This window comes from Pseudoalteromonas sp. G4, from assembly GCF_028875915.1.
Classification (GTDB): Bacteria; Pseudomonadota; Gammaproteobacteria; order Enterobacterales; family Alteromonadaceae; genus Pseudoalteromonas.
In genome coordinates this window covers 1-57671 of record NZ_JAPEHW010000004.1, presented here as the reverse complement: position 1 = coordinate 57671, position 57671 = coordinate 1, and the positions used below count along the sequence as shown (strand labels likewise).

47 protein-coding genes and 2 pseudogenes are annotated in these 57671 nt (G+C 37.4%); 34 read left to right on the top strand and 15 right to left on the bottom strand.

Annotated elements, in window-relative coordinates; all coding sequences use genetic code 11:
• Window positions 1–145: 145 nt before the first annotated feature.
• Window positions 146–1252, top strand: coding sequence for an aspartate-semialdehyde dehydrogenase (asd, locus tag ON073_RS03195; protein ID WP_274760417.1), 1107 nt, complete (start codon window positions 146–148; stop codon window positions 1250–1252).
• Between the two features lie 280 nt (window positions 1253–1532).
• On the opposite strand, the pseudogene ON073_RS20560 reads toward asd, so the two are convergent.
• Both ON073_RS20560 and ON073_RS03190 read right to left on the bottom strand, forming a co-directional pair.
• A pseudogene (locus tag ON073_RS20560) lies at window positions 1533–1664 on the bottom strand (BLUF domain-containing protein); the annotation flags it as partial.
• Window positions 1665–1946: 282 nt separating this feature from the next.
• Window positions 1947–2198: a hypothetical protein gene (locus ON073_RS03190; protein ID WP_274760416.1), complete on the bottom strand. Its 252-nt coding sequence runs from the start codon at window positions 2196–2198 to the stop codon at window positions 1947–1949.
• Window positions 2199–2714: 516 nt separating this feature from the next.
• Between ON073_RS03190 and folE the strand changes: the two genes are divergently transcribed.
• Complete coding sequence (gene folE, locus ON073_RS03185; RefSeq protein WP_274760415.1) at window positions 2715–3356, top strand: GTP cyclohydrolase I FolE; 642 nt, start codon at window positions 2715–2717, stop codon at window positions 3354–3356.
• Between the two features lie 41 nt (window positions 3357–3397).
• Here the strand turns inward: folE and ON073_RS03180 are convergent, their stop codons facing one another.
• Window positions 3398–3808 (bottom strand): exonuclease III, encoded by a 411-nt coding sequence (locus ON073_RS03180; RefSeq protein ID WP_274760414.1) that lies wholly within the window; start codon window positions 3806–3808, stop codon window positions 3398–3400.
• Between the two features lie 176 nt (window positions 3809–3984).
• Here ON073_RS03180 and ON073_RS03175 point away from each other — a divergent pair, with 176 nt between their 5' ends.
• The 7 genes from ON073_RS03175 (at window position 3985) to ON073_RS03145 (ending at window position 10339) form a co-directional block, all read left to right on the top strand.
• Window positions 3985–4836, top strand: coding sequence for an endonuclease/exonuclease/phosphatase family protein (locus tag ON073_RS03175; protein WP_274760413.1), 852 nt, complete (start codon window positions 3985–3987; stop codon window positions 4834–4836).
• Window positions 4837–4876: 40 nt separating this feature from the next.
• Window positions 4877–5182: a DUF5329 family protein gene (locus ON073_RS03170; RefSeq protein ID WP_274760412.1), complete on the top strand. Its 306-nt coding sequence runs from the start codon at window positions 4877–4879 to the stop codon at window positions 5180–5182.
• Between the two features lie 245 nt (window positions 5183–5427).
• Entirely contained in the window at window positions 5428–7233 is a 1806-nt protein-coding gene (locus ON073_RS03165; RefSeq protein WP_274760411.1) for a DEAD/DEAH box helicase, read from the top strand.
• A 150-nt stretch (window positions 7234–7383) separates the two neighbouring features.
• Entirely contained in the window at window positions 7384–8793 is a 1410-nt protein-coding gene (locus tag ON073_RS03160; protein WP_274760410.1) for a COG3014 family protein, read from the top strand.
• An 8-nt stretch (window positions 8794–8801) separates the two neighbouring features.
• The gene (locus ON073_RS03155; RefSeq protein WP_274760409.1) at window positions 8802–9230 is read left to right on the top strand and encodes a YcfL family protein; all 429 of its coding nucleotides are present in this window, start codon (window positions 8802–8804) and stop codon (window positions 9228–9230) included.
• 31 nt (window positions 9231–9261) lie between these two features.
• The gene (gene lpoB / locus ON073_RS03150; protein WP_274760408.1) at window positions 9262–9861 is read left to right on the top strand and encodes a penicillin-binding protein activator LpoB; all 600 of its coding nucleotides are present in this window, start codon (window positions 9262–9264) and stop codon (window positions 9859–9861) included.
• Window positions 9862–9868: 7 nt separating this feature from the next.
• On the top strand, window positions 9869–10339 hold the full coding sequence (locus ON073_RS03145) for a glycine zipper 2TM domain-containing protein (protein ID WP_274760406.1): 471 nt from the start codon (window positions 9869–9871) through the stop codon (window positions 10337–10339).
• A 192-nt stretch (window positions 10340–10531) separates the two neighbouring features.
• On the opposite strand, the gene ON073_RS03140 is transcribed toward ON073_RS03145, so the two are convergent.
• Together ON073_RS03140 and ON073_RS03135 are read right to left on the bottom strand one after the other, a co-directional pair.
• Window positions 10532–11569, bottom strand: a complete 1038-nt coding sequence (locus tag ON073_RS03140) for a S1C family serine protease (protein WP_274760405.1) — start codon at window positions 11567–11569, stop codon at window positions 10532–10534.
• A 122-nt stretch (window positions 11570–11691) separates the two neighbouring features.
• Window positions 11692–13476, bottom strand: coding sequence for a M61 family metallopeptidase (locus tag ON073_RS03135; protein WP_274760404.1), 1785 nt, complete (start codon window positions 13474–13476; stop codon window positions 11692–11694).
• 176 nt (window positions 13477–13652) lie between these two features.
• On the opposite strand from ON073_RS03135, the gene ON073_RS03130 reads away from it, so the two are divergent.
• The 9 genes and pseudogenes from ON073_RS03130 (at window position 13653) to ilvN (ending at window position 25548) form a co-directional block, all read left to right on the top strand.
• Window positions 13653–15188 (top strand): GGDEF domain-containing protein, encoded by a 1536-nt coding sequence (locus ON073_RS03130; RefSeq protein WP_274760403.1) that lies wholly within the window; start codon window positions 13653–13655, stop codon window positions 15186–15188.
• Between the two features lie 103 nt (window positions 15189–15291).
• A complete protein-coding gene (gene ppnN, locus ON073_RS03125) occupies window positions 15292–16644 on the top strand; it encodes a nucleotide 5'-monophosphate nucleosidase PpnN (protein WP_274760402.1) in 1353 nt (450 codons plus the stop codon).
• A gap of 98 nt (window positions 16645–16742) precedes the next feature.
• Window positions 16743–17540, top strand: coding sequence for a flap endonuclease Xni (gene xni, locus ON073_RS03120; RefSeq protein ID WP_274760401.1), 798 nt, complete (start codon window positions 16743–16745; stop codon window positions 17538–17540).
• Complete coding sequence (locus ON073_RS03115; RefSeq protein WP_274760400.1) at window positions 17533–17916, top strand: DUF3192 domain-containing protein; 384 nt, start codon at window positions 17533–17535, stop codon at window positions 17914–17916. The genes xni and ON073_RS03115 overlap by 8 nt, the downstream gene beginning before the upstream one ends.
• A 20-nt stretch (window positions 17917–17936) precedes the next feature.
• Window positions 17937–19568, top strand: coding sequence for a hypothetical protein (locus tag ON073_RS03110; RefSeq protein ID WP_274760399.1), 1632 nt, complete (start codon window positions 17937–17939; stop codon window positions 19566–19568).
• Between the two features lie 189 nt (window positions 19569–19757).
• Complete coding sequence (locus ON073_RS03105; protein ID WP_274760398.1) at window positions 19758–20765, top strand: isocitrate dehydrogenase; 1008 nt, start codon at window positions 19758–19760, stop codon at window positions 20763–20765.
• 104 nt (window positions 20766–20869) lie between these two features.
• Window positions 20870–22924, top strand: coding sequence for a S9 family peptidase (locus ON073_RS03100; RefSeq protein ID WP_274760397.1), 2055 nt, complete (start codon window positions 20870–20872; stop codon window positions 22922–22924).
• 424 nt (window positions 22925–23348) lie between these two features.
• Window positions 23349–25048 (top strand): annotated as a pseudogene (gene ilvB, locus ON073_RS03095) (biosynthetic-type acetolactate synthase large subunit).
• Window positions 25048–25548 carry an acetolactate synthase small subunit gene (gene ilvN, locus ON073_RS03090; protein WP_010559148.1) on the top strand — a complete coding sequence of 167 codons (501 nt, stop codon included), beginning with the start codon at window positions 25048–25050 and terminating at the stop codon, window positions 25546–25548. The pseudogene ilvB and the gene ilvN overlap by 1 nt, the downstream one beginning before the upstream one ends.
• A gap of 77 nt (window positions 25549–25625) precedes the next feature.
• On the opposite strand, the gene ON073_RS03085 is transcribed toward ilvN, so the two are convergent.
• A complete protein-coding gene (locus ON073_RS03085) occupies window positions 25626–25898 on the bottom strand; it encodes an HU family DNA-binding protein (RefSeq protein ID WP_010559147.1) in 273 nt (90 codons plus the stop codon).
• Between the two features lie 153 nt (window positions 25899–26051).
• Entirely contained in the window at window positions 26052–26180 is a 129-nt protein-coding gene (locus ON073_RS03080; protein WP_274760396.1) for a hypothetical protein, read from the bottom strand.
• 161 nt (window positions 26181–26341) lie between these two features.
• Here ON073_RS03080 and ON073_RS03075 point away from each other — a divergent pair, with 161 nt between their 5' ends.
• The 4 genes from ON073_RS03075 to ON073_RS03060 all read left to right on the top strand — a co-directional run bounded on the left by ON073_RS03075 (window position 26342) and on the right by ON073_RS03060 (window position 37184).
• Window positions 26342–27415 carry an OmpA family protein gene (locus ON073_RS03075; RefSeq protein WP_274760395.1) on the top strand — a complete coding sequence of 358 codons (1074 nt, stop codon included), beginning with the start codon at window positions 26342–26344 and terminating at the stop codon, window positions 27413–27415.
• Window positions 27416–33682, top strand: a complete 6267-nt coding sequence (locus ON073_RS03070) for an Ig-like domain-containing protein (RefSeq protein ID WP_274760394.1) — start codon at window positions 27416–27418, stop codon at window positions 33680–33682.
• A gap of 221 nt (window positions 33683–33903) precedes the next feature.
• The gene (gene dgt / locus ON073_RS03065; RefSeq protein WP_274760393.1) at window positions 33904–35373 is read left to right on the top strand and encodes a dGTPase; all 1470 of its coding nucleotides are present in this window, start codon (window positions 33904–33906) and stop codon (window positions 35371–35373) included.
• Window positions 35374–35510: 137 nt separating this feature from the next.
• The gene (locus tag ON073_RS03060) at window positions 35511–37184 is read left to right on the top strand and encodes an asparagine synthase-related protein (protein WP_274760392.1); all 1674 of its coding nucleotides are present in this window, start codon (window positions 35511–35513) and stop codon (window positions 37182–37184) included.
• 310 nt (window positions 37185–37494) lie between these two features.
• Here ON073_RS03060 and ON073_RS03055 read toward each other — a convergent pair whose 3' ends face one another.
• Together ON073_RS03055 and ON073_RS03050 are read right to left on the bottom strand one after the other, a co-directional pair.
• Entirely contained in the window at window positions 37495–37884 is a 390-nt protein-coding gene (locus ON073_RS03055) for a zf-TFIIB domain-containing protein (RefSeq protein WP_274760391.1), read from the bottom strand.
• A gap of 97 nt (window positions 37885–37981) precedes the next feature.
• Window positions 37982–38200: a hypothetical protein gene (locus ON073_RS03050; protein WP_274760390.1), complete on the bottom strand. Its 219-nt coding sequence runs from the start codon at window positions 38198–38200 to the stop codon at window positions 37982–37984.
• Window positions 38201–38923: 723 nt separating this feature from the next.
• Here ON073_RS03050 and hisG point away from each other — a divergent pair.
• Genes hisG through hisIE form a run of 8 tightly spaced genes read left to right on the top strand, consistent with a single transcriptional unit; the run spans window position 38924 to window position 45889 of the window.
• A complete protein-coding gene (hisG, locus tag ON073_RS03045; protein ID WP_274760389.1) occupies window positions 38924–39823 on the top strand; it encodes an ATP phosphoribosyltransferase in 900 nt (299 codons plus the stop codon).
• A 3-nt stretch (window positions 39824–39826) separates the two neighbouring features.
• A complete protein-coding gene (gene hisD / locus ON073_RS03040) occupies window positions 39827–41119 on the top strand; it encodes a histidinol dehydrogenase (protein ID WP_274760388.1) in 1293 nt (430 codons plus the stop codon).
• Window positions 41119–42171 carry a histidinol-phosphate transaminase gene (gene hisC, locus ON073_RS03035; RefSeq protein ID WP_274760387.1) on the top strand — a complete coding sequence of 351 codons (1053 nt, stop codon included), beginning with the start codon at window positions 41119–41121 and terminating at the stop codon, window positions 42169–42171. Before hisD ends, hisC begins: the two co-directional genes overlap by 1 nt.
• Before the next feature lie 3 nt (window positions 42172–42174).
• Entirely contained in the window at window positions 42175–43236 is a 1062-nt protein-coding gene (gene hisB / locus ON073_RS03030) for a bifunctional histidinol-phosphatase/imidazoleglycerol-phosphate dehydratase HisB (protein WP_274760386.1), read from the top strand.
• Window positions 43233–43817: an imidazole glycerol phosphate synthase subunit HisH gene (gene hisH / locus ON073_RS03025; protein ID WP_274760385.1), complete on the top strand. Its 585-nt coding sequence runs from the start codon at window positions 43233–43235 to the stop codon at window positions 43815–43817. Before hisB ends, hisH begins: the two co-directional genes overlap by 4 nt.
• A gap of 8 nt (window positions 43818–43825) precedes the next feature.
• Window positions 43826–44545, top strand: a complete 720-nt coding sequence (gene hisA, locus ON073_RS03020; protein ID WP_274760481.1) for a 1-(5-phosphoribosyl)-5-[(5-phosphoribosylamino)methylideneamino]imidazole-4-carboxamide isomerase — start codon at window positions 43826–43828, stop codon at window positions 44543–44545.
• Window positions 44514–45281, top strand: a complete 768-nt coding sequence (gene hisF, locus ON073_RS03015; protein ID WP_274760384.1) for an imidazole glycerol phosphate synthase subunit HisF — start codon at window positions 44514–44516, stop codon at window positions 45279–45281. The genes hisA and hisF overlap by 32 nt, the downstream gene beginning before the upstream one ends.
• On the top strand, window positions 45278–45889 hold the full coding sequence (gene hisIE / locus ON073_RS03010) for a bifunctional phosphoribosyl-AMP cyclohydrolase/phosphoribosyl-ATP diphosphatase HisIE (RefSeq protein ID WP_274760383.1): 612 nt from the start codon (window positions 45278–45280) through the stop codon (window positions 45887–45889). Before hisF ends, hisIE begins: the two co-directional genes overlap by 4 nt.
• 2 nt (window positions 45890–45891) lie before the next feature.
• Here the strand turns inward: hisIE and ON073_RS03005 are convergent, their stop codons facing one another.
• Entirely contained in the window at window positions 45892–46419 is a 528-nt protein-coding gene (locus ON073_RS03005; RefSeq protein ID WP_274760382.1) for a DUF6436 domain-containing protein, read from the bottom strand.
• Window positions 46409–47887: a methyl-accepting chemotaxis protein gene (locus ON073_RS03000; protein ID WP_274760381.1), complete on the bottom strand. Its 1479-nt coding sequence runs from the start codon at window positions 47885–47887 to the stop codon at window positions 46409–46411. Before ON073_RS03000 ends, ON073_RS03005 begins: the two co-directional genes overlap by 11 nt.
• A 274-nt stretch (window positions 47888–48161) precedes the next feature.
• Between ON073_RS03000 and ON073_RS02995 the strand changes: the two genes are divergently transcribed.
• Window positions 48162–48674 (top strand): hypothetical protein, encoded by a 513-nt coding sequence (locus ON073_RS02995; protein ID WP_274760380.1) that lies wholly within the window; start codon window positions 48162–48164, stop codon window positions 48672–48674.
• Window positions 48675–48734: 60 nt separating this feature from the next.
• Here the strand turns inward: ON073_RS02995 and dnaJ are convergent, their stop codons facing one another.
• Together dnaJ and dnaK are read right to left on the bottom strand one after the other, a co-directional pair.
• The gene (dnaJ, locus tag ON073_RS02990) at window positions 48735–49871 is read right to left on the bottom strand and encodes a molecular chaperone DnaJ (protein WP_274760379.1); all 1137 of its coding nucleotides are present in this window, start codon (window positions 49869–49871) and stop codon (window positions 48735–48737) included.
• 137 nt (window positions 49872–50008) lie between these two features.
• Window positions 50009–51931 (bottom strand): molecular chaperone DnaK, encoded by a 1923-nt coding sequence (gene dnaK, locus ON073_RS02985; protein ID WP_274760378.1) that lies wholly within the window; start codon window positions 51929–51931, stop codon window positions 50009–50011.
• Between the two features lie 220 nt (window positions 51932–52151).
• Between dnaK and ON073_RS02980 the strand changes: the two genes are divergently transcribed.
• Window positions 52152–52940, top strand: coding sequence for a thioesterase family protein (locus ON073_RS02980; RefSeq protein WP_274760377.1), 789 nt, complete (start codon window positions 52152–52154; stop codon window positions 52938–52940).
• Between the two features lie 7 nt (window positions 52941–52947).
• Here ON073_RS02980 and ON073_RS02975 read toward each other — a convergent pair whose 3' ends face one another.
• Together ON073_RS02975 and ON073_RS02970 are read right to left on the bottom strand one after the other, a co-directional pair.
• Complete coding sequence (locus tag ON073_RS02975) at window positions 52948–53655, bottom strand: hypothetical protein (protein ID WP_274760376.1); 708 nt, start codon at window positions 53653–53655, stop codon at window positions 52948–52950.
• Window positions 53656–53777: 122 nt separating this feature from the next.
• Window positions 53778–54893 carry an arginase family protein gene (locus ON073_RS02970; RefSeq protein ID WP_274760375.1) on the bottom strand — a complete coding sequence of 372 codons (1116 nt, stop codon included), beginning with the start codon at window positions 54891–54893 and terminating at the stop codon, window positions 53778–53780.
• A 370-nt stretch (window positions 54894–55263) separates the two neighbouring features.
• Here ON073_RS02970 and ON073_RS02965 point away from each other — a divergent pair, with 370 nt between their 5' ends.
• Together ON073_RS02965 and ON073_RS02960 are read left to right on the top strand one after the other, a co-directional pair.
• Entirely contained in the window at window positions 55264–56343 is a 1080-nt protein-coding gene (locus ON073_RS02965; protein ID WP_274760374.1) for a YjgN family protein, read from the top strand.
• Window positions 56343–57389 (top strand): M48 family metallopeptidase, encoded by a 1047-nt coding sequence (locus ON073_RS02960; RefSeq protein WP_274760373.1) that lies wholly within the window; start codon window positions 56343–56345, stop codon window positions 57387–57389. The genes ON073_RS02965 and ON073_RS02960 overlap by 1 nt, the downstream gene beginning before the upstream one ends.
• Window positions 57390–57671: the final 282 nt, after the last annotated feature.

Below are 57671 nucleotides of genomic sequence, written 5' to 3'. Positions count from 1 at the left end.
TTTTTATGATATTTTTTCAACAATCCCAGTTATACGGTAGATTTCTAGAAGTCTAAATGATAGATTCGAATTTCTGCCCAAATGCAGAACATTAATAACTCTCACGCATCAAAAAGTTATTACATTTTATTTAGGAATTTGAATTATGTTAAAAGTTGGTTTAGTCGGTTGGCGTGGTATGGTTGGCTCCGTATTAATGGAGCGCATGCAACAAGAAGGTGATTTTAATAAAATTGATGCGACCTTTTTTACCACCTCACAAACCGGTCAGCTTGGTCCTGATATCGCAGGCGATGCAAAACCACTTCTTGATGCAAGTGACGTTAACGAACTTGCAAAAATGGATATTATCTTAACTTGCCAAGGTGGCGATTATACTAAAGCAGTGTACCCTGGTTTACGTGAAACAGGCTGGGATGGCTACTGGATTGATGCTGCTTCTGCTCTTCGTATGGCTGATGACAGTATTATTGTGCTCGACCCTGTAAACCTTGATGTGATTAAGCAAGGGTTAGAGCAGGGCGTTAAAACATTTGTTGGTGGTAACTGTACTGTCTCTCTTATGTTATTAGCCCTTGGCGGTCTGTTTGAGCAAGATTTGATTGAATGGGTGAGCCCTATGACATATCAAGCAGCATCAGGTGCAGGCGCGCGCAATATGAAAGAACTTATTGCACAGATGGGTGAAATTCATAAAGAAGTTGCTGATAAACTCGATCCTGCTTCGGCTATTTTAGAAGTTGATAAACTTGTTTCTGAAAAAATTAAATCAGATTCACTACCAACCGATCAATTTGGTGTGCCATTAGCAGGTAGCTTAATTCCATGGATTGATGTGCCTATGCCGTCAGGTCAAAGTAAAGAAGAATGGAAAGCGCAAGTAGAAGCCAACAAAATTCTCGGCAGCAATAAACAACCAATCCCTGTAGATGGGTTATGTGTGCGTATTGGCGCAATGCGTTGTCACTCGCAAGCAATGACCATTAAACTTAAAAAAGACATTTCTGTTGAAGAAATTGAATCGATTTTAGCGTCGCATAATGAATGGGTTAAAGTTGTTCCTAATGAGCGTGATGTTACAAGTAAAGAACTGACACCAGTAAATGTAACTGGTACCTTGTCTATTCCGGTTGGTCGAATTCGTAAATTATCGATGGGCCCTGAATATATCAGTGCATTTACTGTTGGTGACCAGCTACTTTGGGGCGCCGCAGAGCCACTTCGCAGAATGCTGCGAATCATCACAGATTAATAAGTAAAAAAGCCATTACAAAAGTAATGGCTTTTTTATAAACAATATATTGTATCTCTTACTCGCAAAACTAAATCTTTAATTGTTTCTAAATGATTTCCTTCGCTTAAATCCATATTCACAATAAACTGAATAGTATTTATCAGCAGTTGTTGATTTGATTCACTAATACCAGGATTAAGCGTTAACCAGTTCATTTGCCAAGATGGAAAACATATGAAGAAAACGTATTAAAACTACACTCAAAATAAATTGTATGGCGATCATCTTTTTTAAGCGTTTATAAAAGGGTTTTAACAGCATCGTCAGAACTTTCGATGTATTGCAAAAACATACCATTTTTGAAATATAAAAAACCTGTGATATTAAACAGTTTATTTTTTTCCGCAAAATCAGCACACAGATCTTGTAACTCTTGTTCAGTAAACTATTGATTAGCTTTACTGAGATAAACAATACTATTTACCACACGAAAATACCTAAACAGTAATAATCAAATTATTTTAGTTCATTTTTAAAGGTAAGAATAACAAGGTTACTTAAATGCACTCTATTTAACATAACGTACATTATAAGCACTTAATTGACGTTATACATATTTCGATATGTTCATTAAATTCTATTGGGCTATAAACAAAAAAGGTTTTGTATTTTTATCTACAAAACCTTTTTTACAAACTATTAGTTTTAAGCATTAAGAATCATATGTTTCTTGTATTGCCTTGATATGAATTATATGTTGTTCCGATGCGGCTTCAATATCCTCGAACTGTTCTTCTAGAATACCGGTAGAAATACCAAGTGTGATAACAAGAGCAGATAAAAGAGTTACTGAGACTTTTGTTTTTCTGCTTGTGTTAGTAAAGAAATAATAAACAAGCCATAGCAAAAATAGGTAAACCACAATTTGCCATGCGTAATTAAAAAGGGATTGTACTAGATCCATACTATATACTTCTTTACTAATAGTGATTTTATTCTATCAAGAAGCGTCACCATTTTACTATTTATTTTTATCTGCACGTTTAGCTAAAAAGCGACCAAACAAGTTTAAAAGTAAAACAAAAAGGACTACCACTGATAATAAAACAAATATTTTCATGGAAATAAGCACTGACTATTTATTCATAGATAATTCAAAGCTACCCTACTTTGAATGTCAATTCTAGTTATAACGATAAAACAATTTGTTATGTAAATTAGATATAAGTATAAGGGTATAAATTATTTAATAACTTGTAAATTTGAGCATCTCACCTCTTTGAGTGAACAAATTACCACCAAACACAACCTTGTATACGATACTATTCACTTTTCTAATTGAGTAATTCCCTATTTTCACTAAAATAAGCGTCTAATTTAGCGTCGTAAACACCAATAAATGATCAATGTAATATCAAAATACGTATTACACTTTCATTAAATTGGAAAATGGCACTTATATGCCACAATAGGAATTAAGATGATTTCATCTGAAGCACAGTTAGTAAAACAAGCGTTATTAGATGCAGGTTTAGAAACGCCTCTAAAGGCTACAGAATACTCAGCCGAACAAAAATACGAACGCATTAAAGGTTTATTTACTGAAATCGTTGACACTTTAGGTTTAGATTTGAATGATGATAGTCTAAATGAAACGCCTCATCGCATTGCTAAAATGTATGTTCATGAAATTTTTGCGGGACTTGATTACGAAAATTTCCCAAAAATTGCATTAATTGAAAATAAAATGAAAGTTGATGAAATGGTTAAAGTGAATAACATTTCATTGACCAGTACATGCGAGCATCATTTTGTGACAATTGATGGCTTCGCAAAAGTTGCTTACATTCCAAATGAAAAGATAATTGGCCTATCTAAAATCAATCGTATTGTTCGCTTTTTTGCAAAACGCCCACAAGTTCAAGAGCGCCTAACACAACAAGTACTGATTGCATTACAAGCCTTACTGGAGACAGATAACGTTGCAGTCTCAATTAAAGCTACACATTACTGTGTTAAAAGTCGTGGTGTTATGGATGCAAGCTCAGATACGTCAACAACCGCTTTAGGTGGTATTTTTAAAACAAATACCAACACACGCTCTGAGTTTTTGGCAGGATAATAAAGTTGGGTGTGATAACTTAATTATCACACCCTTAAAACTTAGCTTTGAGTTTGAACACTCTTTACAAATTCAACAACCGGCACACCATTACATTTCAAAGCTTTTACTTTAGCTGAACGTTTAGCTACCGCTTTAACGCCCAAGCTAGCTGCTTTTGCACATAATTGTGTAGCATTGCTGTCATCAACTAATTCAAATTTTTTCGTTGATAAATTTGATGCTTCTTTTGCTTTAGCAAATTGTTTAAGCGCAATGCCATTACATTCAATATCTGAATAATGTTTACTGATAAACACGCCCTGTGATTTTGCGAACGACTTAGCCGCTTGAAATCCATCTGCTTTGGCTACATTACATACTGAAGTATAAAATGTATTAGGTGCAACATCGTTACTTGCGAAGGCAACTGATGACGCAGTGAGAGAAAGTAATGTTACTAGCTTAAGCATAATATAGCTCCTAAATGAATTTTGAGCGAATTATATACACTGTTTTTTCTTTAACAATGAAAATATTAGTCAAAACCCAACTGTCTACAAATTGATCTAATTCAGTGTACATTAAGCTCACATTTGCAACAGTTTGTTAGCAAAACACGCTTTTTGTTGATAAGGGAAAACGCGTAATGATGAAAGTAAATCGGGTGTGGTTAATATTCTTAATTTGTTTTTCTGGTTTTGGATATTCAAACGTTGGTTGTTTAAAGACACATCAAACTGAAAGTATAAATAACAAAAACATGACTATTAGAGTGATGACAGCAAATATTGCACATGGTCGAGGCATTAATTTCTCACAATTAACCACATCAACAGAAGAGATTAAACAAAATTTAGATGCGCTATCCGCTCACATTAATTTGCATAAGCCAAGCATTGTTGCACTTCAAGAGCTTGATTCTCCTTCTTGGTGGAGCGGTAATTTTGATCATGCAAAACACTTAGTTGAGAACACATCTTTTGAACATTATATGGTTACGAATCATGTTGATGCTTGGTGGGGTAAATATGGCACAGGAATATTGTCTAATTATCCTTTACAAAACTGCAAAGGATTTACCTTTGCACCTAGCTTTCCAACGACAAATAAAGGATATAGTTATGCCGAAATAGATTTGGGATACGACCAATCTATAGGCTTAGTGTCGCTTCATTTAGATTTTTCGCGAGCATCTGTAAGAATTCAACAAATAACCGAGTTAACAAAACAACTAAAGCAAAATAAAAAACCACTCATTATTATGGGCGACTTTAACACTGATTGGCGCTGGCAAACCTCAGTTGTAAAAACACTAAGCGAAGATTTTGATCTAACCTTGTTTGAGCCTGAGTCAAACACGCTAGACACGTTTAGTGATAAGCGTATTGATTGGATCATTATCTCTCATCATTTTAAGTTTAAACATTATAAAACAGTTGGCGCTGGTTTATCCGACCACTTATTTGTCATTGCGGACCTTATATATGACCCGAATTAAATTTATTCTTATATTTATCATAACGGTTACATGTCCAGTTATGGCCACAATGCCTAAGGACATTCAATTTTTAATAGAACAAGTAAAAAAAAGCGACTGTATATTTTTCAGAAATGGTTCTGCCTTTACAGCCAAAGAAGCAGCAAATCATCTCACATTGAAATATAACAATGGAAAACGCTATGCAAAAAATGGCAATGATTTTATCAACAATATTGCTAGTAAAAGTTCATGGACAGGTATTAATTATAAAATTAAATGCTCTAATTCAGACGAAATTACTACCAACAAATGGCTCTTTAACCAATTAAAGTATTACAATAAATCCCTAGACCACCCTAAATAGCTTGCAATACGGATTTATTACTGTATAGTTCACCATCTCCGGCAAGCGCTGTGTTTTGGGACTTTATCAGCCAATCGTCGGAATTAACGCTTTAAATGCGTTTACTGTGTGACGAGGTAAAGACCAAACATAATTGATGAACTAATTGCTCATTGATGCTATATGCTGCCATGTATATTTCTACATTTGGCCTCTACCTCCGTGTATCTTAATTAGGCGAAAGCCGCAAAAAAGTTGAGTAGTAGATGTCAAACGACAAAATTTTATTCGAAGAACTAGCCCTTCCTACCCCTATTCTTAGCGCGATTACAGAACTTGGTTTTGTAGAGCCAACTCCGATCCAACAACAGTCTATTCCGGCGTTACTTGAAGGTCATGATGTACTCGGTGAAGCACAAACAGGTACAGGTAAAACAGCAGCATTTGGTTTACCACTTCTTGCACGTATTGATGAAAATGTAAATGCACCACAAATGCTTGTGGTATGTCCTACACGTGAGCTTGCTATTCAGGTAGCAGAAGCAATTACAGATTTTGCTAAAAACATTCGTGGTTTAAATATTGCGACTGTTTACGGTGGTCAATCTTATACTATCCAAAACCGTGACCTAAAACGTGGCCCACAAATTGTTGTTGGTACGCCAGGTCGTATGATGGACCACATCGAAAAAGGCCGTTTAAACCTAGACAATCTAAAAGCATGTGTATTAGATGAAGCAGACGAAATGCTTAACATGGGCTTTTTGGACGATATTGAATGGATCTTAGATCACGTGCCAGAAGATACGCAGATGGCGTTCTTTTCTGCAACTATGCCTGCGCCAATCAAAAAGATTACTTCTCAGTTCTTAACTGACCCTGTACATGTAAAGATTGCTGTCGAAAAACAAGCTAAAGCGAATATCACACAGCGCGCTTGGCGTGTTGGTGCTATTGGTAAAACAGCTGGTCTTGAGCGTATTGCAGAAGTTGTAGATTATGATGCAATGATCGTTTTCGTACGTACTCGTAACGATACCCTAACGTTAAGTGAGCACCTAGTAAACAAAGGTTTTAAAGCTGCAGCGTTAAATGGTGATATGCAGCAACAAGACCGTGAGCGTATTGTTGACCAGCTTAAAAATGGCCGTATTCATATTCTAATTGCAACTGATGTAGTAGCACGTGGTCTTGACGTTCCGCGTATCAGTCACGTAATTAACTACGATTTACCATTTGATAGTGAATCATATGTTCACCGTATTGGTCGTACTGGCCGTGCTGGTCGTGAAGGCGAAGCGATTTTATTTGCATCACACCGTGAAATGCGTCTTCTTAACCGTTTAGAACGTGCAACAGAAGGCCAAATAACACCATTTGAAATGCCTGATGCAAGCCAATTAAGCAAACATCGTATTGAAAAAACAAAAGAAAAGCTTGTAAACGTAGCTGCAAGCCCGAATCTTGATAAATACGTAGAAGTGTTAGCAAAATTCACTGAAGAAACTGAAATCACTACAGAGCAACTTGCTGCAGCGATGCTTTATCAGCTACAGCAAAAACTTCCACTGTTCCCACAAGCTGATCCAGTAGATAAGCGTGGCGCACGTGATGGTCGCCGTGAAGGTGGTCGTGAACGCGGAGGCAGAGATGGCCGTCGTGAAGGTGGACGTGAGCGTCGTAATCCAGGTGATTTCGCTACTTATAAATTTGCAGTAGGTCGTGCACAAGGTGTTAAACCAAGTGACATAGTTGGTGCAATTGCTAATGAAGTACGAATTAATTCTCGTGAAATCGGTAATATCAAATTGTTTGATAACCACTGTCACGTTGAGTTACCTAAAACATTACCTAGCCAAGGTTTTGAAAAATTAAAGAACGTGACAATTCGCCGTCATAAAATAAACCCAAGCATTGTTGAAGGTGCTACAGGTCAATACGACACTGAAAACCGTGGTAAGCGACCACCTCGAAAGCGTGAACGTTTTAATGATGACCGTTCAATGAAAACGTTTAAAAAGAGATCAAGCAAACCAAGAAGAGAAGAACGTTCAGCACCTACATTTAACTAGTAACGTAACTTTATTCTGAAAAAAGCCATGCAAAGCATGGCTTTTTTGTTATGGAGTTCTTACAAATTTCAACAACAAAAAACGTGAAAACATAGCGTTATCATCACATACTATAAAACACAAAGATTAAAAAGTTTACTAAGGTAAAATTTGCGTTTTGTAGCTCGTTTTACAATTGCTTCCATTTTATTTGCCACATTAAATGCATGTAGCAGTATTTCAGGAAGCCAATTATTCACAAATTATAATCAGCAAATTGCGCCTATTAGAAGTGCGCTAAAAGGTAATGATGTGTCTAATGCACCGTCATTATTACCAGTACTATCAGAGAATAACGTTTCTTTTACGCTAAATCAGCTTGAAAAAGGTCGTGTTATGCAGCTTAATAATCAATTTGAACAGAGCAAAAATGATTTTAATATTGCGCTTACACACATTGACGCTCAGAATTTTGCTGCATCGATCGAAATAAGCAAAGGATTAGAAACCACAGCGTCATTTTTAACAAACGATAATGTTCGAGAATATTTCGTCCCCTACTACGAACAGACTATGGTTCACACATTACAAGCACTTAATTTTATCGCGCTTAATAATGTTGAAGCTGCATTAGTTGAAATAAGAAGGGCCAATTTAGTACAAGAGCAAGCATTAAAGGCAAATACACGTTCACTAGAAAAAGCTGCACTTAATGCAAATATTGATTTAAATAAGCTATATGACAGCTATCCTAGTATGGACTCACTCATTGGTGACGTAAAAAATGGATTTCAAAATGCTTTTACCTTTTATTTATCCGGTTTTTTATACGAAGCGGTAGGCGAATATAACTCAGCTTACATAGATTACAAACGTGCCGTTGAAATATTTCCAAACAATACCTACTTGCAGGATGATTTATTACGGTTAGCAAAATATTTATCTTTTGATGATGAATATCAATTATTCAAGCAACAATTTAATCGTACCTCGCAAAGCCGTAACCCTAAACTTAGCCCTGTCCTCATTGTTTTTGAGCAAGGACTAATTCCCGAAAAAGTGGAATCACGCATTGATTTACCTATATTTACATCAAAAAATGATATGCGTTTTTACAGTGTGGCAATGCCAAGTTATAACGATAGTTTTTCTCAGCAAACTTCTGCAGTTATTAATCTTGAAAATAATAGCATTCCGACGGAACCAATTGTTAAATTGTCTTCCCTAGCAGCTAAAGACTTAAAAGATCGCATGCCTGGAATAGTTGCAAGGCAAGTCACTCGTTTAATAGCAAAAGAAGAATTTCGCCAAAGTGCAGCAAGAAACGGTGGCGATATAGGAAATATTATTGCTACGCTTTACAACCTTGCAAGCGAACGTGCTGATACCCGTTCTTGGCTAACACTGGCAAATAATTACCAAATTGCGAAAACCTACTTACCTCACGGTGAGCATATTCTAAATATTGATTTTAATGGGAAGACACACCCAGTAACGATTAATTCTCAAGCCAAACAGTCGGTTTTAATTAAAGTTGTCTCTATTGGCTCAACCTTTAACACTTCTGTTTATACGATATAGGTGAAGTTATGAAACATACTATCGCGCTTTTTATTTTACTAATATTTATACAAGGATGTGCCAACAAACCCGTCACATCTGGTACTGGTAGTGACCAAATCACACTAAATGATTCATGGCAAAAACACCTAAGAGTAGACAATAAAGAACTTGGTCAGCGTTTATATATCTCCAATGTTTTAACCCGTTCCACCAATGGTTTGCTCGATGTAAACTTAGAATTAACGAGTAATTATAAGAAAACACAAAACTTACAATATCATTTTAATTGGTTTGATAAAGATGGCTTTGTAATCGAAGAAGGTAAAGAACCTTGGAAATCACTAGCACTTCATGGCCATCAAGTTGTTAATTTAGGCGCAATTGCCCCAACAAAAAACGTTGCAAAATTTACGCTATATGTGCGTGAAGTTAATGAAACAATTTACCGTTTTTAATGCATAACCAATAAAATTTTGAAGGTATTTTATGAAAAAGACACTATTAACAACCTCCATATTAACAATACTGACACTAACAGGCTGTGCCAACCGTGAAGTTGTTACATATGGAGATGCCACAGAAGTTGAAACAGTTGATATTGGTTTTGGTTCAACCGATTTACAAAAAGTAGCTGCAGAGATGACAGATTCTTTATTAGTTTCTCCTGCGATGGCTGAATTTAGTAAAAGTGGGCGCCCTATTTTCTTTGTTGAAAGAATTAAAAATAAAACCAGCGAACATATTGATACAGAATCAATTACCGATTCTATTTCAACTAAGTTATTGCGCTCTGGAAGTGTACGCTTTGTTGATATGGCACGCGTTGAAGCTGCACGTGAACAATTAACCTATCAACAAGATGGCGGAATGGTCGACGCTAATTCAGCAATCGCATTTGGACAACACGTAGGCGCCGAATATATGCTTTACGGCAATCTCTCAAGTATTGTTAAGTTCAATAAAGATAAACAAGACGTTTATTATAAATTTACAATGCGTTTAATGGATTTAAAAACAGGGTTAGTAGAATGGGCGGATGAAACAGAGATCCGTAAAAATCGTGAAAAGAAACGTATAGGCTGGTAAGTACCTGATGATAAGACTATTTGTTATTGTTTGTTCACTTTTATTGCTTACTACAAGTTCATCAGTTGATGCATATCAGCGTAATAAAGCTGTGCCAGTTGAGAAAGTTGTTTATGGTAAGATTGAATCTGTGCGTAAGATATCAGAAACAGAGCTTATTCGCGATAAATCAGCAGGGTGGCATCATTTAGGTGGAGCTGTAATTGGCGGAGTAATAGGTAATCAATTTGGTGACGGTAGCGGTCAAGTCGCTGCTACCGTATTAGGTTCTTTATTAGGTGCTTCAATTGCAAAAAATCATTCGAATCGCTATAAAGAAAAGCGCATACAACTAATCGAATTGTTGATTGTAACGGAAGATAAGCAGCGTGTTATGGTCGTGCAAGATATCGACCACAACATGCAATTTCATAAAGATTCCAATGTTAGGATTGTTTACCTTAGTGGAGGTAGTGTTCGAGTGGATACTGTTTATTGAATAAATTGGAAATACAGCACAGGTATTGCAGCAATAGCAATCACTAAAATAAAGTACAAAATAATATCTTTATGTAAGGTACCTTTGTCACCTGACTTGGCCATAGTTAAACTCCTTTTAAACTAAGGTTAATATTATGTATAAACTGACAGAAAAGAAAGTGTTAACCACTTCTTTTCTGTATTTAATTGTTTAAAGTAGTTTTATTTTAACATCTGGTAATTCGGCTTCCAATTCCAATTCGTGTCCCATTCTTAGAACTTTGAATTTGATTTTTTCACCACCTTTAAGTGATTTCGTATATTGGAGAATATTCAAATAATTTTGCTCTTCACCGGTTAAAATGTGTGGCCCTACCGCTAAAATTACATCACCACCTAAAATAACCGGTTTTTCATCAATAACAGCAGGAATAACTCCTCCTTTTAATCCAAGTTTTTCTGCAAAACTTTGTGTTGCCACTTTTTCAATTAAAAGCCCTGCTCTTTGCGGTACATTTAATGCTGCAGCCATTACCGGAGTTAAAAAGCTATATTCAATACCAAACCAGATCATAGGTTGGTCGATCAAAATATTTTTTACCATAGCGGTACTTGCCGCAAATCCTAGACCTTCATTACCACCAGATTGCGACTGAATGTAACTTACAACCCCAATCAATTCGCCGCTGGCTAGAAATAGAGGTCCGCCTGAATTACCTTGATTGATTGCAGCATCAGTTTGAATAAACTCAATTTCGTTAAAGCTGGGGTGTTTATGAATGCGTCTACCACTTAAATGGCCCACTGTTAAAGTATGCTCAAGGCCATAAGGAGTACCGATAACAAAGACTTCATTACCAATTTCCGCTTTATTTGAATCGCCTAATTTAACGAAAGGAAAATTTTTGTCATTTGTGATTAATTTAATAAGCGCAATATCAGCAGCCTGAAAACTCGCAATTACCTTCGCTTTATACTCACCACGGTTTTTAACATTAACAGTTAACTCATCTGCACTATTTACAACATGTGCAGCAGTTAAAATCAAACCCTCTTTATTAATGAGCGTACCCGTTCCTAAACTGCTTGCTGTTTTAGTGACTAACTGGTTTGCTTCGGCACGCACCTCTTGGGTGTCTGAATGAATAATAACGACTGATTTATCAAGCTTGTTATAAAGAGAGCTGTAGTCTTTAGCAACAAGTGATAACGGGATAAAAAGAAATGTGATGATTAAATTTTTTAACACTATTGTTCCTTAATGTGTATTGAGTTAGCTATTATTTTTTATTTTAAATAATGATAAGTAAATAAAAAAATAAAGTTAAAGTGTAAGAAGAGGTACTAACACAGGGTTAGTACCTCAAAAAGTTAAAGGCTTTTTGGGTAATCAACACCTAGCCACGCTTTGAATAATGCTTTTTGTTGTCGTGTTGGATTTTTCGCTAAACGTATGTTTTTAGGTTTATTTGCTTTTTCACTTAATGTAACTTGAGTTGTATTTAAAGTATCACGACGGAAGTAACTAATTTCGATTTTTTCGCCAGCATTAAAACGTTTAATGTATTTATCAAATGATTCACTAATACGCTTACCATTAATCGCAATAACAATATCACCCGTTGTTAATCCAGCTTGCCAAGCAGCACCGTTTCTCTTAACGCGTTCTACAAATAATTGACCATTTTCATACTTGCCTGACATTTCAGCTTGAGCTTCGAAGGTGACGTCTTTAGGATAATCAAAAACTAGTCCTACTGTATTTAGCATTTGTTTAAAATTAAGTTCTGCTGGCGAATCAACATTCTGTTGCCACCATGAGCTGTAGTCTTTACCAGATACGGTTTTTAAAATCTGTTTAACATCATTATTTGTGAAACCTTTAGGCAATGGAAAGTCTTTATACAGTGCTTTATGTACGTCGCGATAGCTTACCTTACCTTTACTATCTGCAATTAATTTTGCATCAAGCGCCCATGAAATAAGCGCACCTTCGCTGTAAATATTAGTTGAATAGTTAATATCATGATCGCCGCCTTGATTAATCCATTTATCAAAACTGGTGTCAGCAGCCGATTGGATTTCTCTACCAGGACGTTCAAGGTGTTTATTTATATTTTTTGATAGACTTTTGAAATACTCTTTAAGCGTTATAATGCCGCCACGAATAAGCAGTAAATCATCAAAGTAACTTGTTGAACCTTCAGCAATCCACAGTAAATCGGTGTAATTATGGTCCGTATAATTATAAGGCGTGAGCCCTTTTGGACGATATCCCTTTACATTCCATGTGTGAACAAACTCATGAGATGCAGTAGTAATAAAACCTATGTAATCATCTCTTTTTAAAAAGGAATCACGTTGCCTTTGAATAATAGTTGAATTTAAATGCTCAGTAGCGCCACGTGCACCACTGGTTGCATGCACCATAAATACATAACGACTATATGGATAAGCATGCCAAATATCTGTGCCTGTTTTCACTAATTTTTTTAAGTCAGTAATCATTTTGTCTGTGTCATAATTACCATCCCCCCAAATAACAAGTTCATAGTCGCGGCCATCGACTTGCCATTTGAACAATTTGTTGATGCCTGTTTCAATCGGTGAATCGACTAAAACATCATAGTCTTTTGCAACAAATTGGTGTTCATGCTGTCCCTTTTCCATACCTGAAACACTGCGCCACTCACTAGGCACGTCTAAATCAACTGTTACATTTTCATTTCGGAATTTTTCTGAAAACATAAAGAAACCAGACGCATCAATAAAAGCATGACTATCATCTATATGACGCGAACGCATAGCTAATTCGTTTGCATAAACCTCATAAGAGATAGTAACTTTAGAGGTTGGCAAAGCGTTAATTTTCCACGTATTCGAATCTATTTTATGCCAGCTTAACGCATTGCCATTATCGTCTTTCGCTTCAAATAAACGAATTCCATTGGCCATATCTAATAATTCGTAACGCCCAGTGCGCCAAGAGGGTAAAGAAACTTCGAGAGTATTATTTCCGCTTGGAAAAATAACATCAACTTTGCCGATATGATGAGAGCCATTTTCAATAGTAAGGTGGTAACTTACATCAGCAAAAGAAATTGAACTAAACGCGCTAGTGGCTAATAACAAAATAGGAGATAGATAAGGTTTCATTCTGATACTTGTTAATTGAAATTTAATCAACCCTAACAATTTCAGCAAATGAGCGCCACTTTTAACGATTAAATTCGAAAATAGAACTATGCTTAAATATAGCAATATTTGGGGTCGAAATTAGTGATACATTGAGATAAACTTTAAGTGCTTAAAAGAAATAGGTAAAAATCACGGTGTCTCAGCAAGTTAGTATACTACGCACGAAGTTAGATTCGGCTATTAAAGGGCGTAAACAACTCGAACATGCATATAAAGTTCAAATTGATTATTTAACACAATTTATTGCTAAATTATCGCTCGTTTGTAAAGGTTTAGATCTCGAGTTAGATAATAGACTTGCCAAGTATCGCAGCACGATTCAAAAAGGGGTTGATTATGAACACCTCGTCCCTTTATTAGATGAAATTTCCTTACTTTTCAAAGATCAAGCTAATCGTGCAGAAACCAACCTTAAAGCACTTCACCAAAGTGTAGAAACTGCAGGAAAAAAATTACAAAAGCGACAAGGTTTACCGGATGAACTCCGCCGTAATTTGCGAGTACTGCTTACTAACGATTTAGAAAACGTAAAAGCGACAACTGAATTCATACCCGTTCTCACTAGATTAGTTGAAATTTATCATTTAGTTCTTGAGAAAAAGGCCGAAAGTAATGACCCTGAAAATAGCATAGAATCACCCGAGCTTGCGCAAGAGTTACAAAACTTAATGAGTGAGCTTGCCTTTGAAGGTGAAAGTGGAAAACGCATTGACGCTATTAAAAAACGTATTTCAAGTGACTTTAACCTAGCCGTTTTATTAGAATGCTGCGTTGAAATTATACGTATTATTGTTGAAACAATTTCACAAGAACGTGCCTCTGCACAAAAATTCCTATTTGCAATAAATGAAACTCTTTCATTACTTCAAGAAACCTTAATGGAATCAGTTAAGCGTTCAAGTAAAATCAACTTGCAAATGGAAAGCTTAAATAAGCAAATTCAACAAAAAATGCATACTATAAGTGAAGATGTAGACAGCGCCCAAAACATCAATACACTTAAACAGTTAATTGCTGAAAAAATGGAATCTCTTACCTGCGATTTAGCTGAAAAAGAAAAACTTGAACAACAAGAACGCGAAGAACTTGTTAAAACATTAAAAGACATGGGCGAGCGTGTTAATAAGCTTGAGAAAGAAACTGAACATTACCAAGAACGCTTGGCTGAGCAGCGCTTTAAAAGTTTACAAGATAGCTTAACACAATTACCCAATCGTGCTGCTTTTGACGAACGTTACGCCCTTGAATACAACACATTCAACCGCGATCGTCATGATTTATGTATCGTAGTTGCCGACATTGACCATTTTAAGTTTATCAATGATAACTATGGTCATAGTGCGGGTGACAAAACCCTCCAAGTCGTAGCGAGAGCGCTAAAAAAGGCAATACGTGTTACTGATTTCATTGCTCGTTTTGGTGGTGAAGAATTTGTTTTAATCATGCCACACAGCAAACTTGAACAGATCAGCGTACCGCTTGAAAAATTGCGCCGTGCAATTAAAACAATCCCATTTAAATTTAAACAAAAATCGGTTTCTATCACTATTTCTTTTGGCGCAACCCAATTAAGAGAAGGTGACTCGATGCAAGAGGCTTTTGACCGCGCTGATGAAGCGTTATATGAAGCTAAAAACTCTGGTCGAGACCGTATTGTATTAAAAAAATAACTTGTTTAGTCTCTGATAAAAACTATATTTAAATTAAGTGCTTATTGATAATCTATCAATAAGCACATTTCTAAATTAGTTTTAGACGTACAAGGAGACGCCTATGCAAGTACAGATCAATCCATCTGGTGCGCTCGATTTACTTTCTCAACTAGAAGTTGAAGCACTCAAACGCTCTTCCACAAGCGAACTGTATCGCTTATTTCGTAATTGTTCGCTCGCCGTTTTAAATGTTGGCAGTCATACCGACTCTAGTGTTGAAATTTACGATAAATATAAAAATTTTGATATAAACCTGCTATGCCGTGAAAGAGGCATAAAAGTGGAATTACTTAACCCACCTGAACATGCCTTTGTTGATGGTAAAATTATTACTGGTATTAATGAGCATTTGCTCGCTGTAATTCGCGATATTCTGTTTATTAAAGATAAATACCAAGACGGTAAAATTAACTTAACTAGCTCGTCTCATATAACCCATGTGGTATTTGATATGCTTCGAAATGCGCGCGTATTAAAGCCAAGTGAAGACCCAAATATGATTGTGTGTTGGGGCGGACATTCAATCAAAGAAGAAGAATATAAATATACCAAAGAAGTGGGTTATCAACTTGGCTTACGAAATTTAAACATTTGTACAGGATGTGGCCCAGGTGCGATGAAAGGTCCTATGAAAGGGGCAACAATTGGCCACGCAAAACAGCGTTTTACACAAAGTCGTTATTTAGGATTAACTGAACCAAGCATTATTGCGGCTGAGCCCCCTAACCCTATCGTAAATCAATTAGTTATATTGCCCGATATTGAAAAACGTTTAGAAGCATTTGTGAGAACAGCGCACGGTATTATCATTTTTCCTGGGGGCGCAGGTACAGCAGAAGAACTATTATATTTACTTGGCATTTTACTTCACCCTGAGAACGCGAAACAGGCGTTACCTGTTGTGCTTACTGGGCCTGAATCTGCTAGATCATATTTTGATGAACTCGTAAAATTTGTAAAAGACACCTTAGGGGATGAAGCTTTAGCTAAATTTAAGGTGATTATTGATGATCCTGAAGCGGTTGGAAAATATTTTACCGAAAATATGAGTAGTGTTCGCGAATACCGTAAAGAACGTGGAGATGCTTACCATTATAATTGGTCATTAAAAATTGAGCCTGAATTTCAGCTACCTTTTATGCCTACGCATGAAAATATGGCAAATTTAAACCTAGAAATTAACCAGCCGAAAGAACAACTCGCAGCTAACTTGCGCCGTGCTTTCTCAGGCATTGTTGCTGGTAATGTAAAAGATGAAGGAATTAAAGCCATTAAGCGTCATGGGGTATTTTCACTTTCAGGCGACAAGTCGCTGATGTTAAAGATGGATAAATTACTTTCTGCTTTTGTAGCTCAAGGAAGAATGAAGCTCCCAGGTGCTGTATATACTCCCTGCTATAAGATTGAAACTTAAGTTTTTCCCTAAAATTATGTAAAATGGCGCTTTAATCGCGCCTTTTTATTTAATTCAAAATAAAAAGACATCTATTCATTAAAGTTGTTAGGTTATCCATGGCTACACATCTGCTGTTAATTGATGCATTAAATTTAATTCGTAGAATTTATGCTGTAGATAGTCAACAATCAGGTAATAGCCCTGAACTTGCAATAAAAAATACTTTCTTTCGTGTGCAAAATGCCACAAGAAAACTGTTAAAGCAGAGCCAAGCAACTCATGCCATAGCTGTTTTTGATGGGGAAGAAAGCTGGCGTTATCATTATTATTCTGGCTATAAACAATCACGTAAACCAATGCCATCTGAACTTGCTAAGGCATTACCTGAAATTTATAAAGCGTTTTCAGACCTTGGTATAACTGTGTATGTACCAGAGCATGATGAAGCAGACGATGTAATAGCTACCCTCGCCTCAAAAGCATCAGAAAATAACATACAAAGTACGATTGTTTCGACTGATAAAGGATTTCTGCCTTTTTTAAATGAACACATCTTTGTTTATGACTATTTCAAAAGTGTTTTCATTACCCCATCTGATGTTGTAACTAAATTTTCTATGACACATCATCAGCTTGTTGATTTTTGGGCTTTAAATGGCGATAAAACCAACGATATACCGGGTGTGCCTGGTATTGGAAAACAAGGCGCGATAAATCTTTTAACGACATTTCAAAATGTACAAAATGCCCTTGACTGTGAAACGCCGCCAGATGAGTTAAAACGTGTTTTCAACAAGTTGAATGGCAATCATGAAGATTATATTCGTGCTAAGCTATTGGTAAGTTTGCGTCAAGATATCCATCTTGGTTTCAGTCTAAAAGCATTACGTTTACCGAGCTTCCAATATGAATAATAAAATACTTAAATACATAGTCTTAGGTCTGGGCGTTTATGCAATTGCTGCTGGACTAATTATAAATTTTTATAAAGATGATCCTCAAGGCATGTATTGGCAAGATAGAGAGTCTTTTAACAAACGCTATTTAAGTAAACTTAAAGTTGATACGCCCGTATTTTTAGATCAAGTATTCAATAATCTTGGCTCTCCTGACCTAACATTTGCAAAACGCTCAGGTGAAGATGTCTTTCAAATCATATATTATCGCACTCAGCACGAGCATTCAGATGGAATCACGACTAAAGATGAATGTACTGGGATGTTTTTTAAAAATGAACAGCTTGTTGCATGGGGACCTGGCGCAGAAATTGCGTATGAAAAAGTGCATTAAAATATATAACGGATTTGTGAGTGACAATAGCTAAAAAATTAGAAGAGTGCTGTCAAAGTTTTGAAAAGCTGTTTCAGATTTTTTCAACTAAACATGAATGGCACCTTGCATATCCTCAATTAGTCAATTCTGCGACACAAATTGAAACATTCTTTCATCAACATCAACATGTCGCCATTGCCGACTTAGCTATTTATGACGTCAATTTTGATTATGCAACTAACTTGCTAAAACGCCAGTGCTTAATAATTTGTATACTTACAAGGATAAGCGGTTTAAACAGAATAGCGACCGTTAAATTATTACAAAATGCTATTAGTCAATTAGTTTCAGTCAGAGAAGAGTTAAATACGGTTGGTGCAAGAAAAACCTTAACTGTTCAGCAACGTAAAACTTATCAGGCACGTTTTCGTCAAAGTTATGCCTTTTTAAAGTCACACATGGCACAGTTACCCCTTGTACAAACAGAGCTTGTAAACATCATTAAAAAACGCCCTGTTTACTCACAGCTTTCTGCTATTGTTCGTTTAAGTTTTGCTCTTGCTAAACAGAGTACTAACTCGGATTCAACACGTATTCATTCATTAAAGCATAGTATTGGGAAAGTCTATTTTAAAATTACGAATACTTATGAGAAAGAACTTCTTAAAATACTAGCAAGTATCTTTGAGCAGCCAATCCCTGGTGAGAACATTCATTTCGAAGGTGCTGAGTATCTTGTGTTAGGCTCAGTTTCAGAAAAAAAGCTGCTTTGCTATCATGTTAACAATGACACATTTATAGAGGTTAGAAATACGGTTAAGACAAGCAAATCTCCCAAGAATAATTTTGCTAAGTCATCAGATTATTATCAATTATGGGAAAAATTACCTCAGCTTTTAGCGGCTATTAGACCCCCCTTCATCGATGAATATTTTTCTCGTCAAGATCTTATTACAATTAAAAAAGCAGCGTATTTCAGCATGGGAAAACTCATTTCTGAGCTTAATAAGAACCCAAATGCACAAATGCTAATTTTTGATTTAAGTGAACGATTTTCATCTTCTAAAATTACCGATGTAAGACATGCAATTGCACTTGTAGGTGTAGAGCAACTTCCTGACTTACTTGAGAATCAGCAATTATTACAACGTCTTTATGCAATAGGAAAACTTAATTGGCAAAGCGTTGCCACGCGCATAAAGTTATTAATTACCTTTATAGAGAGTTATAAATCGGTTGATCCTCACTTCCCTTGCCAAAAAATAATAAATTCTGCCTTAAAGTACATAGCGTTTCTTTTTAAAGTTTATCCTCATGGAGCGTTATTACCCATTAATAACACCTTACCTAAATTGAGCGTAAACTTGCTTACAACGACCGTTAATTTTTATTGTGTGCATAAAATTACTTTACCCGAACAAATACAAAGCAATCCATTTTATGAAATATCACAACCGAAGTTTGATTTAACCTTAGCAACGTCAATACATAGCGCATGTTATTTACATTTAGTGTTACTTAACTGTGTATTTTTAGGTAAACCACTTGATACATTAACAGCCTTTGAAAAACATCAATTAACGTTTGCAAAAAAACAGCTTGCTATAGAAGATTTAGATAAATATTTAGACAAGTTATTAGACTTTAGTCCTGCAAACCCGCTTTTATAGCAACATATAGCGTCATTTTTATGTGTTTTGTGGATTAATCCACTAAAAATTGCTATAAATAGTCGTTGAATAATAATACGAGATGTCATTAATAACTAATCAGTTAATAGTAATGTCATTTTCGTTCGAAACAATCTCACGTAAAATGATATCCAGCCGGATATCATAATTCAGTTAAAGGAAAATTTAATGTCTAAGCAAACCATTACGGTTATTAAAGGCGATGGTATCGGTCCAAGCATCATTGATTCAGCGCTTGAGATCCTAAAAGCAGTTGGTTGCGATTATGAGTATGAATTTGTTGATGCAGGTCTTACTGCGTTAGAAAAAACTGGTGAGTTGCTACCGCAAGCAACGCTTGATGCAATTGAGCGCAACAAAATTACATTAAAAGGCCCACTAACGACACCTGTAGGAGAAGGCTTTACATCAATTAACGTTACATTACGTAAAAAGTTTAACTTGTACGCTAACGTGCGCCCAGTTAAATCATTTGAAGGTACTAAAGCGCGTTACGACGACATTGATATCATCACAATCCGTGAAAATACACAGGGTATGTATTCAGGTCTTGGTCAAGTTGTATCTGAAGATGGTACTGAAGCAGAGGCAATGTCAAAGATCACACGTGAAGGCGCTGAGAAAATCGTTACTTTCGCTTACGAATTAGCAAAGCGTGAAGGTCGTAAAAAAGTAACAGCTGTACACAAAGCAAACATTCTGAAATCGACATCAGGCCTTTTCCTAAAAGTAGCGCGTGAAGTTGCTGAGCGTTACCCTGAAATCGAATCTGCTGAAATGATTGTTGATGCGACATGTATGAAGCTAGTAATGAACCCAGAAGAATTCGACGTAATGGTTACAACTAACCTATTCGGTGACATCCTTTCTGATTTATGTGCTGGCCTGGTTGGTGGTTTAGGTATGGCACCAGGTGCAAATATCGGTAAAGATGCTGCTATTTTTGAAGCGGTACACGGTAGTGCACCAGATATTGCAGGTAAAAACCTTGCAAACCCAACATCTGTGATTTTAGCGTCTATTCAAATGCTAGAATATTTAGGTGAAGCTGAAAAAGCCGAGCGTATTCGTAAAGCCATTGCTTACGTAATTAAAACAGGTGACCGTACTACTCGTGACTTAGGTGGTAGCCACGGTACGACTGACTTTACCCAAGCAGTTATCGAAGCACTATAATTTATAAAAAGGTGACGTAAGTCACCTTTTTTTATCGCATTTTCTTGCCTTTTACTTTCGTCATTTTAGACTACTCTCGCTGACAATCAGTAAACGAGGACACAATGAAACTAATCAAATCAGCATTAGCTATGGCGCTAGGTTTATCTACAAGCGCTGCCTTTGCTAATGACACACTAACACTAGAAGATTTAACAAAAATCCAATCAGTTGGCCAAACTGCAATTAGCCCAGATGGCGATGCAGTTGCATTTACCCGCTCGGTGCCACGTGAAATTTATGTAGAAAAAGATGGTTTTAACTACAGCGAACTTTATCTTACTGACGCGAAAGGTAATGAGCGCCCTTTCATTACTGGTAAAGTAAATATCTCGAGTCTTGAGTATTCTGCTGACGGTAAGTTTGTTTACTTCTTAGCAAAGTTTAAAGAAGATAAATTTAAAAGCCTTTACCGCATTCCGGTAAATGGTGGTCAGTGGCAACAAGTAATTGCCCTAAAAGGCACGTCAATCTCGTCTTATGATCTAAGCCCAGACAACCAACACGTTGCGATTATTGCAAAGACGGCTAAACCAAAAACAGACAAAGAATTATCAAAATTAGGCTTTAAAGCAGAAACTTATGAGCTTGGTTTAACAACTGCAGAGTTAATGGTTGTTGATTTAGCTATTAACGAAAAGCCAATCGCCCTTGAGGGGTTAGGCATTGACCAATACGTAAGCGATGTTAACTGGTCAAGTGATGCTAAAAAGCTACTAGTTAAAACACAGCCTTCAGCACTTATCGACGATAAGTACATGAAATCAACATGGCATATCTTTGATCTTTCAAGCAAAAAAGTAGTTACGTCATTTGCAACTGAAGGTAAACTAGGTGCCGCAGAATTCTCACCAAACGGTAAGCATGTTGCAATTCTTGGTGCCGAAGATAAACACGACCCAGCCACAGGACGTTTATACTTGGCGGACGTAGAATCAGGTAAAATTGAAAATTGGTTACCTAATTTTGAAGGCCACATCAGCGATTTCGAATGGGCAAATAAATCAAATACCCTACACTTTGTAGCGCAAATTGATACTGAGAGCTTTATCGCAACAATTAAGCCAGGCTCAAGTAAATACAAAACAAACCTTAAACGCGGTAAATTAATTGCTGGCCGTTTATCGATTTCAGACTCAGATAAGACAGTTGCGTTTGCAGGTCACTCACATAAACACCCGACTGAAGCGTTTATGTTACGTGGTAAAAAAGATATTCGCGTATCAGATTCAAACGCGTGGTTAAACGACAAGCGTCTAGCTAAACAAGAAACTATCTCGTTCAAAGCGGAAGATGGTACTCGTTTAGATGGCGTACTTGTTTATCCATTAGATTATCAAGAAGGTACTCGTTATCCGCTTATTATGTCGGTTCACGGTGGTCCTGAAAGTCACGATAAAGATGGTTGGGTAACAAACTACTCTCGTCCCGGTCAAGTAGCTGCTGCACGTGGTTACGCAGTACTTTACCCTAACTACCGTGGTTCAACAGGCAAAGGCGTAGACTACTCTAAACTTGGTCAAAATGACTATGCAGGTGAAGAGTTCAACGACCTTGTTCGTTTTAAGCAATACCTTGTTGATAAAGGCTTAGTTGATACTAAACGTGTTGGCATTACAGGTGGTTCATACGGTGGCTATGCATCAGCATGGGCTGCTACTAAACTCACTGAACATTTTGCAACATCGGTAATGTTTGTTGGTGTAACTAACCAATTATCAAAATTTGGTACTACCGACATTTCAAACGAAATGCACCTAGTACACGCGCGTTCTTACCCTTGGGACAAATGGCAATGGTATTTAGAGCGTTCTCCAATTTATTGGGCTGGTCAATCTAAAACACCATTACTGATCATGCACGGTAAAGACGATCCTCGTGTTCACCCTGCACAATCAATGGAACTTTACCGTTATATGAAAGTACAAGGTAAAGACGTACGTTTAATTTACTACCCAGGCGAAGGTCACGGTAACAAGCGTATGGCTGCTAAATATGATTACAGCCTACGTTTAATGCGTTGGATGGATAACTATTTGTTAAATGGTAAAACTGAAATGCCAGACTACAAGATTGACCACGCAGCAAATTTAAAAGCGAAAAAAGAAGAAAATAAATAATAATTTTCCTATTTTATTAAAGGCCCTATTTGGGCCTTTTTTACATGTACAACATAGAAATACATTAACGTCATAATTCAGTAACAACAAATTATTGTATACACTTTAAAAAGATTGCATTTTCAATTCACCTGCAACCAAAGATAACCACAAAAACCACATTTCTAATTTTAATACTGATAATAATGAATTATTTATGTCAATTGAAGAATTCACCGTTGACAACAGTTAACAAAAATAATACAAATACGTTAATTAATTTTTAGAGCAAATTTAAATGACATTATTTCTTCTACTAACAGTCTTCGTCCTGGTCTTAATTAAGTCACCAGCGGGGAGCTATTAGTTAATTTTGTCATACTGAATTTAATAAGCCCCCGCAACTAGCGGGGGTTTTTTTTATCTACTGCACAGAGGAATGAGGATGGACAGTAATAAAATGTCGGGTGCTGAGCTTGTTGTTAAAGCATTAAAAGCACTTAAGGTTAAATATATTTTTGGGTATCCCGGTGGTAGCGTATTAGATATTTACGATGCACTATTTGCCGAGAACGAACTTGATCATATTTTAGTGCGTCACGAGCAAGCTGCGACACATATGGCAGATGGTTTTGCGCGAGCAACAGGTGAAGTTGGTGTTGTACTTGCTACATCTGGGCCTGGTGCCACTAACTGCGTTACTGGTATTGCAACTGCTTATATGGATTCAATTCCAATGGTGGTTTTATCTGGCCAAGTACCAACCAATTTAATTGGCGATGACGCTTTTCAAGAAACCGATATTGTTGGGTGCTCACGTCCAATCGTAAAGCACAGCTTTAACTGTCGTGATGCAGAAAAGATCCCTGAAACCCTAGCAAAAGCGTTTTATCTTGCTGCATCAGGGCGACCTGGCCCCGTTGTTGTGGAATTGCCAAAAGATATCTTGAATCCGGCACTTGCGTTTGATTACATTATGACAGATGACATATCGATGCGTTCGTACAGCCCCAATACAAAAGGTCATCCTAAACAAATCAAAAAAGCAGCATCAGCTATTTTAAATGCTAAACGTTCGTATTATCAGATACATCAGAGCAATTAACAGAGCTGGTAGAAAGCTTGAATGCACCTTGTACCAACACCCTGATGGGATTAGGTGGTATTTCAGGTACACACCCTAACTTTATTGGTATGCTTGGCATGCACGGTAATTTGGAAGCAAACAAAGCAATGGCAAATGCCGATGTTATTCTTGCATTGGGAGCACGCTTTGACGACCGCGTAACGAACAATGTTAAGAAGTTTTGTCCCAACGCGACGATTGTTCAGGTTGATGTTGACCCGACGTCTATCTCTAAAACCATTCACTGTCATATACCAGTTGTTGGCGATCTTTCGACTGTATTTGCACAATTGCAAAGTGCGATTAGTAAAAGCGACATTCAAATTGACCGCGCTGCGCAAGAAGATTGGTGGCGACAAATTAATAATTGGCGCGAACAGCGTTGTTTAAGTTTTGAAACTGACTCAAAAAAAATTAAACCACAAGCTGCAATTAAAGCACTCTACGAAGTTACCAAGGGTGATGCGTACATTAGTTCAGACGTCGGTCAGCACCAAATGTTCGCCGCACAACACTACCCTTTTGCAAAACCTCGCCAGTGGATTAACTCTGGTGGTCTCGGCACTATGGGCTTTGGTTTTCCTGCAGCGATGGGAGTAAAACTCGCCTTTCCTGAAAAAGAATCGGTTTGTGTTACCGGTGATGGTTCTATTCAAATGAATATTCAAGAATTATCAACCTGTATGCAATATGGCTTGCCAGTAAAAATAGTGTCTTTAAATAACCGTTCGCTTGGCATGGTACGCCAATGGCAAGATATGATTTATTCTGGTCGTCACTCATGTTCTTATATGGAATCCCTGCCTGATTTTGTAAAACTCGCAGAAAGCTATGGTCATATTGGTATTCGCATTGACCACCCTAGCGAACTTAATGAAAAACTAAAAGAAGCATTTTCGCATAAAGACAAACTGGTATTTATCGACATCAATGTAGATGAAAATGAACACGTGTACCCAATGCAAATTCGTCATGGCTCAGTTGATGAGATGTGGCTTAAAAAAGGAGTAAAAGCATAATGCGTCATATTTTAAGCATTCTTTTAGAAAATGAGCCAGGCGCCCTATCACGTATTGTCGGTTTGTTTTCTCAGCGCGCCTACAACATTGACAGCCTCACTGTGGGCCCAACTGATGATGACTCATTATCGCGCATCACAATTACCACCACAGGTAATGACCGTATTCTTGAACAAATCACTAAACAAGTTAATAAGTTAGTTGATGTACATAAAGTGATTGACCTGAGTGACGCAAGTCATATTGAACGTGAGTTATTGTTAGTTAAAGTAATGGCCCATGAAGAGAAAACACGTGCGGCCGTTACCCGCGTGGTTGATATTTTTGGCGCATCTATTTTAGATATGGGTAAAACAACCTACACACTGCAATTAGTCGGCGCAGTTGATAAGCTCGCATCCTTTATTGATACCTTAAAAAATGAAACAGAGGTGATTGAGGTTGTGCGCTCTGGTGCAGTTGGATTAAGTCGTGGCGACAAAGCGTTACGTCCAAAATAGGTTAACGCTATTCGATAAATAATAAAAAAGGAGCTGAACGCTCCTTTTAAAAGTTATTGGGATGATAACTTTACAAATTAGTTAACGCTGTCTTTAAGACCTTTACCTGCTTTAAAAGTAGGGATATTAGCAGCAGCGATTTGAATTTCTTCACCTGTTTGTGGGTTACGGCCAGTGCGCGCTGCACGAGCTTTAACAGAGAAAGTACCGAAACCAACTAGTGCTACAGAGTTACCGTCTTTTAATGATGTAGACACTGCACCAGTGAATGCGTCTAGAGCGCGAGCTGCTGCTGCTTTAGAAATTTCTGCGTCTGCAGCGATTTTTTCAACTAATTGTGCTTTGTTCATTATAGATTCCTATCTTTATTATTTTGCCTTTGCAGACCCTATAGTTATGCATTTTTTCAGGCTTGGCAATACGTATTTGTCATTTTTTAATCAAAAGTTCTAAAAAAATTGATTTTAAGTTAGTAATTTAATGATCTGTTTTAAATTATAATCTTAAAGTGCCTGTTGCTCTGGCTTAACGAGTATTTGAATAGCCAAAAAACAAAGCCATAGACTTGCAACAGGTGATAAAAGCAGGCTAAGTAAGTAGCCATAATTTGCAAGAAAGTAATTTAAGTCCATTTTAACATCCCATTTATGATAACGATTTACTGTATTAGTCGCGACCAGATCAAAAAAGGTTGTATTTATCTTAATTTTTTCAAAAAAAAACATTAATCACTTTGTTTTTGCATAAAAAATATATAAAAATAGGTATTAAATGGATTGAATAGAGTTTTTAAATGAAAACACTTTTTACTATAGGGAAGTTATCTGTTGTAACGCTGTTTATAACTTCTTTATACACCCCCTACCTTTTCGCAAATCAAAGTAACTTTGAAAGTGACTACTTTTATGCCGGCGCTAAGTTTGGTTCAATTCGTTATCAACACGGTTGTGAGCCATGGGCGATTAGCTGTGATAAACGTGATAATGCTTTTGCTGGTTTTTTCGGTTATCAGTTTAATGACGGATTATTTATTGAGTCTTCTTTAATTGATTTAGGTGAAGTAAATGCCACCTATTTTGAAAGTGGCTTATTTGTACCTTATCAAGGGGAAATGAAAGCTTGGGACATAGCTTTAGGCTATGACCTAACACTAAGTGACAATTTCAAAGCATTTACTAAAGTTGGTGTTGTTAATTGGTATGGTAAGAACAGTTCTCCCTCATTTGAGATTAAAGATGATGGTTTTTCTGCCACTGCTTCTGTTGGTTTTAAATATGATATTGCCGACAATTGGCAAGCTAGAATTTCCTATCAATATATTGATGACCTTGGTAGTAACAAACTAGGAAGTAGTAATGGTCATATTGGTTGGTTAGGATTATCTTATCAATTTAAACGTCAAACACAGCCTGAACCACAACCTATAACCCCTGAAGAAAAGCCGCAAAAGGTTGTTGAGGCAAAGGTAATTCCAGCTCCTGTAGTGATAGAAGCAACCAAAGTGGTACCTGCGAGATCCGTTACTGCTCTTTTCGCATTTGATAGTAGTCAATTCAAAATACCACCCAATTTCAATGATTTTGTAGATCATATCAAAACTTACCCTACGACAAGCATCACCATTAATGCCTATACCGATAGTAAAGGTTCCGTTGAGTATAACCAATGGTTATCAAAACGACGCGCTGAAGCAATTAAAACTAATTTGATAAAAAATGGCATCAGTGAAAGCAGAATTAGCATTGCATTTTTTGGTGAAGCTAATCCGGTTATTGACAACAACACCGAAGAACATCGTCAACTAAATCGACGCGCAGTAATAACTGCCTCAGAAGTTGAAGTAACTATTAATAAAGAGGTTAATTAAATGGTAAAGTTTGTTAAGTTTTTATTGACCCTGAATATATTTTTTCTTCTCAGCGCGTGTGGTGGCGATAATTCTGGTTTACCAAAAAGCGAATGTGGCGGAGATAATAATCCATGTGCAGCCTACCCTATCGAGTTAGTTATCACTCCTGATAATATCACCGTCCCTACAGCTGTGAACATAAACTATATCGCTACTGTTACACTAAGCGATGGTTCGACACAAAATGTAACCAACATTGCCTCTTGGCAAATCTCAGAAAGTTCTATCGCAACAATTACAGCATCTGGTGTAGCAACGACTATTAACCCTGGTAAAACAAGTGTATCTGCAATTTATTCTTCAAGTAATGGCATTACTGTATCCGATGACACACCTTTAACCGTAAATGATGCTGATTTAATTGGACTTGATGTAACGCCACTGCAACATCAAACATTGGTAGGTTTAACCACGGAATATCGTGCATATGCGCGTTATCAAAATGGCGAACGCTTTGATGTCACACAATCAAGTATCTGGACAATAGAAAACACCGAACTCGCTGAAGTTCAAGCAAATGAGTCAGGGACAACACCCGTACTAGCGAAGCAAGCAGGCATCACTGACGTTAAAGCTAAATTTAAGTCGCTCAAAAATCAAGGTCAACTAGCAATTATCGACAGTCCTGTTTCGTCACTTGTGATAACACCCATCGATAAACAACTTCCTCTTGGAACACAATCTCAATATCAAGCCAACTTAATTCTTGAAAATGGTCAAACTATTGATGTAACACTTCAATCAAGCTGGAAAATTGAAAACGATACAATCGGTCAGTTTAATAAAACCCAAATGTTTTACGCGCAAAGTATTGGTACCACGACTATTTCAGCAGCCTTCAACTATGAAGATATTAATTTAACTGACTCAACGTCAGTGACTGTTACAGATGCTGTTGCAGAGCGTTTATTAATTACACCACAAGATGGCGTTTTCCCCCTTGGTACACAAGGCCAATACAAGGCCGAAGCGCTCTACAGTGATGGGCATGTTGAAGATGTTACCCTAAGCAGCACATGGCAAATAGCGGATGACATTGGTTCTATCTCTCCGAGTGGTGATGATGCTGGCTATGCCATTGCAACAAGCGTTGGGCAATCCAGTGTCTCAGCTCAGTTTTCAAACCTAATTGCTGAAACATCTGTTGAAGTAACCAATGCTGAACTTGTTGAACTAACATTAACGCCTATTAATTATGTTACGCCTTCTGGTACCCATATTTCCTACAAAGGTTACGCTCGTTTTACAGATGAATCTGTGCAAGATGTTACAAAACTAGGTGTGTGGTCAAGTTCTGAGCAAGCAATTGCAAATATTGGATTCACTGGTGCACAATCTGGCATTGCAAAAACCTACAGCCCTGGTGTGACACAAATCTGTATCAATTATTTAGGCAAACAAGCTTGTACGTCGCTCACTGTTACCACAGCTACATCAGAAAAACTGGTTATTACCCCTGTAGATGCGCGTGTTCCACTTGGTACAGAAGGTCAATATACTGCGATAGCATATTATACCGATGGCCATACAGCTGATGTAACAAATCAAGCAACTTGGCAAATTAGTGATACCCAAATTGCTGCAATTGAAACTTCAGGTCTTAATGCTGGCTTCACGATTAGTAAATCTGTTGGCCAAACCAATGTGTCTGCCAGTTTTGAGGATTTAACTGACTCTACATCGCTTACTATTACTGATGCTGAACTCGCTAGCTTAGTGATCAGTCCATCTAAATCTACCATTGCAAAAGGTAACAGCCAATCCTATGAGGTTATTGGTCAATATACTGACGGTAGTTCTAAAAATTTAACCAGTAAAGCCACTTGGCAATCAAGTGATAACACTATTGCTTATATCTCGTCACCTTCAATTGCCTTTGGAGCACATACCGGCACAGTTAACATTACGGCAACAGTTCAAGGTCAACAAGTCACTGCGCAATTAATAGTTATTTCTGCCGAGATTACCCATATTGCTGTTACCCCTACTGCATTAAGCATTGCTAAAGGCCATAGTGGTCAATTATCAGCAACAGCTTATTATACTGATTCAACATCAGCAGATATAACCCAATCAGCTACTTGGAAATCTGCTGATAGTAACATTGCAGCAGTTCCAGCCACAGGTGTTAGTGGTGGATTGGTATCTGGTTTTGAACAAGGTCAGACAACTGTCACTGCAACTTACAATGGCATGAAAGATAACGCGCTAATCACCGTGACCGAAGCGGTACTCGAACAAGTTGTGTTAGAACCTAAGCGTGCCACTGTTGCAGCTGGTGTGAGTCAACCTTATACCCTTCGTGCAATATATTCTGACGGCAGTTCGAGTGACGTAACTACCTTAAGCAATTGGTCTTCTGATTCAACAGATGTTGCAACCATCGATAATACTGGGCTTGCAGCAACTTACCAATCAGGCCAAACAACTATAACAGGCCTTTACCAAGGCAAATCTGACACTGGTATACTAACTGTTACTAATGCAGTTATCACTGAGTTACAAATAACACCTATAAATATAACTAAGCCAAAAGGTAGCCAAGGACAATATACTGCTACGGCGATATATTCTGATAAAACATCAAAAGATGTGACTACGCAAGCGTTGTGGCAATCAGCTGATGCAACGATTGTTTCAATCGAAACAGGTGTAGTCAACCCAGGTTTAGCATTTGGCGAAAATGTAGGTACAACACAAGTTTCCGCTCAATTTGATGGTCAAACAGCTACAACAAACGCAACAGTTAGCGATGCAGAACTTGTGTCCCTGGTGATTTCACCAGAATTAACTAGCATTCCAGTTGGTACCACTCAACAATACAATTTACAAGGTATTTACACTGATAGCTCAACACGCGATCTCACTACACAAGCGACATGGCAAAGTAGTAATAATGCTATAGCGTCCATTTCAAATACCGCGTTAGCCACAGGTAATTTACAAGGTAGTGTAATGATCACTGCAGAGGTAAAAGGTAAAACAGCGACAGCAACACTTAATGTCACTCAAGCCATTATCACACGACTTGAGGTAGATCCTAAAGCGGTTGTGATTGCCAAAGGCACATCAACGCAATTGACAGCGACCGCTCACTATACTGACCTGACAAGTAAAGTTGTTACATCACTCGCCACATGGACGAGTGACGACAACTCAATTGCCGGCGTTGGTAATACATCAAAAGGTGGTTTTGTAACCGCCTTTGAAAAAGGAAATACAACTGTTGAAGTACGTTTTGATGGTATGTCTGATATTGCCAATGTTGAGGTGACCGATGCACAACTAGTGAATGTTGAAATTTCACCTAAAACGGTTTCTCTACCTAAGGGCTTAACTACTCAGTTTGAATTAGTTGCTAATTATACTGATACCACACAAATCAGTGTGACTTTATCAGCAGATTGGACGTCTACAGCGTCTACAACTGCGAGTGTTGACAGTAAAGGTTTAGCAACTGCAAATAGTAAAGGTGTTACACAAATCACTGGGACATTTGATGGTATGTCTGACACTGCCGAATTAACGGTGACCGATGCTATTTTATCAAATATACAAGTTACGCCGGCATCCGTTTCTGTTCCACTTGGCACACAAGGTCAATTTGAAGCACAAGCGTTTTATAGCGATGGTAAAAGTCAAACGATTACAGCAGTGGCAGTATGGCAATCAGATGATGCAGCGACTGTTAATATTGAAACAACAGGGCCAAGTGCTGGTTTCGCAAATGCACTTGCTGTTGGTAATACGAAGGTCACTGCCACATTTGATGGTATGAGTGGCAGCGCGGATGTAACAGTTACAGACGCTGAACTCGTATCGATTGAAATTTCACCGGTTAGAGAAACAACTTATGTTGGTGGTCAGGTACAATACCAAGCATTTGGTATATTTACAGATTCATCTAGCAAAAATCTAACAACCTTATCAACTTGGAATAGTGATATAACGAGCATTGCATCTATTGATGCAACAGGGCTTGCCAGTGGTAACAATGTGGGGGATGTTGTAGTTACTGCCAGTTATAATGGGATCACATCAAACGATGCTTATCTCGAAGTTGGCCCTGCAATTATAGAAAGCTTAGTGGTGCACCCTACCCCACAAAGCACACCAAGTGGTACAGATATTCAATTTTTAGCTCATGCTTATTATAGTGATGCTAGTAATTATGACGTAACAGATCTTGTTAGCTGGACCAGCAATAATACAAGCATTGCCAGTCACTTAGGTAATGGTTTGTATCATGGCTTAACGATGGGCACGACAGAGGTAATTGCAAATTATCAAGGGCAAACGTCAACGGGTATACTGAATGTTACAGAAGCCATACTAGAAGATCTTACGATTGATCCACTAACCAGTGATATTAACGTTGGTGCTACCCAGCAATACAAAACTTATGCAGCATACAGTGATGGTAGCGCAGTTGAAGTAACAACAAGTTCAAATTGGCAAATTGTTGATACTGGCATTGCATCAGTGAATGCATCAGGCCTAGTTACAGGCAACACTCAAGGCACTACCCAAGTGCAAGCCGAATACAATGGTAAAATTGTACTTGCAGATGTGAATGTGACCGGTAAAGAAATAACGCGGATTTCTGTATCACCTTTCCTTGCTCAGATAAATGCAGGGCAAACTAAACAATTTACAGCAGATGCAATACACCCAGATGGTACCTCAACTAATGTTACACAACTTGCAACTTGGACATCTGATGATGCTTCAGTGGCAAGCGTTATAACATCGGGCAAAGACGGCGGTTTAGCTACAAGCTATAAAGAAGGAGCTACCTTTATCAAAGCGACTTATAATGGTTTAACTGGTAAAGGGCAGTTAACCGTTTTAGAAGCACCTCCAGTACTAACCGGCATATTAGTCGAACCTGCTGATACCTCTGTATATGTAAATGGCCGTGAGAAACTACGTGCTTATGCTGTATATAATAATGACATCTCAACGCAAGAAGAAGTTACAGATAAAAGTACTTGGGCAGTAACGAATACTGATCTAGCTTATTTTTCTACTCCTGGAATCGTTAATGGTACTGAAGTTGGCTTAACCACAGTAACGGCAGTTTATAATGGTCAAACAGGTATGGGTCAGCTAACGGTTTTAGACGAACCTATAGAATATATTCTAATTACACCAAATCACCCTGAAGTACCGGTGAACACAGTAGGTCGTTTTACAGCAGAAGCTTACTACGTATCTGGTTCCTTTGAAGATATTACTGAGAAAGGCACTTGGCGTTCATCTAATACGAGTGTTGCATCGATTGTAAACATAGGCGCCGACGGTGGAAAGGCTACGGCACTTTCAGAGGGTACTAGTACAATTTCGATAGAATATAAAGGGGTAACTGATATTAGTAATCTCACTGTTACTGGACCTGCCATTTCTTATTTATACATTGAACCTGCCGAGTTCAATGTCAGGGTTGGTAATAAGTCTCGCAAACAAGCAAAAGCATATGCAGTATTTACAGATGGAAATGAAATTGAAGTGACTCAGGAAGGTAATTGGACAACTAACGATGATCAAATAGCTCAAATTACTTATCAAGGCCCAATTGTATTCGTTGAAGGTTTTTCAGCTGGTACGACTGAAGTTAACTTTACTTACAAAGGTGAATCTGTAACTGCACCAGTGACAGTTACAACACCTAACTTGATCAAAATTGAAATATCGCCGCAAAATCAAGTCGCACCAGAGTCACAAACAATTCTATATACTGCAACAGGTTTTTTTGATGATGGAGAACTAAGCGATATTACCGATCAAGTTACTTGGCAAGTATCAGATAGCAAATATGCAACAATAGATGAATCAAGCGGTAGTTTGGTCACTATTACGCGTGGCGAAACGCAAGTTATTGCAGAAATGAATGGTATAACAGGTGAAACTACACTCACAGTTTCAGAGTTTTCATTATATTTAATGGAATTTGAAGAAGAGCCAATTCAGATGCGTGTTGGTCAGTCACAACAATTACGCTGCTATGCAATTTATGTATTAATTGACGACACTAGCATTGAGCAACGAATTGATGTAACAAACCAAGCTGAGTTTACATTCCCTAACTCTCAAAGTATTGCTGAATTAACCTCTTCTGGTTATTTAACAGCAAAAGCTGCAGGCAATACTAAGGTAAGCTGTGAAATTGATAATGGTAACGGATCACTTACATCACATGAAGCTAACCTCAAGATTACCTACTAACCAATAATCATAAAAAAACCCGCTAGCCCAGCGGGTTTTTTAACAAATGTAACGTCATAAATACTCGGGGTATAAACTCTAAAGCGGAGATTCACTTTAGTAAGTTTATTATTCATCTTTTGAAATGAACGTATTCTGAACTATGTTCATTTTTTAAAATAGAAAATTAAAGTCTTAAAGAATTACAATACAAAAGCGCACAACTAAAAGTACAAAACACTATGAATTTTAAACAAAGAATTAATTCGTTTCGGCAGTATAATCAAACTTCAAATACACGAACAGCATTTGAAAGTGATCGCGGTCGAATTATAAATAGTGCAGGGATTAGACGCTTACAACAAAAAACGCAAGTGTTCCCTTTAGAGCGCAACGCAGCAGTCAGGTCTCGCTTAACACACTCTTTAGAAGTACAACAAAACGGCCGCTTTATTATCCATACAATCTATAAAATGCTAAGCAAAGAACAACAAGTTAAACTTGGTTTAGTTGATTTAGAAAGAGAATTCGAATCACTTGTTGAAATGGCGTGTTTAATGCACGATGTTGGAAACCCTGCGTTTGGCCACTTTGGTGAATCGGCAATTAATAATTGGTTTGAAAAATATCTAAAGCAACATGATTTTTTTAAAACACATTACCCTAGCGATGACGAATTAAAAGAGCCACTATCGTTAACCTCATCACTGTTATTTGAACTCACAAACTTTGAGGGTAATGCTCAAGCAATTCGTAATGTTCATACTTTACTCGCATTAAACTTAACCTACTCTCATGCAGCAAGCATATTAAAATACACGCGTTGTGGCACGCTACCAAAGCAACAGGTACCTGAAAGTAAGAATTACCTAATGAAAAAAGTAGGATTTTACTTTAGTGAATCTGAGTTTATAAGCCAAATTTGCGAAGTCCTAAATATTGAACAGGGTAACCGGCATCCAGCTAGTTATATTATGGAGGCAGCTGATGATATTGCCTACTGTTTAGCAGATATTGAAGATGCGGTGGAAAAAGGCCTTATTACTGTCACCTTATTAAAGCAATTACTTATCGAAGAATATGAAAGAATTATTCAGTCTTTTAATATAACTGATGCAAAATTAATTAACTTTATGCGTGAAAAATGTGAAAACGCTTATCTTCACGCATCAAAAGAAGACTTTAATTTTGACAACGCTTTTTTTATTAGATTAAGAGTTAACCTGCTTCATCCACTTATTAAACATAGTGCGACACGTTTTTGCGAGAATATTGTTAATATATACCATGGTAGTTTCAATGCGCCATTAATAGAAGATAACAGTTATCATCATGCAATAACCAAAACCTTAAAAGCAATTGCAATTAAGCATGTTTTTAGCCATCACGAAGTTGAAAAATTAGAAATACAAGGTCACAAAATAATAACGACGCTACTTAATGAATTTTCGTGTTTATTAAATATGACACAATTAGAATTCACAAAATTATTAGAGGGTGAATTAGGTTTCACTATTGAATCGCGATTATTAAATCGAATTTCATCAAAATATATAGCAGTTTATAAAAACTCGGTTTCTCAAATACACAGTAACCAAACAGATCCTATATTTGAGTTTTATTATCGCGCAAGGTTAATTCAAGACTTTATTGCAAACATGACTGATCAATTTGCCTATGATACTTATCGCTTGTTAACCGTTAGTGATTAACTCAATGAATTGCTATTAAGCTTTGCATTTTGCAAAAAATTACTTTCACCATTTAAATTAAAACCGATGATTCAGTAAGTTAATTAAGGCACATTGTTTGCTGCTATAAAGAAAAGTTATCTTTTAGAGACCTTATTATGGCGCAATTGAGTATTCTATTTAACACTGAAGAACTTTCATCAGATACCTGGTACAGCACAAATATTGAAGATTTTAGACAAAGTATTTGCATAACACGTCATACAACTAGCACCTTAGATATTTTTATATGGGGTGATATAGCTTATCGTCACCTAGATAGACAGATAACTTCAGATATTTTAAATAATCGATTTGAGAGTTACTGTGGAAGATCTTGGATAGCAATTAATAATAAATCGCGAATAATTAATTTTGCCACCGATACCTATGGCGCCTTCCCTATTATATATTACAAAGATAACAACAATATTATACTTGCAAGTTCGCGCACGTCGCTCAATCAATCTTTAAAAAAACCACTTGAACTTAAGAAACAATCACTTAAAGAAATCGTTGTGTTAGGTCAATTATTTTCAAGCAACTCAATATTAAAAAATACCACCCACTTTATGGGCAATACGCAAGCGACTTTAACTATTAAAAATTCTGAGCTTAAACAAAAAAATAGTAAAAATGAGATATTCAACAGCAATCTGAAAACTAAATACAGTGATGCAAAAGAGGCACTCATTGAAGCTGTTCGAATGAGTGTTAACAGCGGCATTAATCCTCTAATATCACTATCAGGTGGGCTTGATTCACGTGCAATACTCGCAGCATGCGATTTACTTAATCTAAAACCAGATGCTTTATGTTATGGGGTTGCTAATAGTACCGACGTTAACTACGCAAAGTTACTTGCAAACAGTTGTGGTTTAACACTTCACCACCCTACAAACTTAAAAACAAATATATCAGATTCAGTCATACATCGTGTCAGTAAAGCGAGCATGGGAGAAGTCCCCTTTCATCATGCACATGCATTAATTGATGATAAAATTCTAAACAAAACACTAGGTAGAAGCATTATTACAGGTACGGGCGCGGAATCTTATCGTGCATTTTACTACGACCGTGGAATGCCTGGGTTTAATTTTTTTGACTTAGCATTACTGAACAACTGGTCGACACCCAGAATTAAGCGTTATATACAGGAAGAATTCTTAAAGCAAACACACCCGCTTTTAGCACCGTTGCTTGGACATAAATCTATCGAAGCAAAAATTGAATCTGTTTTCGAGCGTTATATAAACCCATTATTACCAGCAACAAAACAAGCGGATATATTTTATTTGACTACACGATGTCAAAGAATGGTTGTTGCAGGTCAACAATTGCTAGATAGCTATTATAATCGTTCGCATCCATTTCTTAATCATGATGTAGTTAAAACCATGCTGCATCTTCCGGCAAAACTTAAACTGCACAGCACATTTCATCGTCAATTTATTGCCGACGTATCACCAAAACTTGCTAAGTTACCTTGGGATAAAACACAAAAACCACTTAAAAAAGGGCTTAATTTTTCAGAAAAATATCCAGGTCTAGCAACAAGGTTAAAGTTAAATGCGGCTTACGGTAAAGCATCTAAACCTATGTATCTATATGGTTATCATCATCTAAACGCAAATGTATTGGATGAAACTTTGCGTCTAATTACAGATAATGACTCAGAATTTTGTTCATTAAAGCACCTTGTACAAAAACATAAACTAGAAAATTACTTAATAGGTTTTGGATTGATTTGGTTAAATATGAATAACCGTATTAAGCTCCAAAAAGCAGGTTAATTATTCACTACACTTTTTCACAAACTGAAAAAGTTATGACAAACCTTTTTGAGCTTGTTTTGTTATTATTTGATTTTAGTGTTTACCACCCCGACCAAGGTAAATAATTAAACCCTAAAGGCCCAACTTTTAAGATTCCGAATTACCTCAAGCTTGGGCCTTTTTTATTAACCTTGGCAAATTTATTAATTACTATTATTTCTGTCTGCATGTGTTATAAACCATAAGCCCATCTTTTTTGAATACAAACTCTTTAATTTACCTCAGTTGCCCCGATTAACTTTTCAATACATTTAGTATGATGTGTTCTTTAGCTTAATAATAAACCTATTAACGGTATATCAATTAATAAGCCCATTAGGTTTTCATCATTTTTAGGCAGTTTGTATTTAGTAAAAAATTCACGAGATTGACTGGTTGAAAATAAAAGTCCATGGCAGTGGTCACAATGTGCTAAAACAATATTATCAACTTCCTTTTGTTTTAAAATCGTTCTGCATTGTGGGCAATTATGTTCCGAGCATATTCCTTTCACGCTAGTTAGTGTCTTTATAAATTGCTCGTAATGAAATGTACCTTGCCCCTTTAACGTAGCGAAATATTTAGTCGGAAGAAATGACATGCCACAATGACAACCATATCCCACCCCGCCGTATCCTTTCCACACTTGTAATGTGTGTTTTTTACATACACAGTTCATTATAAACTCCAATCAATATTTAAGTGGAGTTTATAAGTATGCTAAAGAATAAGGTAGAAATAATGCTTAAAGGCGATATGACGGGTTTAGTGGTCTTCTATGCCCATGTGTCGATGTGCTCTTCTTTATCATCTTCCTCATGATTTTCAGAAGAAGAATTCTCTTTTTGCTTTTTTAACTCATAGAGTGTTGCTTCGTTTTTCTTTAAACGAATTTTCGTGGTTTTATTATCGCTTACACCAGCAACAAATAATGTCGATTTATCAACTGGTTGAATAAAATTTATCCGCGGCAAAAAAGGGGTTAAAATATCCATAATCTACTCCACTGTCTTACCTATTTAACGGCAATTTTTATAAACTCTTTAGCTTCAAAACTATCTCAAGTAAGAGCGATTAAATATGGTTTACAACCAATAACATAATAGCCTAACAATATATGTTTAATTCATTATATTTCTCATTACATAAAACTTTACTCTCAATAAGCCACAAGACAGATTTTTATTTATAAATAACTAACTTCATTAAAAATATAAGCTTCCAGCATTATTTAAAAAGCACTTCACAAACCAAACCCACAAAAACAAAGCTTTGAAACGATTTTTATTCGAAAAACACTTTAAAACACACTTTTACTTGTATATACAGGCCTATACAAGCTGGTTTTTTGATTACCCAGTTAAATAGCAAGCATCTGATAAATAACATCTTTTATTTTTTGTAATATAGTATTCATATTTTTAATTTGATTTTTTATTGCAAACCCTGAAAAAACATGTTTTTCTATAAATAGGCAAGCCATTTGGCACATTTTTTACATTTATAGGTTATATACAAATGCTTAATACACTGAACACTATTCATCACCATCATACAACGGAGTAGCTTTCAGGTATTTCGCTGGAGGGCTATTCCGAAAATACGTCCTCTGGCTAACAGAATTTCACATAACAGCCCGGGGACATCCTCGGGCTGTTTTTGTTTTAGCCCTAAACAAAACAAAACTATTGAAACAAATTTAATTGGGAATGAGAAAAATGAGTGATAACAACCGTCTTCGTATCGCTATTCAAAAATCAGGGCGTCTTTCTAAAGACTGCCAAGAGTTATTAAAACAACTTGGCGTAAAGCTTAATTTAAGAGAACAACGTTTAATTGCCCACGCAACAAATATGCCTATTGATGTATTACGAGTTCGAGATGATGACATACCAGGACTTGTAATGGACGGTGTGTGTGACTTAGGGATCGTAGGTGAAAACGTGTTAGTTGAAAGCCAAGCTGAACGTAAAGCACAAAACCTAAATGCTAACGTCACTAAGCTAGCTAAACTTGATTTTGGCTATTGTAGATTAGCATTAGCATGGCCTCAAGAATTAGGTCAGCAACCGCTTAGCTGGTTTGAAGGAAAAAAAATAGCCACAACTTACCCTGAAATATTAAAGAAATTTTTAAAAGCACAAGGTATCAACGCATCAACTGTTTTGTTATCCGGTTCTGTAGAGGTTGCTCCTCGCGCTGGCCTTGCCGATGCAATCTGTGACCTTGTATCTACCGGCGCAACTTTAGAAGCAAATGGCCTATTACAAGGCGAAACAATCTTAGAATCAAATGCGTGTTTAATTCAAAACCCAAATATGGATAGCCAACAAAAACAGGCGCTTCTCGAAACATTACTGCCTCGCTTAAAAGCGGTTCGTCAAGCGAAAGAAAGTAAGTACATCATGCTACACGCACCTAAATCGCGTCTTGATGAAATCTGTGAATTGCTTCCAGGTACTGGCAAGCCAACAGTGCTTTCACTCGCTGGTACTGATGATTTAGTAGCGCTGCACATGGTTTCAAGCGAAACATTATTTTGGGAAACAATGGAAGCGCTTAAAGAGAAAGGCGCAAGCTCAATTCTTGTGATGCCAATCGAAAAAATGATGGAGTAATCGGTGGAAACTTGGTCTCAATTATCAAAAGCAGCACAAGGCTTGCTGCTTTCAAGGCCTGCCCAACAAGCGTCAGACCAATTACAGTCTCGTGTTCAATTAATTATTGATAATGTAAAAGCTAATGGTGACACAGCGCTTTTACAATACAATCAAGAATTTGATAATAATTATGCTGATGAACTGATTGTATCAAATACTGAAATACAAAATTCAGAAGCGCTATTGAGCACAGAGCTTAAAGCAGCCATCGATATCGCATTTAAAAATATTACTACGTTCCATAAAGCACAGTTACCACAGCGAAAAGTGATAGAAACACAGCCTGGTGTGGTGTGCGAGCTTCGTTACCAAGCAATTAATGCGGTTGGTATATATGTACCTGGTGGTACTGCACCATTGCCATCATCTGTGTTAATGCAAGGTGCACTGGCAAAATTAAGTGGTGCACAAACAATCGTGCTTGCAACACCAGTAAAGGATGATGAGCAAATTAACCCTGCCATCCTTTACGCAGCAAAACTATGTGGTGTAACGACATTAGTAAAGTCTGGCGGTGCTGGTGTTATCGCCGCAATGGCATTTGGAACGCAGTCAGTTCCTAAAGTAAATAAGATATTTGGCCCAGGTAATAGCTACGTCACAATGGCTAAACAGCTCGTCGCACAACAAGCTAATGGTGTTGCGATTGATATGCCTGCAGGTCCTTCAGAGGTATTAGTAATCGCAGATAGTGGCGCTAATCCAAGGTTTGTAGCAGCTGATCTATTATCTCAAGCAGAGCACGGTGAAGACTCACAAGTTGTTTTACTTAGCGATAGTGAAACATTAATTAATGCAACAAAGATAGAAGTAGAAAAACAGCTGCAAGTGTTATCAAGACGAAATATCGCAGAAAAAGCATTATTAAATTCGCCTTTTATTCTCGTTGAGAACATAGAGCAAGCAATTGAAGTATCAAACCAATATGGCCCAGAGCATCTAATTGTTCAGACTCGTCATGCTAATGACCTTGTTGATAAATTTTACAATGTCGGTTCCATTTTCGTTGGCGATTACACCCCTGAATCAGCAGGTGATTATGCATCGGGCACAAACCATGTTTTGCCTACTTATGGTTACAGCAAAGTGTATTCAGCACTTAATTTAATGGATTTTTTTAGAACTTATACAGTTCAGACTATTTCGCAAAAAGCATTAAGTGAACTTTCGAAAAGTATTTTACCACTGGCAGATGCCGAAGGTTTAGATGCTCACGCTAATGCAGTAAAAATCCGTCTAGAGGAGTTAAGTTAATGAGTGATAATTACACACCTGACTATATTGCTTTATTAACAGCTTATAGCTCAGCTAAAAGTGAAAAGCTTAGTGGTTCTACATGGTTAAATGCAAACGAAAGCCCTTTTACTAATGAGTTTGAATTTAATTTAACAAATCTTAATCGTTACCCTGATCCGCAACCAGAGGCTGTAATATCAGCATATGCGAACTACGCTAATTTAGCGACTAGCAATGTGTTGATGACGCGCGGTGCAGATGAAGGAATTGAACTTCTAGTTAGCACATTTTGCCAAGGCGGTGTTGATGCAATTGCTCAGTTTATTCCTACCTATGGTATGTATAAAGTAACTGCTGAAAGCGCCAATGTTACGCTTATCAATCTAACGCAAAGTGATTTGCTAGAAGCCTCAACAACTGAATTAGTTGAGAAAGCACTAAACGCCAAACTAGTGTTTATTTGCAATCCAAATAACCCAACTGGCAGCGTTGTTCCACTTAAGCGTATTGAAGAAATTGCTAATGCATTTAAAGATAAAGCGATTGTGGTTGTCGATGAAGCCTATATAGAATTTTGTGATGAGCTTAGTGCGACGCCACTAATCAATTCGCATGAGAATGTTGTGGTGTTACGTACATTATCAAAGGCGTTTGCGCTTGCAGGACTTCGCACTGGTTTTGTTTTAAGTAATCAAACACTGATTAATACAATGCGAAAAGTACTTGCGCCCTATCCTGTTTCAACTGTTGTTGCATCTATTGCAGAGCAAGCACTCTCACCTTGCAATATTAACAGTATGAAACGTCAAGTTACGATTTTAAATAACAATCGTGAAACGCTTATAAATAAACTTAAACAATGTAATAAAGTAGTAAAGATACTTCCGAGTTTTGCTAACTTTGTCACCATCAAATTAAGTGATAAGTGTTATATCACTAAAGCGATGGCAAGCGGTTTAATTATGCGCCCCTTTACACTTTATGGGGAAGATGACTGGTTACGTATTAGTATCGGTTCAGAACAAGAACTTAATGTTGTATTCAATTGGCTAATGGAAATAAACGGATAATTTATGGCAGTTCCTTACTTATTTATAGATCGTGATGGCACTTTAGTTGAAGAACCTGCCATTGATAAACAATTAGACACGTTAGAGAAGTTAGTCTTTGAACCAGGTGTTATTCCTGCCCTATTACAATTACAAGCAGCAGGCTACCGTTTAGTTATGGTATCAAACCAAGATGGACTTGGAACAGACAGCTTTTCACAAGCTGATTTTGATGCGCCTCATAACAAAATGATGCAAGTGTTTACATCATCAAACATTACATTTGACGACGTACTGATTTGCCCGCATTTTGATGATGAAAACTGTGCTTGTCGCAAACCAAAGACTGGGTTACTAAAAGAGCTAATGCGCTCGGGTAAAGTAGATATAGTCAATTCTTATGTCATTGGCGATCGTCAAACCGATGTTCAACTCGCTGAAAACCTATGTTGTGAAGGTATTTTGTATAGTGGCAATTGGCCTGAAATCGTTACTAAATTAACCACGCAAAATCGCACTGGTGAAGTAGTTCGTAACACTAACGAAACTCAAATTTCTGTAAGGTTAAACCTTGATTCTGAAAAACAAGGTGAGGTAATGACTGGGCTGGGTTTCTTTGATCACATGCTTGATCAAATTCGTACCCATAGCAATATTGGGTTAACCGTTAAAGCCAAGGGTGATTTACACATCGACGAGCACCACCTTGTTGAAGATGTTGGTATTGCATTAGGACAAGCATTAAAACAAGCACTTGGACCAAAAGCACAGATTGGTCGCTATGGTTTTTCATTACCTATGGATGAATGTAAGGCGGAGGCACAGATTGATTTGTCTGGCCGCGCATCTTTTGTACTTAATGCAAATTTCACTCGCGAAAAACTGGGTGATATGGATGTTCAAATGGTCGAACATTTTTTCAAAAGCCTTACCGATAATGCCGCTATCAGTTTAATTTTGTCTGTATCTGATGGCAATTGTCACCACCAAGTGGAAGGTTTGTTTAAAGCATTCGCACGCGCCCTTCGCATGGCTATTGCAAAAGATGTATCTCAAACAACCGCAAGTTCAAAGGGGTGTTTATGATTGCAATAATTAATACCGGTTGTGCAAATATTAACTCTGTACGTTTTGCGTTTGAACGCTTAGGCGCTCAGGTTGAAATAATCACTGAGCCTGAAAAGCTTAATAATTTCCCACGAGCAGTGTTACCTGGCGTGGGCCACGCATCCGTTGCTATGAAACGCTTAATTGACAATAACTGGCAAGACGCAATTAAAAACTATAATAAACCACTTCTTGGTATCTGTTTAGGCATGCAATTAATGTGTGATGAAACAGAGGAAGGAAATGTGACAGCACTTGGCCTTATTCCTGGAAAGCTAGGTGCACTTAAAAGTGAAAATTTAACCTTACCACATATGGGATGGAATAATTTAAATTTAAAATCTAGCCACCCTATTTTGAATGGCATTGATGCGAATGATCAAGTTTATTATGTTCACAGCTTTGCCCATCAGCCAAACCAATATACGTTGGCAACAAGTGACTATGGTACAGAATTTTCAGCCATAATCGCAAAAGACAATTTTATAGGCATGCAATTTCACCCTGAAAAGTCCGCTGATGTTGGCGAGCGCTTGCTTAAAAACTTTTTAGCATTATAGGAACAATGATGATTATTCCCGCATTAGATATTTTACAAAATCGAATTGTTAGACTATACCAAGGCAAGTATGACACCGCACAGTTTTACGATTTTGACTTTAAAACTCGTTTAACTGAGTATGCTAATTCAGGCGCTGAACGCATTCACATCGTGGATTTAGAAGGCGCAAGAGATCCGGATAAAAAGCAATGGCAGTTCATTCAAGAAGCATCAAACGCGCTCAAACTACCCTTTCAAATCGGCGGCGGCATTCGAAGCGAGTCCGACATATCCACATGGCTGAACGCCGGCGTACATCAAGTGGTTATTGGCTCGAAGGCAGTGACGGACAAGAGCCAGGTAAAGAGTTGGATAGAAAAATTTGGCGCGACTAAATTTGTCATTGCTTTAGATGTCAATAAAGACGCAGATACATGGCGCCCTGCAACCCATGGTTGGCTAGAAAAATCTCCCTATGACTTGTTCGAGTTTATCGAATTTTATAGAGCATTAGGTGTAAAAGACTTTTTATGCACTGATATTAGTAAAGACGGTACAATGACAGGCCCTTCTTTTGGCTTATACCAAGATATTCTTGCAAAGTTTGACGACATTCGCGTGCAAGCGTCTGGTGGCGTAAGCTCCCTTGAAGATATTAAGCAACTTAAGGCATTAGGAGTAGGTGGTATAATTTTAGGTAAATCTTTACTAGATAATGCCTTTACAGCTGAGGAGGCGGAGTGTTAAAAATAACCAGGTTGTCAAAGGTGTAAAATTCAAAGAGCATGAAATTGTTGGTGATATTTTACAACTTGCAGAGGCCTATTCAAAAGCAGGTGCAGATGAATTAGTTTTCTATGAAATTACCGCGAGTGTCGAAAAACGTTTACTGGATGTAGCTTGGGTTGAGCAAATTGCGCGTTATATTAATATTCCATTTTGTGTTGCTGGCGGCATTAAATCAGTAGCTGATGCTGCGAAAGTACTCGAAATGGGTGCAGATAAAATTAGTATAAACAGCCCAGCTATCGCTCGACCAAAACTTATCAAAGAGCTTCATGATGAGTTTGGAAAACAATGCGTCGTAGTGGGTATTGATAGCTTTTATGACAAGGAAAGTGATCAGTATTTAGTATATCAATTAACGGGCGACCCAAATGCGGCGAGTCAAACACGTTATAAAACTGAAGAGTGGGTTAAACGTGTGCAAGATTTAGGTGCTGGTGAGATTGTACTTAATTGTATGAACCAAGACGGTGTTCGCAATGGATATGACAACGCCCAACTGAGTAAAATACGTGAACTATGTGATGTACCACTTATTGCTTCTGGTGGCGCTGGGCAAATACAAGATTTTGCTGATGTATTTACTACCAGTAATGTGGATGGCGCGTTAGCTGCTTCAGTTTTTCATAAAGGGTTAATTGATATTAATGACCTTAAGACTGAACTAAAAAGACAGGAAATAGCAGTAAGATTATGAAAATAAATTTTTCCAACATTTCACAACTTGATTTTAATAAAAGTGAATTAATGCCCGCAATCGTGCAAGATGTGCATACTGGTCAGATATTAATGCAAGGCTTTTGTAATGCAGAAGCTGTTGAGAAGAGCCTTGAAATTGGCAAAGTCACATTTTATAGCCGTTCAAAGCAACGTTTATGGACTAAGGGTGAAAGCTCTGAAAATTACTTAGAATTGGTCTCTGTTCATACCGATTGTGATCAAGACTCTTTACTTATGTTAGCAAATCCAAAAGGCCCAACATGCCATTTAGGAACACAAAGTTGTTTTGGTGATGCTTCACCAGATCTCAGCTTTATTGGTACGCTCAATAAGGTGATTGCTCAACGCAAGTATGACGACCCAAAAGAAAGCTATACTGCCAGCCTGTTTGCAAAAGAGCTTAGCAGAAGTTGCCAGAAAGTTGGCGAAGAAGGTGTGGAAGTCGCTCTCGCAGCGATGAAAAACGATAATGAAGAACTACTTAATGAGTCTGCTGATTTGCTTTATCACTTGTTAGTGTTATTACAACGCCAAAATTTAGATATCAGCGAAGTTGTTACCACGTTAAAGGCCCGCCATAAATAAGTTTAGCTTACACTGCAGTAGCACCCTTTTGCATCCGTAATAATTGTTGCCCCGAGCTTTGAGTGTTCGGGGTTTTTCTTTATAAGGTAAGGTTCAACAAGACCATTGCCCTCGGCACAAAACATACCGCTAGCGTAAGGCCCCAAATAACTAAGAGCACCTAGTTTATTTATCACTGCGACTGCAGGTACAGAAGGTAAAAATAATCCATCCGTGTTATTTACTACAAGGTTATGATTTTTAAAATTTTGATTGATGGCTAATTTTTTAACTGAGCTAACATGGTCATTTGCAACAGTCTGACAAAAGCAATCTTCCGCTTCAAAATGGATCACTGAACCGGAAACATCCCCTAATATTGATGTTAGCTGTTTAACAAACTCTTTATCAAAGTTAGTGTCCATTGCACGTTTTGTTAATTCGCCGTAATTATCGAAAGTATTAATTTTTAATACAGATAAAAACAAAACACTCACCGATAACAACACACTCCATACACATACAATGATCCAATGGGGTTTATAATTCAAAACGCGCCAGCTCACTGTTTAAATTTTCAATATCGTATTTCATTTCTTGGAAGCGCTTACTGGACTCATTGCTATTTACTTTAAGTTGTTCTGAGTTTTGCGAAAGTGTTTGAGTTGATTCTGAAATGCTTGCTGACACTGTTGCTTGTTCACTCGCAGCACTTGCAACTGATGCCATATTGTTAACCATGCTCTCTATATTATCGACAACACCCATCATCATCGATGACGCTTCTTTTGCTTGGGTTACAGTATCTTCTGCACTGATTAAACACTTATCCATTTGATCAACTGATGAGGATGCTTCATTAATTAGCGCAGCTGTTATTTCTGATATCTGCTCAGCATTTTGCCTTGTTTTCATTGCAAGCTGCCTAACTTCATCGGCTACTACTGCGAACCCACGACCATGTTCACCTGCACGCGCTGATTCAATTGCAGCATTAAGAGCAAGTAAATTTGTTTGATCAGAAATAGACTTAATAGCGTTCATAACTTCTTCAATTTGATTACATTTTAGCGCTAATTCGCCAATAGTTTGTGAAGTAGCTGATAAGTCACCTTTTAAGTTTTCAATGTTGCTTGTTGAATTATCAATAATCTGCTTTGTTTTATCAGTACGTGTAAAGGCGTCTGAAGCACTGTCATTAGCTTCGCTTGCTTGTGAAGCAACATTAGCATTAGCAACTGTCATCTCTTCAGTTGCTGTTGCTATAAGGTTTATTTGACTTACATTTTCTTCAGTTGCATTTTCAACTTCATTACTTAATGAAGCAACTATTTGTGAACGCTCAAGTACACCCGTGCTGACTTCTTTTGTTTGTTTTATAAATCGAGTAAAAGATGTCATTAATTTATTAAAATCAGTATCAACCGTTTGGTTGTTTGAGAAAGCAGTTAAGTCAAATTTACCATCCTTACTTAATATCTGATGCACCGATGACGATAAATCGAACCCTTTAACTGACTCGTTATGAGCATGTTTTGCGACATACATTAAAACTGCACCTTCAGTTACGGCAAACAAAGCGTGTATAACCAGTATGTAAAAATGAAGGTGCCCTTCTTCAAATATATATAAACCTGCACTTTGACTTTGTACTACAAAAAATACAACATGATGAACTGCAACAAACAACACACTTGTTAATATGACTTTCCAATCTCTGTAACAGCTTAAAAAAGCTAACATTACAAAGATTTCAAAATGAAATTCTGTCAGCCCCATAGTCTGCTGAATATGAAGTGCAGCAAATAATTGAACTGCAATCGCTACAGCATGCCGTGTTACAGCGGCAAATGGTGACGTTTGAATAAGAAAAAGAGGAAGCGCCATAATTATTAAGCCTACGATGGTCCCCTCAAGCCAGGTTTGCGTAAAAAACGCAATAATTAGCGTCAATATAAACTGACCAATCAATACGGCTGAAAAAATTCTGTTTGCTTTCTCAATCCATGGATAATTCATGATAAACACCTACTAATAACGGTATAAAACTTTGACTAATACGTTATATATCTGTTTTTTGTTCATTACTTTATGAACTTAACCTGTTGTATAAGTGTAGATGTTGTTCTTAAAATTGCTGAATACTTATTCCCAGAACAATTGTTACGCAAATTTGTGTTTAGATTTTATTCAACCTATTTAAACGGTCAGTATTTATTTGGCTAATCGTTAATTTCCATGGATTTTTTATTTTACTATCGTTATGCTGAAACAAATTTTTAGGGATAAAGTTATGTTACGTAAAATCTCTGCTGCAACGCTTCTAATGGCAATTACTGGGTGTGGTTCAACGCTATCCCCTGAGCAAAATTCGTATGTGGACAATTTAACACCTTGTGAAAAAATTCAAGGGCTAGTTGACAGTTTTGCAAATGGCTTTGAGCCTTTAAAAGCAACTCGTGTGCAAAATAATTTTAGTGATATCTGGACACCAAAATACCATCTACTTGGTAATAGCTGCCAAATAATTGGATTTAATTCTAATAAAATGGCTTATAAATGTTCAGAGCAATACGATGACGAATCACAAAGTCGTGAATCATTTAATTGGGCTATCGAAAAAGTAACGAGTTGTTTAGGAGCAGATTGGCAAGCAACTGAGTTTGTGCAAAATGAGAGCAAACGAGTTACATTCAAGAACCCCCAACATCAGGCTCTAATTAGTATTCAAAGTGGCAAAACGTTAGCGAAGTATCGTAAAACTTGGCAAACCTCTTTTGAAGTTGGCGATTTAGTTAAAAACTAATTGTTCAAATTTTTGTTAAAAAAAAGAGCTCAATTTGAGCTCTTTTTTTAATTTTTTAAATTACTTAGTTAAATCATCAAAGAATTTTTTTACACCATCAAAAAAGCCTTGCTCTTTTGGACGATGGCGGGAGCTATTACCGCCCATACTTTCATCTAATTCACGTAATAATTCTTTTTGACGATCATTGAGGTTGACAGGTGTTTCAATAATCACCTTACAGATAAGATCACCCACTGCACCACCACGTACAGATTTAACGCCTTTACCACGCATGCGGAACATTTTATCTGTCTGACACTCTGATGGAATTTTAAGTTTAGCACGGCCGTCAAGTGTTGGAACTTCAATTTCGCCGCCAAGTGCTGCTGTTGTAAAGCTAAGTGGTACTTCACAATAAAGGTTGCTGCCATCACGCACGAAAATTGGGTGTTCACGTACAGAAACCTGAACATATAAATCACCTGCTGGTGCACCATGTTGCCCTGCTTCACCTTCGCCAGCTAAACGAATACGGTCGCCAGTATCAACACCTGCCGGAATTTTAACAGACAAGGTCTTGGTTTTTTCTACACGGCCTTGGCCATGACACTTATTACATGGATCTGAGATGATTTGACCGCTACCATTACACGTAGGACATGTTTGCTGTACAGCAAAGAAGCCTTGGCGCATTTGTACTTGACCATGACCCTGACAGGTACCACAAGTTTGCGGCTTAGAGCCCTTCTTCGCACCTGAACCATCACACGGCTCACATGACACCCAAGTTGGCACTTTAATTTCAACGTCTTTACCGCGAACAGCTTCTTCTAGGCTTAAATCTAGGTTGTAGCGTAAATCGGCACCACGTTGTTGGCGAGATTGACGTCGGCCACCGCCGCCACCAAAAATATCACCGAATACATCACCAAAGATGTCGCCAAAATCTGCACCGCCGCCAAAGCCACCGTGACCACCGCCACCACCTTGTTCAAAGGCTGCATGACCAAATTGGTCGTATGTTTGACGTTTTTGACTGTCGCCAAGTATTTCGTATGCTTCTTTTACTTCTTTAAACTTAGCTTCTAAGTCTTTGTCGCCTGCGGTACGATCTGGGTGATATTTCATAGCAAGGCGTTTGTATGCCTTTTTAATATCACGATCGCTAGCGTCTTTTGCAACGCCTAGTACTTCATAATAATCGCGTTTTGACATAATTACTGCTTTCCCCGTTAGTTGGCTAACTGCATTTGCATTGCCCCAGCGGGGTCTTTAGCCTCAAAATTCATAAAACCTTTAGATACACTAAGGGCGCGTCTGAGTCGAAACCCGCGCGCCCTAGTTAAAGTAAATTACTTTTTGTCGTCTTTTACTTCTTCAAACTCAGCGTCAACAACATCGTCATCTTGCTGTGTTTGCTGCTGTTGGCCTGCATCACCGCCAGCTTGTTGCGCTTGTGCATTTGCTTGCGCAATTTCCATTAGTTTTTGCGATTTCTCGATAAGCGCTTGTGTTTTCGCTTCGATTTCAGCTTTGTCATCACCCTTCACAGCTGTCTCCAGCTCTGCAAGTGCTGCTTCAATCGCTGATTTATCGTCAGCAGGAAGAGCATCACCTGCTTCTTCGATTTGCTTACGTGTACCGTGAACCATTGCATCACCTTGGTTACGCGCTTGCACTAGTTCTTCAAACTTCTTATCTTCTTCTGCGTTTGCTTCCGCATCACGTACCATTGCTTCGATTTCATCGTCGCTCAGACCTGAAGACGCTTGAATTGTGATCTTCTGCTCTTTACCTGTGTCTTTATCTTTTGCAGATACGTGTAAGATACCATCAGCATCAACATCAAATGTTACTTCGATTTGTGGTACACCGCGCTGTGCAGGGCGGATACCTTCTAGGTTGAACTGACCAAGTGATTTGTTAGCACTTGATTGCTTACGCTCACCTTGAAGTACGTGAATTGTTACCGCACTTTGGTTATCTTCAGCAGTTGAGAATACTTGTGATTTCTTAGTTGGAATCGTTGTGTTCTTCTCGATTAACGCAGTCATTACCTGACCCATTGTCTCAATACCTAGAGAAAGTGGGATAACGTCAAGTAGAAGTACGTCTTTAACTTCACCCGCTAAAACACCACCTTGAACCGCAGCACCCATAGCCACTGCTTCATCAGGGTTTACGTCTTTACGTGGCTCTTTACCAAAGAAGTCAGTAACTGCTTTTTGTACTAGTGGCATACGTGTTTGACCACCCACTAGAATCACGTCATTTACATCACTTACTGAAAGATCAGCGTCAGCTAGTGCTTTTTTAAGTGGCTCAAGTGATTGTGTTACTAAATCTTCAACAAGTGATTCTAACTTAGCACGCGTTAGTTTAACGTTCATGTGCTTAGGACCTGATGCATCAGCAGTTACATACGGAAGGTTAACTTCTGTTTGTTGTGCACTTGAAAGTTCAATTTTTGCTTTTTCAGCAGCTTCTTTAACACGCTGCATCGCAAGTGGATCAGTTTTTAAGTTGATGCCTTGCTCTTTGTTGAATTCTTCAACTAGGTAGTTGATAACGCGGTTATCGAAATCTTCACCACCTAAATGCGTGTCACCATTTGTCGCTAGTACTTCAAACGTGTGTTCGCCTTCTACTTCATCAATTTCGATGATAGAGATATCAAATGTACCACCACCTAAATCGTAAACTGCAACTACGTTGTCACCTTGTTTTTTGTCCATGCCGTATGCAAGTGCAGCAGCTGTTGGTTCGTTAATAATACGTTTAACATCAAGACCTGCAATTCGGCCAGCATCTTTAGTTGCTTGACGTTGCGAATCGTTAAAGTAAGCAGGTACAGTAATTACAGCACCTGTTACTTCTTCACCTAAGAAATCTTCTGCTGTTTTCTTCATTTTCTTCAGAACTTCAGCAGAAATTTGAGGTGCTGCACGCTTTTCGCCTTTTGCTTCAACCCACGCATCGCCATTGTCAGCTTTAACAATTTTGAACGGCATGATATCGATATCACGTTGTACTTCTTTGTCTTCAAAACGACGACCGATTAAACGCTTAATTGCGAATAATGTGTTAGTTGGGTTCGTAACTGCCTGACGCTTAGCAGGTTGACCTACAAGCGTTTCACCTTCATCTGTATATGCGATGATTGATGGGGTTGTACGATCGCCTTCAGCGTTTTCGATTACGCGTGGCTTATCGCCGTCTAATACTGCAACACATGAGTTTGTTGTGCCTAAGTCGATACCAATAATCTTACCCATGGAACGTCTCCTACTTCTTTAATTCTGTATCAAAAATGATTAATTCGTTTAGATGGTTACTTAATTGGGGTGGCCAAAAGACAATTCAACTGTAAAACGTAAATTTTTTTTAAAATATTGAAATTTTTTTGCAATCGCACATTTTTAGCACAACCAACTGGTCATACCACACTGCATTTGCTATAAACAACGCCTTACATAAAATAAATAAGAATTCCCTATGCACTTTGATGAACTAATAAACTCTGTATCTCAATCTCTTAACAACTTGTCTTTTCCTGCTAACTGGTGCCAAGGAAGAACTGCATTTGGTGGTCTTTCAGCAGCAATGCTTTTCAGTGCGATGCGAAACGCAATATCACCTGAACGTGAACTCTTATCTTTAAGCACTAATTTTGTAGGCCCTTTGATTGCCGATACACCCTTTGATATTTCACTGACTATTTTGCGCGAAGGTAAAAATGCGACTCAGATTGAAGCACGCATTTTACAAAATAATCATGTTGCGGTAATCGCACTTGGCTGCTTTGCAATAAAGCGTGATTCCAATGTGATTGTAGATAACAATCAAACGTGCCCTTTATCACCAGTAAATGAGCAACACCTTATTCCTTATACTGAAGGCGTTACTCCTCAGTTTTTTCAACATATGAGCTTTAATATTCAAAAGGGAGCTATGCCGTTTTCAAATGCACCGAATGGCGAACTTGCAGGATGGATGCGTTTAAAAGAAACACCAAAAGAACTTTCAGTGGCACATATTCTTGCTCTAACAGATGCGTGGCCTCCTGCACAGCTTCAAATGTATTCAAAAGTTGCTCCTGCAAGCTCAATGTCTTGGTACATTGAGTTTTTACCACATAAACAATTAAAGTCTGATGCATGGCTTGCATTTGATGCATTCACCCATCACAGCCGTGATGGTTATGCGTGTGAGGAAGCGAATATTTATAATCAATCAGGTGAGTTAATTGCGATGAGCAGACAAACTGTCGCATTATTCGATTAGAACTAACTTATTTAGGGTTTGTGTTAGCAAACCCTAGTTTTAATTTGTTTACCATTTCTTCATCCATACCTTTGTTACAAGCAAAATATAAACTAGTCGCATCTTGATTAATCTTTAACACCTTTGTTAATTGGGGTGTAGTGGTATCAAGTTGACGTTTTGTTTTGTACTGGGTTTCGTTAAGTACAATTAAGTCCAGTAAGTTTTTACGCTGTCGCATGATATGAAAAAGCTTATCAACATTCTCAATTACTAACAATTGAGCACCTAATTCAAAACCATGTTGTTTTAAATAATGATGACTAAAGTTATTTTCGATAACTGCTGTTTTATAGTTTTTAGCCGCAATAATAGAATCTAATGAGATATGTTTTTCTGGCAATGCATAAAAGTAGGCTGTAAATCGACTTAACTTAGCAATCCATTGGAAATTAGGTTCACGCATTGGCAAACGTGCGAGAGAGAAAATACAGGCATTTGGATCACGTAATACACCATTATAAGCAAGCGACCAAGCAAGTACATTGAGCTCATACTCAACATTAGCTTTGGCCAATGCTTTTTTTACACGCTCAAAGTTCGGCCCTACAAATGCGCCGTGTTCATTATGATACTGATAACCACTTAAATTTTCGCTGAATACCGTTATTTTACCAAATGCCATAAACGGCATTAGTGCAAGCAGTGAAATAAATACGGTATAGCGATTAAACATTAGCGCCTGTTCTATAATTTGCGGCCTTTCATAATGTTAAGTGTAACCTGTGTTTTTATGTTTAGAAACTCATGAAATAAAAAAGGTGCCAAGTAGCACCTTTTTATTTTGATATAGCAATATTATTTCACACTGTTCATCGCATCTATTAACAATGCAGAAATTTTTGCACCTTCGCGTAATGTGCTTTCTGATGCTTGTTTACCACTATGTGATGCATCCGTAAATGGGGCAATTTCCATCATATCAGCACCGGTAATCGGAAACTCTTTAGCAAGAGCACTTAAAATAAGTACCGCTTCATCAGGCGTCATACCATCATATTCAGGTGTACCCGTTGCAGCAGCAAATGTTGCATCTAACGCATCAATATCAAAACTTACATATAGCTCATCTACCTGATCCGCTTTTAATTGGGCAATTACACCATCAACAATTGCTTGCGCACCTTGTTCGCGAATTTCATGTGCCCAATGTTGTTTCACACCAAAGGTTGATTCCCAATGTGTTTTATCTTTACCGCTTGAGCGAATACCAAATTGAATAAGGTGATGTGGCGCTGGCAAAAATTCTAAAATATGCGTACACCAAGAACCAAAACACAGATCAATGCCTAATCGCTCAACCAGTAAATCTGTATGTGCATCAAAATGGATAATAGCCGTGCGTTTACCTGCTGCACGCTTTGCTTTTAAGTAAGACTTTGTTAATGGATAACTAATTGAATGATCACCACCGATGCCAAAAATCCCTTTCGTTGGGAAATTTGCATAAAAATCGTCACATACATCTTCAGTAATTGATAGTGGGCTTACTGGATATTCACTTTGTTCATCTTGGTAAAGTGCTTTTTGACAATTCGAAATAGTGCCATCATTTAAATATTTATCATGAAGTAGGTGTGGTATTACACGTACATCACCAAGGTCGAAAGTTTTTGAATTAGGTTGTTGCTCCATTAGCGTGCTGCGAAGGAACAAAGGGCCCCAGTTTGCACCACGTAAAATGCCACCACCACAATCTGAGCTGATCCCTAAAGTAACCGCTTTATATTCACTTGCATCAATGTTGTCTAAGCTATCACGCCAAAGAGCATCAATATTATCTGTTTGTCCATAAATTGATTGGTGTAATGCTTCTTTTCTCTCTTTTGCGGTATTTACAGTAAATACACCGTTACCTGGTGGACAAAGACAGTTAGAAACTTTTTCAATAAAGGTTTTTTTAGCGTCGCTCATTATTTGCTCCTGGCTAAACATAACTTCAATATAATTATGCATTATAAAATTTATATTCTTGCTTTACGTAAAAACATCACTTAACGACTTGTAAATAACATCAATCTAGTTCGTTGCGTATTAACCAATCGGTTTAAAGCTTTGTAAATAAAGCTATTATTTAAAAGTGTTTGGTAAAGCATTAATCTACATGCCCCTTACATAGAGTTTTCATATTTAAATGTCAAATCTCTGCTCGCTTAAAACCAAGATATAAACGTTATTCTATGCACTCTAACTGCATAGGCTTTCAAAAATCTTCAAGTTCAACTTTGTAACTAAATGATTTACAATGGCAATCTTAAAACAAATAATAATTAGGAAAAGTTTAATGGAACTAAACACAACGGAGCAAATACGTCGTTCTCAAGTTCAATTTTCAGGTGAGACAGGACAATTCTTCAAAATTTGGATAGTTAATATCGTTTTAACAATCCTTACTCTTGGTATTTATTCAGCATGGGCCAAAGTACGTACTCATCGCTATTTTTATAGCAATACGAGTATTGAAGGCCATCAATTCACTTACTTAGCAAACCCCATTCAAATATTAATTGGTCGTATTATTGCCGTTGTATTATTCATAATTTACATGGGTTCAGTACAATTTGTGCCAATACTAGGCCTTTTCATCATGCTAATTGCCATGTTTTTAATGCCATGGGTGATCAATCGCAGTATGCGTTTTCAAAATAAAATGACCAGTTACCGTAATGTACGCTTTGGCTTTAAAGGTAGTTATGGTGAGGCATTTTTAGTTTTTATTATTTTACCTGTACTGGCGGTATTCACTCTTTACTTGCTAATGCCTTGGGTAATTAAAAAAGTTAATGAATATATTATTGGCAACACAACATATGGTGATCGTCAAATTGAAACCGATTTATCGGCTACTGACTATTACATTGCGTTTTTACTGGTAGTTGCAATATCAGTCGGGGCAATGTTTGGCTTTGGCATTGTGATTGGTATTGGTGCAGCGATTTTTGGTGCAACAGTTGATACAACAAACTTAGATCCAAATGGGTTAAGCGCTGCGATGTTTATTATGGGCCCAATAAGTGCACTTTTATATGTGGGAATGTTTAGTTTAATTACTGGTATCTATCAGTCTCGTATACGTGCTCATAACTTTACTAACAGTAAAATTAAAGACGTTGTTACATTCGAATCTACAATTAGTGAAATGCAATATACACGTTTAGTGTTCTTTAACCTAATTGCAATTGGGTTATCACTTGGTCTTGCCTACCCATGGGCAAAAATTCGAAAAGCACGTTATTTAGCGAATGGTACCTTTGTTGAAATTCACCCTAATGCAGATCATATTATTGATGATATGACAGACGAAAAATCAGCAATTGGTGAAGAAATCGCTGATGTATTTGATTTAGATATCGCGATTACCTGATGTCACAAATCATTGATGGTACATTATACCGCTCGGGCAGCTCACATGCGTGTGCTGCCCAATTAGTTGTAACTGAGCATCATCTGAGCATCATTTCAAATGGTACAGAGCAATGTTCATATAACTTAACTGAAGTACAATTAAGCGATGCTATTCCAGGCATAGCAACCGAAATACGCTTGCCTAATGGTGATATGTTTATTCCAGCGGATAAAAATTGGCGTTTAAATAAACAAACTGGCTCTCTATTAAGTCACCTGGAAAGCAATTGGCTAACGGTTTTTTCTTCTATTATTTTAGCACCCGCGCTAATTTACTGGTTAATTATGGTTGCTATGCCAGCGCTTGCGAGTAAAAGTGTTGAATGGTTACCGGAGAGTATTCCAGCCTATATGGGTGAACAATCATTCACCATTATAGATGAGGCATTTTTATCGCCATCCACACTCGATGACAATATAAAAAATAGTGTAAATTCTCTGTTCGATAAAGCGCTTGAAACCCTGGAATTAAATATTGAAGACTATCAATTATTAATAAAACAAAGTGACTACTTTGGCGCAAATGCATTAGCACTTCCAAACGGTACAGTGATTGTTACTGATGGACTAATAACCCAGTTAATGGAATTCGAAAAAACACAAAACACAGCCACATTTGATAGTATGCTAATGGCAATAATTCTTCATGAAATTGGTCATGTAGAAGCCAAACATAGTCTAAGGTTAGTTGCCCAATCGTTATCAAACGCCATTGTGTTTGCTCTATTGCTGGGTGATTTAGAAACGGTTGGTGAATTAATGGTTGGTGCAAGTTCAGCCGTTATTCAAGCCAATTTTTCTCGTGACATGGAAACAGAAGCTGATAATTTTGCGCTTAGCCACCTAGGAAAGTTAGGTTATGAACCGGCGGCGTTTGCTGATGCTATGGAAAGTTTTAATGAAGAAAAAGTAGATACCGCAGAAAGTATTTTTAAATACCTAAGTTCACACCCTGCCATTGTAGAGCGCATTGAAAAAGCAAAGAACTTCAATTCGCAACAATAAAAATTTTTAAAATTCTCTAACGGTGTTTAATTTGCCGTTAGAGATTTCAATCAAAGCTTTCATACCCTAGCTATCAAGTTAATTTTTGCTGTTATTTACAATGTTTTTAGCAAATCAGTCTGTAACGCTCATTATGAATTTGCTCTATTTAGTTCATCAGTGTTCATATCAACAATATATATTGAAAGCAATTAACGCTGGTGATTATGATAGTTTGAAGGTGAAAAAAGGAAAAATAAATGAACAAGTAAAACTTAACAGCCTGTGCATTAATAAAAGTTA

What these genes read in the sequence shown, in the direction of transcription:
- asd (WP_274760417.1), top strand. Translation starts at nt 146, where the DNA reads ATGTTAAAAGTTGGTTTAGTCGGTTGGCGTGGTATGGTTGGCTCCGTA.
- ON073_RS03190 (WP_274760416.1), bottom strand. Translation starts at nt 2,198, where the DNA reads ATGGATCTAGTACAATCCCTTTTTAATTACGCATGGCAAATTGTGGTT.
- folE (WP_274760415.1), top strand. Translation starts at nt 2,715, where the DNA reads ATGATTTCATCTGAAGCACAGTTAGTAAAACAAGCGTTATTAGATGCA.
- ON073_RS03180 (WP_274760414.1), bottom strand. Translation starts at nt 3,808, where the DNA reads ATGCTTAAGCTAGTAACATTACTTTCTCTCACTGCGTCATCAGTTGCC.
- ON073_RS03175 (WP_274760413.1), top strand. Translation starts at nt 3,985, where the DNA reads ATGATGAAAGTAAATCGGGTGTGGTTAATATTCTTAATTTGTTTTTCT.
- ON073_RS03170 (WP_274760412.1), top strand. Translation starts at nt 4,877, where the DNA reads ATGGCCACAATGCCTAAGGACATTCAATTTTTAATAGAACAAGTAAAA.
- ON073_RS03165 (WP_274760411.1), top strand. Translation starts at nt 5,428, where the DNA reads ATGTCAAACGACAAAATTTTATTCGAAGAACTAGCCCTTCCTACCCCT.
- ON073_RS03155 (WP_274760409.1), top strand. Translation starts at nt 8,802, where the DNA reads ATGAAACATACTATCGCGCTTTTTATTTTACTAATATTTATACAAGGA.
- lpoB (WP_274760408.1), top strand. Translation starts at nt 9,262, where the DNA reads ATGAAAAAGACACTATTAACAACCTCCATATTAACAATACTGACACTA.
- ON073_RS03145 (WP_274760406.1), top strand. Translation starts at nt 9,869, where the DNA reads ATGATAAGACTATTTGTTATTGTTTGTTCACTTTTATTGCTTACTACA.
- ON073_RS03135 (WP_274760404.1), bottom strand. Translation starts at nt 13,476, where the DNA reads ATGAAACCTTATCTATCTCCTATTTTGTTATTAGCCACTAGCGCGTTT.
- ppnN (WP_274760402.1), top strand. Translation starts at nt 15,292, where the DNA reads ATGCAAGTACAGATCAATCCATCTGGTGCGCTCGATTTACTTTCTCAA.
- xni (WP_274760401.1), top strand. Translation starts at nt 16,743, where the DNA reads ATGGCTACACATCTGCTGTTAATTGATGCATTAAATTTAATTCGTAGA.
- ON073_RS03115 (WP_274760400.1), top strand. Translation starts at nt 17,533, where the DNA reads ATGAATAATAAAATACTTAAATACATAGTCTTAGGTCTGGGCGTTTAT.
- ON073_RS03105 (WP_274760398.1), top strand. Translation starts at nt 19,758, where the DNA reads ATGTCTAAGCAAACCATTACGGTTATTAAAGGCGATGGTATCGGTCCA.
- ON073_RS03100 (WP_274760397.1), top strand. Translation starts at nt 20,870, where the DNA reads ATGAAACTAATCAAATCAGCATTAGCTATGGCGCTAGGTTTATCTACA.
- ilvN (WP_010559148.1), top strand. Translation starts at nt 25,048, where the DNA reads ATGCGTCATATTTTAAGCATTCTTTTAGAAAATGAGCCAGGCGCCCTA.
- ON073_RS03085 (WP_010559147.1), bottom strand. Translation starts at nt 25,898, where the DNA reads ATGAACAAAGCACAATTAGTTGAAAAAATCGCTGCAGACGCAGAAATT.
- ON073_RS03080 (WP_274760396.1), bottom strand. Translation starts at nt 26,180, where the DNA reads ATGGACTTAAATTACTTTCTTGCAAATTATGGCTACTTACTTAGCCTG.
- ON073_RS03075 (WP_274760395.1), top strand. Translation starts at nt 26,342, where the DNA reads ATGAAAACACTTTTTACTATAGGGAAGTTATCTGTTGTAACGCTGTTT.
- ON073_RS03070 (WP_274760394.1), top strand. Translation starts at nt 27,416, where the DNA reads ATGGTAAAGTTTGTTAAGTTTTTATTGACCCTGAATATATTTTTTCTT.
- dgt (WP_274760393.1), top strand. Translation starts at nt 33,904, where the DNA reads ATGAATTTTAAACAAAGAATTAATTCGTTTCGGCAGTATAATCAAACT.
- ON073_RS03060 (WP_274760392.1), top strand. Translation starts at nt 35,511, where the DNA reads ATGGCGCAATTGAGTATTCTATTTAACACTGAAGAACTTTCATCAGAT.
- ON073_RS03055 (WP_274760391.1), bottom strand. Translation starts at nt 37,884, where the DNA reads ATGAACTGTGTATGTAAAAAACACACATTACAAGTGTGGAAAGGATAC.
- ON073_RS03050 (WP_274760390.1), bottom strand. Translation starts at nt 38,200, where the DNA reads ATGGATATTTTAACCCCTTTTTTGCCGCGGATAAATTTTATTCAACCA.
- hisG (WP_274760389.1), top strand. Translation starts at nt 38,924, where the DNA reads ATGAGTGATAACAACCGTCTTCGTATCGCTATTCAAAAATCAGGGCGT.
- hisC (WP_274760387.1), top strand. Translation starts at nt 41,119, where the DNA reads ATGAGTGATAATTACACACCTGACTATATTGCTTTATTAACAGCTTAT.
- hisB (WP_274760386.1), top strand. Translation starts at nt 42,175, where the DNA reads ATGGCAGTTCCTTACTTATTTATAGATCGTGATGGCACTTTAGTTGAA.
- hisH (WP_274760385.1), top strand. Translation starts at nt 43,233, where the DNA reads ATGATTGCAATAATTAATACCGGTTGTGCAAATATTAACTCTGTACGT.
- hisA (WP_274760481.1), top strand. Translation starts at nt 43,826, where the DNA reads ATGATTATTCCCGCATTAGATATTTTACAAAATCGAATTGTTAGACTA.
- hisF (WP_274760384.1), top strand. Translation starts at nt 44,514, where the DNA reads ATGCCTTTACAGCTGAGGAGGCGGAGTGTTAAAAATAACCAGGTTGTC.
- hisIE (WP_274760383.1), top strand. Translation starts at nt 45,278, where the DNA reads ATGAAAATAAATTTTTCCAACATTTCACAACTTGATTTTAATAAAAGT.
- ON073_RS03000 (WP_274760381.1), bottom strand. Translation starts at nt 47,887, where the DNA reads ATGAATTATCCATGGATTGAGAAAGCAAACAGAATTTTTTCAGCCGTA.
- ON073_RS02995 (WP_274760380.1), top strand. Translation starts at nt 48,162, where the DNA reads ATGTTACGTAAAATCTCTGCTGCAACGCTTCTAATGGCAATTACTGGG.
- dnaJ (WP_274760379.1), bottom strand. Translation starts at nt 49,871, where the DNA reads ATGTCAAAACGCGATTATTATGAAGTACTAGGCGTTGCAAAAGACGCT.
- dnaK (WP_274760378.1), bottom strand. Translation starts at nt 51,931, where the DNA reads ATGGGTAAGATTATTGGTATCGACTTAGGCACAACAAACTCATGTGTT.
- ON073_RS02980 (WP_274760377.1), top strand. Translation starts at nt 52,152, where the DNA reads ATGCACTTTGATGAACTAATAAACTCTGTATCTCAATCTCTTAACAAC.
- ON073_RS02975 (WP_274760376.1), bottom strand. Translation starts at nt 53,655, where the DNA reads ATGTTTAATCGCTATACCGTATTTATTTCACTGCTTGCACTAATGCCG.
- ON073_RS02970 (WP_274760375.1), bottom strand. Translation starts at nt 54,893, where the DNA reads ATGAGCGACGCTAAAAAAACCTTTATTGAAAAAGTTTCTAACTGTCTT.
- ON073_RS02965 (WP_274760374.1), top strand. Translation starts at nt 55,264, where the DNA reads ATGGAACTAAACACAACGGAGCAAATACGTCGTTCTCAAGTTCAATTT.
- ON073_RS02960 (WP_274760373.1), top strand. Translation starts at nt 56,343, where the DNA reads ATGTCACAAATCATTGATGGTACATTATACCGCTCGGGCAGCTCACAT.